The organism is Streptomyces sp. NPDC004134 (assembly GCF_042874195.1).
Classification (GTDB): Bacteria; Actinomycetota; Actinomycetes; order Streptomycetales; family Streptomycetaceae; genus Streptomyces.
In genome coordinates this window covers 167,235-209,576 of record NZ_JBIAMS010000010.1, presented here as the reverse complement: position 1 = coordinate 209,576, position 42,342 = coordinate 167,235, and the positions used below count along the sequence as shown (strand labels likewise).

At 75.0% G+C, this 42,342-nt stretch carries 37 protein-coding genes (1 of these 37 cut by a window edge); 15 read left to right on the top strand and 22 right to left on the bottom strand.

Features of this window, described 5'->3' with window-relative positions; all coding sequences use genetic code 11:
• Positions 1-552 precede the first annotated feature (552 nt).
• Positions 553-1,614 carry a tryptophan--tRNA ligase gene (gene trpS / locus ACFYVJ_RS15880; protein WP_388891356.1) on the top strand — a complete coding sequence of 354 codons (1,062 nt, stop codon included), beginning with the start codon at positions 553-555 and terminating at the stop codon, positions 1,612-1,614.
• Here trpS and ACFYVJ_RS15875 read toward each other — a convergent pair.
• Entirely contained in the window at positions 1,592-2,410 is an 819-nt protein-coding gene (locus ACFYVJ_RS15875; RefSeq protein WP_388891353.1) for a DUF4097 family beta strand repeat-containing protein, read from the bottom strand. The two genes, trpS and ACFYVJ_RS15875, sit on opposite strands and share 23 nt — an antisense overlap.
• Before the next feature lie 110 nt (positions 2,411-2,520).
• Positions 2,521-4,287, bottom strand: coding sequence for a histidine kinase (locus tag ACFYVJ_RS15870; protein ID WP_388891350.1), 1,767 nt, complete (start codon positions 4,285-4,287; stop codon positions 2,521-2,523).
• Between the two features lie 109 nt (positions 4,288-4,396).
• Between ACFYVJ_RS15870 and ACFYVJ_RS15865 the strand changes: the two genes are divergently transcribed.
• A complete protein-coding gene (locus ACFYVJ_RS15865) occupies positions 4,397-5,101 on the top strand; it encodes a DedA family protein (protein WP_388891348.1) in 705 nt (234 codons plus the stop codon).
• On the opposite strand, the gene ACFYVJ_RS15860 is transcribed toward ACFYVJ_RS15865, so the two are convergent.
• The 8 genes from ACFYVJ_RS15860 to ACFYVJ_RS15825 form a co-directional block, all read right to left on the bottom strand.
• Positions 5,044-5,823 carry a response regulator gene (locus ACFYVJ_RS15860; RefSeq protein WP_388891346.1) on the bottom strand — a complete coding sequence of 260 codons (780 nt, stop codon included), beginning with the start codon at positions 5,821-5,823 and terminating at the stop codon, positions 5,044-5,046. The genes ACFYVJ_RS15865 and ACFYVJ_RS15860 overlap by 58 nt on opposite strands.
• The gene (proC, locus tag ACFYVJ_RS15855) at positions 5,820-6,662 is read right to left on the bottom strand and encodes a pyrroline-5-carboxylate reductase (RefSeq protein ID WP_388891343.1); all 843 of its coding nucleotides are present in this window, start codon (positions 6,660-6,662) and stop codon (positions 5,820-5,822) included. The genes ACFYVJ_RS15860 and proC overlap by 4 nt, the downstream gene beginning before the upstream one ends.
• 80 nt (positions 6,663-6,742) lie before the next feature.
• A complete protein-coding gene (locus tag ACFYVJ_RS15850) occupies positions 6,743-7,480 on the bottom strand; it encodes an ABC transporter permease (RefSeq protein WP_388891340.1) in 738 nt (245 codons plus the stop codon).
• On the bottom strand, positions 7,477-8,310 hold the full coding sequence (locus ACFYVJ_RS15845; RefSeq protein WP_388891338.1) for an ABC transporter ATP-binding protein: 834 nt from the start codon (positions 8,308-8,310) through the stop codon (positions 7,477-7,479). The genes ACFYVJ_RS15850 and ACFYVJ_RS15845 overlap by 4 nt, the downstream gene beginning before the upstream one ends.
• A 90-nt stretch (positions 8,311-8,400) precedes the next feature.
• Positions 8,401-10,533, bottom strand: a complete 2,133-nt coding sequence (locus ACFYVJ_RS15840) for an MMPL family transporter (protein WP_388891335.1) — start codon at positions 10,531-10,533, stop codon at positions 8,401-8,403.
• 161 nt (positions 10,534-10,694) lie between these two features.
• On the bottom strand, positions 10,695-10,988 hold the full coding sequence (locus ACFYVJ_RS15835; protein WP_047017074.1) for a hypothetical protein: 294 nt from the start codon (positions 10,986-10,988) through the stop codon (positions 10,695-10,697).
• Positions 10,985-11,389: an ArsR/SmtB family transcription factor gene (locus ACFYVJ_RS15830; RefSeq protein WP_388891333.1), complete on the bottom strand. Its 405-nt coding sequence runs from the start codon at positions 11,387-11,389 to the stop codon at positions 10,985-10,987. The genes ACFYVJ_RS15835 and ACFYVJ_RS15830 overlap by 4 nt, the downstream gene beginning before the upstream one ends.
• 112 nt (positions 11,390-11,501) lie before the next feature.
• Positions 11,502-12,716: an MFS transporter gene (locus tag ACFYVJ_RS15825; protein ID WP_388891331.1), complete on the bottom strand. Its 1,215-nt coding sequence runs from the start codon at positions 12,714-12,716 to the stop codon at positions 11,502-11,504.
• A gap of 114 nt (positions 12,717-12,830) precedes the next feature.
• On the opposite strand from ACFYVJ_RS15825, the gene ACFYVJ_RS15820 reads away from it, so the two are divergent.
• Positions 12,831-13,430, top strand: coding sequence for a TetR/AcrR family transcriptional regulator (locus tag ACFYVJ_RS15820; RefSeq protein ID WP_388891329.1), 600 nt, complete (start codon positions 12,831-12,833; stop codon positions 13,428-13,430).
• A gap of 37 nt (positions 13,431-13,467) precedes the next feature.
• Here the strand turns inward: ACFYVJ_RS15820 and ACFYVJ_RS15815 are convergent, their stop codons facing one another.
• Entirely contained in the window at positions 13,468-13,971 is a 504-nt protein-coding gene (locus ACFYVJ_RS15815; protein WP_388891326.1) for a hypothetical protein, read from the bottom strand.
• A 159-nt stretch (positions 13,972-14,130) separates the two neighbouring features.
• A complete protein-coding gene (ilvD, locus tag ACFYVJ_RS15810) occupies positions 14,131-15,984 on the bottom strand; it encodes a dihydroxy-acid dehydratase (RefSeq protein WP_388891324.1) in 1,854 nt (617 codons plus the stop codon).
• Positions 15,985-16,144: 160 nt separating this feature from the next.
• On the opposite strand from ilvD, the gene radA reads away from it, so the two are divergent.
• Both radA and disA read left to right on the top strand, forming a co-directional pair.
• Positions 16,145-17,599, top strand: coding sequence for a DNA repair protein RadA (gene radA / locus ACFYVJ_RS15805; protein WP_388891321.1), 1,455 nt, complete (start codon positions 16,145-16,147; stop codon positions 17,597-17,599).
• A 110-nt stretch (positions 17,600-17,709) separates the two neighbouring features.
• Positions 17,710-18,834 (top strand): DNA integrity scanning diadenylate cyclase DisA, encoded by a 1,125-nt coding sequence (gene disA / locus ACFYVJ_RS15800; protein WP_347581478.1) that lies wholly within the window; start codon positions 17,710-17,712, stop codon positions 18,832-18,834.
• Positions 18,835-19,028: 194 nt separating this feature from the next.
• Here the strand turns inward: disA and ACFYVJ_RS15795 are convergent, their stop codons facing one another.
• Positions 19,029-19,913, bottom strand: coding sequence for a hypothetical protein (locus ACFYVJ_RS15795; RefSeq protein WP_388891318.1), 885 nt, complete (start codon positions 19,911-19,913; stop codon positions 19,029-19,031).
• A gap of 128 nt (positions 19,914-20,041) precedes the next feature.
• Between ACFYVJ_RS15795 and ACFYVJ_RS15790 the strand changes: the two genes are divergently transcribed.
• Positions 20,042-20,620 (top strand): phosphatase PAP2 family protein, encoded by a 579-nt coding sequence (locus tag ACFYVJ_RS15790; RefSeq protein ID WP_388891316.1) that lies wholly within the window; start codon positions 20,042-20,044, stop codon positions 20,618-20,620.
• 73 nt (positions 20,621-20,693) lie between these two features.
• On the top strand, positions 20,694-22,544 hold the full coding sequence (locus ACFYVJ_RS15785; protein WP_388891313.1) for a sigma-70 family RNA polymerase sigma factor: 1,851 nt from the start codon (positions 20,694-20,696) through the stop codon (positions 22,542-22,544).
• A gap of 202 nt (positions 22,545-22,746) precedes the next feature.
• On the opposite strand, the gene ACFYVJ_RS15780 is transcribed toward ACFYVJ_RS15785, so the two are convergent.
• Positions 22,747-23,574, bottom strand: coding sequence for a hypothetical protein (locus ACFYVJ_RS15780; RefSeq protein ID WP_388891378.1), 828 nt, complete (start codon positions 23,572-23,574; stop codon positions 22,747-22,749).
• Between the two features lie 37 nt (positions 23,575-23,611).
• Between ACFYVJ_RS15780 and ACFYVJ_RS15775 the strand changes: the two genes are divergently transcribed.
• From ACFYVJ_RS15775 to ACFYVJ_RS15765, 3 genes are all read left to right on the top strand, one after another.
• Positions 23,612-24,538 (top strand): Ppx/GppA family phosphatase, encoded by a 927-nt coding sequence (locus ACFYVJ_RS15775; protein WP_388891310.1) that lies wholly within the window; start codon positions 23,612-23,614, stop codon positions 24,536-24,538.
• Positions 24,539-24,723: 185 nt separating this feature from the next.
• The gene (locus ACFYVJ_RS15770; RefSeq protein WP_125939128.1) at positions 24,724-25,530 is read left to right on the top strand and encodes a sugar phosphate isomerase/epimerase; all 807 of its coding nucleotides are present in this window, start codon (positions 24,724-24,726) and stop codon (positions 25,528-25,530) included.
• Positions 25,531-25,606: 76 nt separating this feature from the next.
• Positions 25,607-26,275: a TetR family transcriptional regulator gene (locus ACFYVJ_RS15765; protein WP_388891307.1), complete on the top strand. Its 669-nt coding sequence runs from the start codon at positions 25,607-25,609 to the stop codon at positions 26,273-26,275.
• A 5-nt stretch (positions 26,276-26,280) separates the two neighbouring features.
• Here ACFYVJ_RS15765 and ACFYVJ_RS15760 read toward each other — a convergent pair whose 3' ends face one another.
• Positions 26,281-27,198, bottom strand: a complete 918-nt coding sequence (locus ACFYVJ_RS15760; protein WP_388891304.1) for a phosphoribosylaminoimidazolesuccinocarboxamide synthase — start codon at positions 27,196-27,198, stop codon at positions 26,281-26,283.
• A 76-nt stretch (positions 27,199-27,274) separates the two neighbouring features.
• A complete protein-coding gene (locus tag ACFYVJ_RS15755; protein WP_388891301.1) occupies positions 27,275-28,378 on the bottom strand; it encodes an alkene reductase in 1,104 nt (367 codons plus the stop codon).
• 100 nt (positions 28,379-28,478) lie between these two features.
• Here ACFYVJ_RS15755 and ACFYVJ_RS15750 point away from each other — a divergent pair, with 100 nt between their 5' ends.
• Positions 28,479-31,199, top strand: coding sequence for an ATP-binding protein (locus tag ACFYVJ_RS15750; RefSeq protein WP_388891298.1), 2,721 nt, complete (start codon positions 28,479-28,481; stop codon positions 31,197-31,199).
• On the opposite strand, the gene ACFYVJ_RS15745 is transcribed toward ACFYVJ_RS15750, so the two are convergent.
• Positions 31,200-31,817: a TetR/AcrR family transcriptional regulator gene (locus tag ACFYVJ_RS15745; RefSeq protein WP_388891295.1), complete on the bottom strand. Its 618-nt coding sequence runs from the start codon at positions 31,815-31,817 to the stop codon at positions 31,200-31,202. It lies immediately after the preceding gene.
• Between the two features lie 70 nt (positions 31,818-31,887).
• Between ACFYVJ_RS15745 and ACFYVJ_RS15740 the strand changes: the two genes are divergently transcribed.
• Complete coding sequence (locus ACFYVJ_RS15740; protein WP_388891292.1) at positions 31,888-32,721, top strand: NAD(P)H-binding protein; 834 nt, start codon at positions 31,888-31,890, stop codon at positions 32,719-32,721.
• Here the strand turns inward: ACFYVJ_RS15740 and ACFYVJ_RS15735 are convergent, their stop codons facing one another.
• A complete protein-coding gene (locus ACFYVJ_RS15735) occupies positions 32,722-33,216 on the bottom strand; it encodes a GNAT family N-acetyltransferase (protein ID WP_388891289.1) in 495 nt (164 codons plus the stop codon).
• 122 nt (positions 33,217-33,338) lie between these two features.
• Between ACFYVJ_RS15735 and ACFYVJ_RS15730 the strand changes: the two genes are divergently transcribed.
• Positions 33,339-34,541: an epoxide hydrolase family protein gene (locus ACFYVJ_RS15730; protein ID WP_388891287.1), complete on the top strand. Its 1,203-nt coding sequence runs from the start codon at positions 33,339-33,341 to the stop codon at positions 34,539-34,541.
• A 23-nt stretch (positions 34,542-34,564) separates the two neighbouring features.
• Here the strand turns inward: ACFYVJ_RS15730 and ACFYVJ_RS15725 are convergent, their stop codons facing one another.
• From ACFYVJ_RS15725 to purD, 4 genes are all read right to left on the bottom strand, one after another.
• A complete protein-coding gene (locus tag ACFYVJ_RS15725; RefSeq protein ID WP_388891284.1) occupies positions 34,565-35,143 on the bottom strand; it encodes a DUF488 family protein in 579 nt (192 codons plus the stop codon).
• A gap of 112 nt (positions 35,144-35,255) precedes the next feature.
• On the bottom strand, positions 35,256-36,707 hold the full coding sequence (locus ACFYVJ_RS15720) for a N,N-dimethylformamidase beta subunit family domain-containing protein (protein WP_388891281.1): 1,452 nt from the start codon (positions 36,705-36,707) through the stop codon (positions 35,256-35,258).
• Positions 36,708-36,843: 136 nt separating this feature from the next.
• Positions 36,844-38,838: a hypothetical protein gene (locus tag ACFYVJ_RS15715; RefSeq protein WP_388891278.1), complete on the bottom strand. Its 1,995-nt coding sequence runs from the start codon at positions 38,836-38,838 to the stop codon at positions 36,844-36,846.
• A 274-nt stretch (positions 38,839-39,112) separates the two neighbouring features.
• The gene (gene purD / locus ACFYVJ_RS15710) at positions 39,113-40,384 is read right to left on the bottom strand and encodes a phosphoribosylamine--glycine ligase (protein ID WP_388891276.1); all 1,272 of its coding nucleotides are present in this window, start codon (positions 40,382-40,384) and stop codon (positions 39,113-39,115) included.
• Between the two features lie 306 nt (positions 40,385-40,690).
• Here purD and ACFYVJ_RS15705 point away from each other — a divergent pair, with 306 nt between their 5' ends.
• The gene (locus ACFYVJ_RS15705) at positions 40,691-41,542 is read left to right on the top strand and encodes an SLATT domain-containing protein (RefSeq protein WP_388891273.1); all 852 of its coding nucleotides are present in this window, start codon (positions 40,691-40,693) and stop codon (positions 41,540-41,542) included.
• 90 nt (positions 41,543-41,632) lie between these two features.
• Positions 41,633-42,342 carry the 5' portion of a M23 family metallopeptidase gene (locus ACFYVJ_RS15700; protein WP_388891270.1) on the top strand. 292 nt of this gene lie beyond the right edge of the window, so the window shows 710 of its 1,002 coding nt (coding positions 1-710); it begins with the start codon at positions 41,633-41,635; the stop codon falls past the right edge of the window.

The following is a 42,342-nucleotide window of genomic DNA, read 5'->3' as shown; positions in this document are numbered from 1 at the left end:
GGCATCGATTACTTGGCACACTGTTGAGTTCTCAAAGAACGGACACTACCTTCAAAACCCTTCCGGGCCTCTCCGGGCGTTTCCCTTCGGTGTTCCATAACCGTAGCGGATTGTCCCGGCGGCGCAAAATCCGGCCGCCCGCCGAATAGAACCGGGCATGCCGATTCAACCCCGACGAAAGGGAGTCGATCACACAACGAGAAGATGGGACGAGCCGCCCCTCAGGGACGGCCACCGTCGCACTCCAGAACCTCAACGGCCCCGTGGCAACCCGAAGAACTTTACGGATCCATGACGTCCCTGTCAAGCAGGCCCCTCGGGCCCCGGTCACGGCCCTGTTCGCGGCCCTGGCAGGGCCCCGCCGGGGTACGGTGGGGTGCATGACAGCTCGTGCACGTACCCAGCAGTGGTGGGCCGCCTGACGGCGGTCGACCTCGGGTGCGTGCGTGGGCACGACTTCAGCGGCCGCCGGTTCGGCGGCCGTTTTGCGTGGCTCTCTCGCTCGCCGGCCGTCGATGCGGCGGTCATCGGCAGTGGACGAGAGGGACGACGATGGCGGCGTACGGATCGCAGGCTCCGCGGGCGCGGATCTTCAGCGGGGTGAAGCCCACCGGGCATCTGACGCTCGGGAACTACCTGGGTGCCGTGCGGCGCTGGGTCGAGGTGGACCAGCATCAGGCCGACGCGCTGTTCTGCGTCGTCGACCTGCACGCCATGACCGTGTCGTACGAGCCCGCGCGGCTGCGGCGGCTCAGCCGGCAGGCCGCGCAACTGCTGCTCGCCGCGGGGCTCGATCCCGCCCTGTGCACCGTCTACGTGCAGAGTCACGTCGACGAGCACGCGCGGCTGTCGTACCTGCTGGAGTGCACCGCCGCGGACGGGGAGATGCGGCGGATGATCCAGTACAAGGAGAAGGCCGCGCGGGAGCGGGCCAAGGGCGGGAGCGTGCGGCTGTCGCTGCTGACGTATCCGGTGCTCATGGCCGCCGACATCCTCGCCTTCGACACCGACGAGGTGCCCGTCGGCGACGACCAGGCGCAGCACGTGGAGCTGGCGCGGGATCTGGCGCAGCGGTTCAACCAGCGGTACGGGCGGGTGTTCACCGTGCCGCGGGTCACCCGTCCTTCCGTCGCCGCGCGGGTGATGAACCTCCAGGATCCGGCGTCGAAGATGGGCAAGTCCGACGACGCGCCCGAGGCGCGGGCCGGGATCGTGCATCTCCTCGACGAGCCCGACGCCGTGCGGCGGAAGGTGATGCGGGCGGTGACCGACAGCGGGGCCGAGGTGACGTACGACCGGGAGGCGCAGCCGGGGGTGGCGAACCTGCTGGAGATCCTGGCGGCGTGCACTGGGCGGAAGCCGGCGGAACTGGCGGGTGAGTACACGTCGTACGGGCAGCTCAAGCGGGACACCGCCGAGGCCGTTGTGGAGACGCTGCGGCCGGTGCGGGAGCGGCATGCGGAGCTGAGTGCCGATCCGGCGTATGTCGAGGGCGTACTGGCGCGCGGGGCGGAGCGGGCGCGGGGGATGGCGCGCCCGCGGGTGGACGCGGCGTACGACGCGGCCGGGCTGCTGCCCGCCTTCGGCGCCGTCAGCCCGTCGGGCGGATCGTGAGGCTGCCGTCCCCGGTGGTGGCCTTGATGCGGTGCGGGCTGGCGGGGTCGCGCGGGACGGTGACGTCGGTGCTGCCGTCGCGTACGTCGGTGCTCACCCGGTACGGGGCCTTCGGCACCTCCAGCGTCAGCCCGCCGTCGCGGGTTTCGGCGGTGACCTCGTCCGGGGTTTCGGTGAAGCCCAGGTGCAGGCTGCCGTCGCCGAGTACGGCGGTGACGCGGGTGGCGGTGAGGCCGGTGGCGCGGACGGAGCCGTCACGAGCGTCGAGGTCGACGGGGCCGGCCGCGCCGTCGATGCGTACGGAGCCGTCGCGGGCCTCGATGTTCAGGGGGCCGCCGGCGTCCGCGACCTCCACGGAGCCGTCGCCGCTCTCGATGTCGAGCCGGGTGTCGAAGCCGTTCGCCTCGATGCGGCCGTCGCTGCCGTCGATCTTGACGGCGAGGTGGCGCGGGACCTCGACGCGGTAGCGGGAGTCGCAGCTCACGACGACGCCGCTGCACTTGGTGCGGAAGTGCAGGGTGTCGCCGTCGACGGACCATTTGGTGCCGACTTCGCCGTTCCACTTCTCCGCCTTGAACCAGCGGGTGACGTCGATCTCGCCGCCCTCGCGGTCGACGGGCACCAGTTCCACGGCTGTGTCGTCGGCGTCGATCGTGAGGGTGGTGGCGTCGGCGCCGATGCGGAAGGTGCGGTGCTCGGCTTTGCCGTCGCCGACCGCCTGGGTGCAGGCGGTCGCGACGGCGGCGAGGGCCAGTGCGAGCGCGGGGGCGGCGAGGGCTGCGGGCTTCGGCTTCATGTCGTACGACGCTACGGACGGGTGCGCCCGCGCCCCATCCTGCGGGCCACCGGCCGCTGGTGGGGGTAACCCCCGGGTGGGCGGCGGGGCTTGCGGGGTGGGGGTATGGGCTACGGGTCGGCGTCGACCTTGGCCTTGTGGGAGAGGCGGCCGTCGGTGAAGCAGAGGCGGTAGGACGGGTCGAGGGTGAAGGGGGTGGTGCGGTAGAGGACGCAGTCGTCGGTGCCGGGCGGTTCCGCGGGGGCGGCGGCGGGGCGGGTGTTGGCGTCGGCCTCGTAGGCGGGGAGGCGGCGCTCGACGGCGTCCCGGGACTGGCCGATGCGCAGGCTGTCGTACGTCCCGGCGTCGAGGACGGAGCGGTAGGAGGTGTAGAGGTCGGCGCCGAAGAGGAGCACGCCGAGGACGATCGTGCCGACGACGGGGATCCAGATCGCGTCGAGGATGCCGCGGCGTACGCGGCGGCGCGCGGCGGCCAGTTCGCGCCGGGCGGCGTACTCGCGGGGCGGGGCGGGGGCGGCGCCGGGGGTGAGGGGGAGGCGGGCGGTGACGGCGAAGCCGCCGTCCACAGGCTGTGCACGGAGGGTGCCGCCGGCGAGCCGGACGCGCTCGTCGAGGCCGACGAGGCCGTAGCCGCCGGGTGTTTGTGATGCTTTCAGAGCTTTTGCGGTGCGCGGTGGCGGCGGGCCGTTGACGACGGTGACCTCGGCGTGGTCGGCGTCGCGGCGGAGGCGGACGGTGACCGGGGCGCCGGGGGCGTGCTTGGCGGCGTTGGTCAGCGCCTCCTGGACGACGCGGTGGATCGCGCGGTCGGCGACCGGCGGGAGGGGAGTGGAGGGTTCCCCGTCCGGGGACGTGCCGTGCGCGGCGGTTCGGTCTCCGCCTTCCCCGCGTACGAGCTCCACCGCCATCCCCGACGCGGCCGCCCGCCTGACCAGCTCCTCCACCCTGTCGTCCGCCGGGTGCACCGGTGCGCCCTCGTCGTCCTGGCGGAGCACGCCGATGACCTCGCGCAGCCGCTCGGTGGCCGTCGCCGCGGCCTCGCGGAGTTCGGCGGCCTCCTTGCGGGCGGGCTCGTCGAGTCCCGGGGAGACCTGGAGGGCGGCGGCGCGGACGGCGATGAGGGTCAGTTCGTGGCCGAGGGAGTCGTGCATGTCGCCGGCGATACGGGAGCGCTCGCGCAGCCGGGTGCGGTCGGCGGTCAGTTCCTGCTCGCGCTCCAGCCGCTCGGCCAGCTCCCAGCCGGTGCTGACGAGTGCGGCGTGCTGGCGCGCGTACCGGCCGAGGAGCCACGGGAGCACCATCGCGAAGAGCACGGTGAGCACGAGCGTCGCCCAGCCGAAGAACGTCGCGTCGGGGACGGCGCGGACGAGCACGAGGCCGGCCGCGGCGATCGCGCAGAAGAGCGCGAGCGCTCTGCGCGGGCGGTCCGTGCGGCGGCCGAGGAGGAAGGAGAAGGCGACCTGGGCGAGGACGAACTGGTTGGTGAACAGCTCGGGCGTCGCGGCCAGCGCGAGGCCGGCGGGGATCGCGGCGGCGAGCAGCGGGCGGGAGCGGCCGGCGGCGACCGCGAGGGCGAGGAGCGGGACGGCGGCGATACGTATCCAGCGCAGGTCGACGCCGGCGGCCTGCTCGGCGCCGGGGAGGCCGCCGGCGTAGACGGCGGGGAGGGTGAGGACGAGCCAGAGGAGCAGCCCGGCGGCGCGTTCGCTGCGCAGGAGGCGGCGGAGGGCGGCCGCCGGGGCGGGACGGCGGGGGCCCGGGCGGTGGTCGCCGTCGTGGCGGTCGCTCTGCGGGGGGTCGCTGGCGGGGCGGCTCGGGCGGAGGCGGTCGGGCAGGGTGCGACGCGGGGTGCCGGGCAGCCGGTCGGTGCCGGTCATGCGGCCACGGTACGGCGGGCGGGGGGCGCCGGGCACCTGACGAAAGTCATGGGGAGGTCCTGACTTCCGTGCGCGGCGGCGCACGGCCCGGATTTCTAGCGTGAACCGCATGAATGACGCGATCATCCACGCCGTCGAGGGCGTGGTCAGCACCCCGTGGGTGTACCTGGCGCTCTTCGGCATCGCCGCGCTGGACGGCTTCTTCCCGGTGGTGCCGAGCGAGACCCTGGTGATCACGCTGGGGGTGTTCGCCGCGGCCGAAGGGCAGCCGGACGCGGTCCTGGTGGCGGTGGTGGCGGCCCTGGGGGCGCTGACCGGGGACCACATCTCGTACGCCATCGGGCGGCGGGCCGGGCCGCGGGTCTTCGACCGGCTGCGGCCGGGGAGCCGGGCGCAGCGGGCGTACGAGCGGGTGGGCCGGATGCTGGCGGAGCGCGGCGGGCTGGTGCTCGTCGTGGCGCGCTACATCCCGGGCGGCCGGACGGCGGCCACGCTCACGACGGGGGCGACGGGCTTCCCGCGCCGGACCTTCACCCGGTACGCGATCGTCGCGGCGGTGACCTGGGCGGCGTACGGGACGACGCTCGGCTACGCCGGCGGCGCGGCGTTCGAGGACGAGCCGCTGCGCGGGGTGGTGCTGGGGCTGGGGCTCGCGTTCGGCATCACGCTGCTGCACGAAGGTGTACGGGCCCTCCGGCTGCGCCGGCGGGCGGGCGGCGGCACGGGCGGGGATGTCCGCGCCGGGGACTCCGCGGGTTACGGCGAGCCCTGCGCCGGGGGCCCGGCGTCCTCGCCGGCCAGCCCCGCCTCGTAGGCGAGGATCGCGGCCTGGACCCGGTTCTTCAGCTCCAGGCGGGCCAGCACCTGGCTCACGTACGCCTTCACCGTGCCCTCCACCAGGTGCAGGCGGCCGGCTATCTCCGCGTTCGACAGACCGGCGCCGACGAGGGCCAGCACCTCGCGCTCCCGCGGGGTGAGCGCCGCGGCGCGCTCGCGCGCCTCCTTCTCCCGGGTCAGCCGGCCGCCGCTGACCCGCTGGATGACGCGGCGGGCGACGTGCGGCGAGAGGTACGAGGCGCCGCCCGCGGCGGCGCGGACGGCGGCCATCAGCTCGTACGGATCACCGGACTTGAGCAGGAAGCCGGCGGCGCCGCTGTCCAGGGCGCCGGCGATGTACTCGTCCTCGGAGAACGTCGTGAGCATCACCACCGCCGTCCCCGGCGCGGCCCGGCGCAGCTCGGCGGCGGCGCCCAGGCCGTCGAGCACGGGCATGCGGATGTCGAGCAGGGCGACGTCGGGACGGTGCCGCCGGGTCAGCTCGACGGCCTCGCGGCCGTCGCCCGCCTCGGCGACGACCTCGATGTCGGCCGCGGCGGCGAGGATGGCCCGCACCCCGCCGCGGACCATGGCCTCGTCGTCGGCGAGCAGGACCCGGATCGGCTCCGGCCCGCGCCCGCCCGGTCCCGGCACATCCGGTCCTGACACATCCGGTCCTGACGTGCCCGGGCCGCTCGGCGGGGGTGGCTGCGCTGTCATCTCCGGCTTCCCTGCGCCCGCTTGGCGTCCGGCGCCGGGCCCGTGCCCAGCTCCCTGCTGCGGTCGCGGGCCGCTTCGATCGCCGCGATCAGCGCGGCCCGTACGCCGTGGTTCTCCAGCTCCCGGATCGCGTTGATCGTCGTGCCCGCGGGGGACGTGACCGCTTCGCGGAGCTTGACCGGGTGCTCGCCGCTGTCGCGCAGCATGACCGCCGCGCCGATCGCGGCCTGCACGATGAGGTCGTGGGCCTTCTCGCGCGGCAGGCCCAGGAGGATCCCGGCGTCGGTCATGGCCTCCACGAGGAAGTAGAAGTACGCCGGTCCCGAGCCGGACAGGGCGGTGGCGGCGTCCTGCTGCGCCTCGGGGACGCGCAGCGTCTTGCCGACGGGCTTGAAGATCTCCTCGGTCCGCGCCAGGTGTTCCTCCACGGCGTGCTTCCCCGCGGAGATGACGCACATCCCCTCGTCCACGAGCACCGGCGTGTTCGGCATGACGCGCACGACGGGGGCGCCCTCCGGCAGCCGCTCCTCGAAGAAGCCCGTGGGGATGCCGGCCGCGGCGGAGACGACGAGCCGGTCCGCCGGCACGTGCGGCGCGAGGTCGACGAGCAGCGTGCCCATGTCCTGCGGCTTGACGGTGAGGATGAGGGTGTCGGCGCGCTTGGCGGCGTCGCCGTTCGACACGGGCTCGACACCGTAGCGATGGCGCAGCTCTTCCGCGCGCTCCTGGCGGCGGGCGGTCACGAGCAGGTCGCCGGGCGACCAGCCGGCGCGGATCATGCCGGAGAGCAGCGCCTCGCCGATCTTTCCGGCGCCGAGTACGGCGACTTTCTGGGTCATGCGGTCCATCCTCGCACCGCCGCCCGACACCCCGCGAAGTTATCCACAGGCCGGACGGGCCCGCAGGTCACGGGCGCAGGTCACGCCGTACGGCGCCGGAGTGTCACCGCGCCGAGGCCGAGCACCAGCACCGCGCTGCCGCCGACGACGGCGATGTCGCGGAGGAAGTCGCCGGTCACCTCCTCGTGGTCCAGGACTTGGTTCATGCCGTTCACGGCGTACGACATCGGCAGCGCGTTGGAGATGGCCTCCAGCACCGGCTGCATCGAGTCCCGCGGCGCTAACAGCCCGCACAGCAGCAGTTGCGGGAAGATCACGGCGGGCAGGAACTGCACTGCCTGGAACTCGGTCGACGCGAACGCCGACACGAACAGCCCGAGCGCCGTGCCCAGCAGCGCGTCCAGCAGCGCGACGACGAGCAGCAGCCAGGGCGACCCGGCGAAGCCGAGGTCGAGGCCCCACACGGCGAGCGCCACGGCGAGCGACGCCTGGACCGCGGCCAGGGTGCCGAAGGCGAGGGCGTAGCCGAGGATCATGTCGCCCTTGCCGAGGGGCATGGCGAGGAGCCGTTCCAGCGTGCCGGAGGTGCGCTCGCGCAGGGTGGCGATGGACGTCACCAGGAACATGGTGATCAGCGGGAAGATGCCGAGCAGGGAGGCGCCGATGGAGTCGAAGGTGCGCTCGTCGCCGTCGAAGACCCCGTAGAGCAGCGTCATCATGACCAGCGGCACGCCCAGGATGAGGCCGACGGTGCGGCGGTCGTGGCCGAGTTGCCGCAGGACGCGGCGCGCGGTGGCGAGGGTGCGGGTGGCGTTCACGGGGCGGCGTCCCCGCGGTGCGCGTCCGGATCCCCGTCCGGATCCCCGTCCTGGGCCCCGTCCGGCTCTTGGTGCCGTCGCTCCCGCTGCCCGGCCGCCGCCACGAGCCGCAGGAACGCCTCCTCCACGGTCTCGCTGCCGACCTGCTCGCGCAGCCCGTCCGGGGTGTCGTCGGCGAGGATCCGGCCGGCGCGCATGAGCATCAGCCGCTGGCAGCGCTCCGCCTCGTCCATCACGTGCGACGAGACGAGCAGCGTCGCGCCCCGTTCCGCCGCGATCTCGTGGAACAGCCCCCACAGGTCGCGCCGCAGGACGGGGTCGAGGCCGACGGTCGGCTCGTCGAGCACCAGCAGTTCCGGCCGGCCGAGGAGCGCGACGGCGAGGGAGACGCGGGCGAGCTGGCCGCCGGACAGGCGGCCGGCGAGCCTGTCGCCCTCGCCGGTGAGGTCGACGTCGGCGAGGGCGCGGGCGACCTGGGTGCGGCGTTCCGCGCGCGAGGTGCCGGGTTCGAGGATGGCGGCGAAGTAGTCGAGGTTCTGCCGGGCGGTCAGGTCGCGGTAGACGGACGGCTCCTGGGTGACGTAGCCGATGCGGTGGCGCAGACGGGCGGCCCCGGCGGGCGCGCCGAGCACGTCCAGGGTGCCGGTGACGCGGGCCTGGGTGCCGACGATGGCGCGCATGAGGGTGGTCTTGCCGCACCCGGAGGGGCCGAGGAGGCCGGTGACCTGGCCGCGCGGCACGTCGAAGTCGAGGTCGTGGAGCACGGCGGCACCGCCGCGCACCACGCACAGCCCGCGGGCGTGGACGGCCCCCGGCCCGTTATTCACCATGCGTTGAACATCGTGGGGACCCGGAGCGCTGTCAAGGAACAGGGGCACCCGGCGAGCCGGGTGCCCCTTCCGCCGTACGGACCGGAGCCCTCAGGCCCGTACGCGATCCGCCTCCGGCAGCCCGGCCGCCGTGTCCGCGGCCGCCGGCGTGCGCCGCGCCTCGTGCCGGAACAGGGCGCCCGGCCACCACGTCCACTTGCCCAGGTCGAGAGCCAGCGCCGGCACCATGACCGTGCGGATCAGGAACGTGTCCAGCAGCACGCCCACCCCGACCAGCACGCCCATCTGCGCCATCGTCACCAGCGGCAGCCCGGCGAAGACGGAGAACGTCGCGGCCAGCACGACGCCCGCCGACGTGATCACGCCGCCGGTCGACGTCAGGCCGGTGAGGACCCCCTTCGCGTGGCCGTGCAGCGCGACCTCTTCCCTGACCCGGGTCATGAGGAAGATGTTGTAGTCGATGCCGAGCGCGGTCAGGAACACGAAGCCCATCAGCGGGATGGACCAGTCGACCGCGGCGAAGTCGAAGACGTGGTCGAAGAGGAGGTACGACGCCCCCAGCGCGGCCACGTTCGACAGCACGGCGGTGGCGAGCAGCACAAGAGGTGCCACCAGCGCGCGGAGGAGCCCGATCAGCACGAGGAAGACCACCAGCAGCACGATCGGCACCACCACCCGCAGGTCGCGGTCCGCCGCCCGCTGGGTGTCCAGCGCCTCCGCCGTCGTGCCGCCGACGAGCGCGTCCGCGCCCTCGACTTCGCCCACGGCGGTGCGCAGGTCCTCGACGGTGTCCTTGGCCGCGTCGGAGTCGGGTTCGTCGTCGAGGGTGACGCGCAGGGCGGCCAGGTCGCGGGTGGTGTCGCCGTCGGTCACTCCCGCCACGCCGTCGACCTTCCGGACCGCGGCCCGTACGGCGTCCTTCGCGTCCGCGTTCGTGACGATGTCGGCCGGGTCGGAGGCGCCGGAGGGGTAGTGCGCGGAGATGCGCTCCTGCGCGACGACCGACTCTGGCTTGTCCTGGAAGAGTTCCGACTGCTTCAGACCGAAGTCCATGCCGACGACGCCGAACACGAGCAGTGCGGTCACGCCCAGCGACATCAGCCACGACCAGCGCGGCCGGCGCGCGACCGCGGTGCCGATCCGGGACCACACCGTGCGGTGCCCGTGCACGGGCGTGCCGTGGCGCGGCACGAACGGCCAGAAGACCCACCGGCCGACGATCACCAGCAGCGCCGGCAGCACCGTGACCAGCGCGAGGAACGCGCACACCGCGCCGACCGCGCCGACCAGGCCGAGGGAGCGGGAGGAGCTGATGTCGGCGAAGTACAGGCAGGACAGCCCGACCGCGATGGTCGCGGCGGAGGCGAGGATCGCGGGGAAGCAGCGGCGCAGCGCCAGTTGCATGGCCTCGTGGCGGTCCTCGTGGCGGTGCAGTTCCTCGCGGTAGCGGGCGATGAGCAGCAGCGCGTAGTCCGTACCGACGCCGAAGACGAGGACCATCAGGATGCCGGCCGCCTGCGGGTCGACGGGCAGCGAGGCGTGCTTGGCAAGGAGGTACGTGGCGGCCTGGGTGAGGACGGCGGCGAAGCCGACGGCCAGCACGGGGAAGAGCCACAGGACCGGGCTGCGGTACGTGATCAGCAGGAGGACGGTGACGACGGCCAGCGTCGCCAGCATCAGCGTCGCGTCGAGGGAGTCGAAGACGGCGACGGAGTCGGCGAGGGAGGCCGCGGGGCCGCCCACCTCCACGTCGACGCCGGCCGGTACGCCGTCGGCGGCCACCTCGCGGACGTCCTCGATGGTGTCGGTGAGGTCGTCCTCGTCGGCGATCGGCACGATGGTCATCAGGGCGCCGCCGTCGTCGGAGGGCACGGGCGGGGTGACGCGCTCGCCCGCGGCGACGTACGGCGCGAAGGCCCGTACGTCCGCCTCCGCCTTCTGCCGGCCGGCGTCCGTCATCGCGCCGTCCGGCACGCTGTAGACGGCGACGGCGGGCATGACCTCGTCGTCCGGGTCGCCGCGGAACTTCTCCAGTTGCGTGTTCAGCTCGGCGGACTCGGCGCTGCGCGGCAGAAAGGCGTTGGGGCCGGTGTCCTCGACGTCGCCGAGCTTGCCGGCCAGCGGGCCGAGGGCGACGAGGAGGAGTATCCAGGCGGCCAGTACCAGCCATTTCGTGCGCCGTCCTCCGGGGGCAGCCACGAGCTGCTTGATCCGAGCGGACATGGGATGGTCTCCTTCTGAAAGAGGTGAGTCGGGCGCACGACTGACCCGCACCGCGGCCGCTGTGGTTTGCCGACCTGGCCGTGGCGCGGAAGTGTGCCGGGGATTGCTTCGACCTGGTACGGGCCGGAAGTTGCCGCTTCCGGCCCGTACGCGCGCTGGTGCTATTCGATCTCGCGCATCATCTTCTCCATCGAGGTGATGGAGCGCCGCGCCTCGGTGAGCTCGTCGATGCTGCGGCGGTGCAGTTCGAGATTGTCCTCCAGCAACTGCTGGTATTTGATGGCCAACTGCCGGTACTGCTCCTCGCGGGCCGCGAGCATCTTGGCCCGCCAGGTGGCGGCGATCTGCCAGACCACCACGATCAGCAGCGCGAAGAACCCGGCGGCACCGACCGCGCCGACCACGGCACCGACCGTGTCGCCGCTGTCGGCGAGGTGCACCGTCTGCTCGTTCATGAGGCTTCCTCTTTCACCGTCTCGGGCTTCCCGGTGCCGGCCTTGTCCTTCCCGGGGGGCTCGCCTTCCGGCTCGCCGTCACCGTCGCCGATGGTGCGGGCGACCTCCTCGATCAGCTCGGGAGTCAGCTCGTACCGGAACGGGACCACCTCGTAGAACTTCATCGCCTTGCCGTCATCTGACAGCTCCAGCGAGCCGGTGATCAGGCCCGCGGCCTCCAGCCGCTGCAGGTGCATGTGCAGCAGCGGGCGGCTCATGCCGATCTCGCGGGCCAGCCGGCTGACGTAGTTCCGGCCCTCGTGGAGCGCGCCGACGATCCGCAGGCGGTGCGGATTGCCGAGCGCGGCGAGGACCTTGAGCAGTTCGTCTCCGGATGGGGCCGGAGCGGGCGTCCGTGCCATCTGCGGCCCCTTCGTGCGTCGGTGTGTAAGTCCAAGCTGACAGGTGTCACGACCACCTGTCAAAGAGTACTGACACATGTCCGGGTCGTCTGGGGGTGACCCCCGGCGGGCCTCAGGGTTTCCCCTGAGTGGCCCGGCGGGAGGCGAGGCCGAAGAGGGCGAGCGCGACGAGCTGCGCCGCCGCCGCGCCCGCCGGGAGGGGGCCGCTGCCGTACGCGTCGAGGAGCACGCCGCCGACCGCGCCGCCGGCGGCGACGCCGAGGTAGACGGCGCTGCTGTTGAGCGCGAGAGCCTGGGCGCCGGCCGGTCCCGCGAGGCGCAGCAGCCGGGCGCTGGCGGCCGGCGGGATCCACCAGGCCGCCGCCGACCACAGCAGCAGCAGCGGCACCACCAGCACCAGCGGTGCGGGGCGCAGCGGCCAGCAGGCGACGAGCCCGAGCATCACCAGCGCGAACGCCCCGCAGCCCATCAGCAGCGCGCGCTCCGCGCCCCACCGGTCGGCGGCGGGGCCGCCGAGCTGGCTGCCGGCGATCCCGGCGGCACCGGCGAGCACGAAGACCGCGCCGAGACCCGTGGGGCCGACGCCGGCGAGGTCGCGGAGGTAGACGGCCAGGTAGGTGACCACCATCAGGTTGCCGAGTACGGCGACGGCGGTGGCGGCGAGGCCGACGAGCAGCGCGGGGCGGGCCAGCGGGATCAGCCGGTCGGCCAGCCGCAGGGCGTCGCCGCGGGGCGGCTCGGGCAGGGTCGCGTACAGGGCGGCGAGGGATGCGACGCCGAGGAGGCCGCCGAGGACGAACGCGCCCTGCCAGCCGGCGACCGCGCCGACCCAGGTGCCGAGCGGGACGCCGAGCAGCAGCGAGGTGGTCAGCCCCGCGAAGACGGTGCCCATGTAGCGCCCCTGCCGCTCCGGCGGGGCGAGGGCCGCGGCGGCGCCGAGGGCGCCGGGCACCACGACGGCGGCGGCGAGCGCGGCGGCCACGCGCAGCGCCATGAGGACGGGGAAGGAGGCGACGAGCGGCATGGCGAAGTTCGCGGCGGCGAACACCGCGAGGGCGGCGGTGAACAGCGGTCGGCGGGGCCAGGTCGCGGTGAGCACGGAGGCGACGGGGGCGGCGAGGGCGAGCACCAGGGAGAAGACGGTGACGAGCTGCCCGACCGCGGCCTCGGAGACGTCCAGGTCGGCGGCGATGCCGGGGAGCACGCCCGCGACCAGGTAGTCGTCGGTGGAGAATGTGAAGGTCGTCAGCGTGAGCGCGATCAGCCAGCCCGGCAGGGAGCGGCGGAGGGGGGATGCGGCTTTCTGCAGGGTGGGATTCTCGTCCATGCCGTTAAGGTAACAGTCGTTACCCTAACGGCGTCCACCGGTTTCCGGGCCTGCGCGTACGTGCGTCCTCGGGGTACGTACGCGGGTGTCCCGGCGACCCGTACCAGGAGTGCCATGCCCAGACCCGCCGACCCGGCCCGCAAGACCGCCCTGCTCGACTCGGTCGTCGACTACCTCGTGGACCACGGCCTCGCCACCCTGTCGATGCGGCCGCTGGCCAAGGAGCTGGGGCAGAGCACGCGGGTGCTCACGCACCACTTCGCCGACAAGGCCGACCTGCTGGCCGCCACGCTGACGCGGCTGGACGAGCGCCAGCGGGAGTGGCTGGCCGGGCTGCCGGGCGCGGACGGCGAGATGGGCATGGGCGAGGTCGTACGGGCCACGTGGGAGTACCACCTGACGCCCGAGCATCTGCCGCTCACCCGGCTCATCCACGAGATCGAGGGGCTCGCCGCCGGCGACCGGCTGGGCGGGGCGACGTCGCGGCTGCTGGCGGACCGGGTGGAGTTCGTCGCGGGCTGGTTCCGGGACCGGGGGGTGCCGACGGAGGCGGCGACGGGCTACGCGACGCTGCTCAACGCGGCCTTCGCGGGGCTGCAGATCGACATGCTCAACACCGGCGACCGGGAGCGCACCACGGCGGCGGCGCACCGGCTGGCAGACCTGGCGGACGGGTGGGTGGCGGCGTACGCGGGGGCGCGGGAGGGGGCGTAGGCGGCGCGAGGGCTCGGGGCGCGGGACCCCGGGGGCGTCAGCGGCGCTTCTTGCGCTTGCGCTTCGCGGGGTTGCCCGTACGGGACGAGCGGCGGCGCGCGTGCTGCTCCAGCCGGTGCTCGTAGTCCTGGCGCAGCATCCCCTCGCCCGGGGCCTCGACGAAGCTGCGCACCGTGTACGCCAGCAGCACGCCGACGAAGCCTATGACCCGGATCGGCCGCCACGAGCTGTCCGCGGGCCCGGCCTCGTGCGGGCGGCTGAAGCCGCCGAGGGTGCGGGTGAAGGCCAGCGAGCTGCAGACCGCGAAGGCGGCGACCATCAGCAGTTGGACGATGCCGCCGCTGTCGGCGAGCTGCAGCCCGTTGTACGACAGCGCCAGCACGAAGGCGCCGCCGGCGGCCAGCACCAGGCCCAGGACGGCGACGGCGACGCGGCGGGCCCAGTAGCCGCGCGAGCGGTCGACCCAGGTGGTGCCGAAGAACCGCAGGGGCTCGGGCAGCGGCGCGCCGTCTTGGCTCTCGGACTGCTCGTTGTCGCTCACGCACCCGATTATCGCGGAGCCCTCCGCGGCGCGTCCCGCCCCCTGGGGACAGGACCGAAGGCCGCCCCTGGCGGAGCCGGGGTACGGGCGTGGCCGCGCGGCCACGGACAGGCCCCGCCGCTACGGGCGGGGCCCCGCCGCTGCGGGACCGCGCCGTGCTCAGCCCTCCAGCTTGGTGACGTCCCGCACCGCGCCCTTGTCGGCGCTGGTCGCCATCGCCGCGTACGCCCGCAGGGCGGTGGACACCTTGCGCTCGCGGTCCTTCGGCGCGTACCGCCCGCCGAGGGCCGCGCGGCGCTCGGCGAGGGTCTGCTCGTCGACGAGCAGCTCGATGCTGCGGTCCGGGATGTCGATACGGATCCGGTCGCCGTCCTCGACCAGCGCGATCGCGCCGCCCGCCGCCGCCTCCGGGGAGGCGTGGCCGATGGACAGCCCCGAGGTGCCGCCGGAGAAGCGGCCGTCGGTGACCAGCGCGCACGCCTTGCCCAGGCCGCGGCCCTTCAGGAACGACGTCGGGTAGAGCATCTCCTGCATGCCGGGGCCGCCCTTGGGGCCCTCGTAGCGGATGACGACGACGTCACCCTCCTTGACCTGCTTGCCGAGGATCTTGTCGCACGCCTCCTCCTGCGACTCGCAGACGACGGCGGGGCCCTCGAAGGTGAGGATCGAGGCGTCGACGCCCGCGGTCTTCACCACGGCGCCGTCCGCCGCGATGTTGCCCTTGAGCACCGCGAGACCGCCGTCCTGCGAGTACGCGTGCTCCAGCGAGCGGATGCAGCCGCCCTCCGCGTCGGTGTCCAGGGTCTCCCAGCGCTCGGACTGCGAGAACGCCGTCGCCGACCGCACGCAGCCGGGCGCCGCGTGCCACAGCTCGACGGCCTCGGGCGACGGGGAGCCGCCGCGGACGTCCCACCGCTTGAGCCAGTCCGCGAGGGAGTCGGCGTGCACCGCGTGCACGTCCTCGTTCAGCAGTCCCGCGCGATACAGCTCCCCGAGGATGGCGGGGATGCCGCCCGCGCGGTGCACGTCCTCCATGTAGTACGTCCCGCCGGGGGCGACGTTCGGCGCGACCTTGGCCAGGCACGGCACCCGGCGGGAGACGGCGTCGATGTCCGCCAGGCCGTACTCGAGGCCGGCCTCCTGGGCGGCGGCCAGCAGGTGCAGGATCGTGTTCGTCGACCCGCCCATGGCGATGTCCAGTGCCATCGCGTTCTCGAAGGCGCTGCGGCTCGCCACGTTCCGCGGGAGAACCGTCTCGTCGTCCTGCTCGTAGTAGCGCGTGGTCAGCTCGACGACCGTGCGGCCCGCGGCCTCGTAGAGCGCCTTGCGGGCGGTGTGGGTGGCGAGCACCGACCCGTTGCCCGGCAGGGAGAGGCCCATGGCCTCGGTCAGGCAGTTCATCGAGTTGGCGGTGAACATGCCGGAACAGGAGCCGCAGGTGGGACAGGCGTTCTCCTCGATGCGCAGCACGTCGGCGTCGGAGACGCCGTCGTTCGCCGCGTCCACCATGGCGTCGATCAGGTCGAGCTTGCGGACCGTGCCGTCCACGAGGGTGGCGCGGCCGGCCTCCATGGGGCCGCCGGAGACGAAGACCGTGGGGATGTTCAGCCGCAGGGCGGCCATGAGCATCCCGGGGGTGATCTTGTCGCAGTTGGAGATGCAGACCAGGGCGTCGGCGCAGTGCGCCTCCACCATGTACTCCACGGAGTCGGCGATCAGGTCGCGCGAGGGCAGGCTGTAGAGCATCCCGCCGTGGCCCATGGCGATGCCGTCGTCCACCGCGATCGTGTCGAACTCGCGCGGCACCGCGCCGGCGGCCTTGACCGCCTCGGAGACGATGCGGCCGACGGGCGCCAGGTGCGTGTGGCCCGGGACGAACTCGGTGAAGCTGTTGGCGACCGCGACGACGGGCTTGCCGATGTCCTCGTTCGCTACGCCCGAGGCGCGCATGAGGGCGCGGGCGCCCGCCATATTGCGGCCGTGGGTGACGGTACGGGACCTCAGCGCGGGCATGTTTCCCTCCCGGGGAAGCGGTACATCCGAGTCTTCGAGCCTACGCCCCCTGCCCACGGTCCGGACCGTTTGTCCACAGTCCGGACGGGCCGGTCGTACCGCAGCACCCCGCCTGTGGACAACTCCGGGCGGTGTCAGCGCGTCCCGCTACGTTAGGCGCATGGCTTCCCGAAAGAGCGGCGGCAGGGACCGCCCCGCGTACCGCTGCGCCGAGTGCGGCTGGTCCACCGTGAAGTGGCTCGGCCGCTGCCCCGAGTGCCAGGCGTGGGGGACGATCGAGGAGGTCGGCGCGCCCGCGGTCAAGACCACGGCCGCCGGCCGGGTCACGACGGCGGCGCTGCCCATCGCGCAGGTCGACGCCCGCCGCGTCGAGGCCCGCTCGACGGGCGTGCCCGAGCTGGACCGGGTGCTCGGCGGCGGGCTCGTGCCCGGCGCGGTGGTGCTGATGGCCGGCGAGCCCGGGGTGGGGAAGTCGACGCTGCTGCTCGACGTCGCCGCGAAGGCCGCGGTCGGCGGCGAGCGCACGCTGTACGTGACCGGAGAGGAGTCCGCCGGCCAGGTCCGGCTGCGGGCCGACCGGATCGGCGCGCTCAGCGACGGGCTCTATCTGGCCGCCGAGACCGACCTGGCCGCCGTCCTCGCCCACCTCGACGAGGTCAAGCCCGCCCTGCTGGTGCTGGACTCCGTGCAGACCATCGCCTCCGGCGAGATCGACGGCGCCCCCGGCGGCATGGCCCAGGTGCGCGAGGTCGCCGGTGCGCTGATCCGGGCCTCCAAGGAGCGCGGGATGGCCACGATCCTCGTCGGGCACGTGACGAAGGACGGCGCCATCGCCGGCCCCCGCCTGCTGGAGCACCTGGTGGACGTCGTGCTGCACATCGAGGGCGACCGGCACGCCCGGCTGCGGCTGGTCCGCGGCATGAAGAACAGATACGGCGCGACCGACGAGGTCGGCTGCTTCGAGCTGCACGACGAGGGCATCATCGGCCTCGCCGACCCCAGCGGCCTGTTCCTGACCCGGCGGGACGAGCCCGTCCCCGGCACCTGCCTGACGGTGACCCTGGAGGGCCGCAGGCCGCTGGTCGCGGAGGTGCAGGCGCTCACCGTCGACTCGCAGATCCCCTCCCCCCGGCGCACCACGTCCGGCCTGGAGACCTCCCGGGTCTCGATGATGCTGGCCGTGCTGGAGCAGCGCGGCGACATCCGCGCGCTGTCCAAGCGGGACATCTACAGCGCCACCGTCGGCGGGGTGAAGCTCTCCGAGCCGGCGGCGGACCTGGCCGTCGCGCTCGCGCTGGCCAGCGCCGCCAGCGACACCCCGCTGCCGAAGAACCTGGTCGCGATCGGCGAGGTGGGCCTCGCCGGCGAGGTGCGGCGGGTGACCGGGGTGGCCAGGCGGCTGGCGGAGGCGGCCCGGCTCGGGTTCACGCAGGCGCTCGTACCGGCGGATCCGGGCAAGGTCCCCGCGGGCATGAAAGTGCGGGAAGTGGCGGACATAGGGGACGCGTTGCGGGCGCTGCCCGCCGGCCGCCGGCGCGCCGGCGGGGGGTCCCGGGAGCCGGCCGGAGAGAGGGAGCCGAGGGAGTCCCGGCAGCCCGAGGAGGCGCGCCGGTAGACTTTGCCCCGGTCTCTTCCGTGTGGGGGGGCGCAGGGGGCTTGTGCGTGCGCCGCCCGGCGCACGCGTAGAGCACCGAAACGACGACCGGAGGATTCCGGAGGGTTCCAGTGGCAGCAGGCGACCGGGTGGGCGCCCCGGGCAGAGCCGGCGGCAGTTCCGGCTCCGATGCCGCGGTGAGGGCCGCGCTGAGCGCGGTCGCGCCCGGCACGGGGCTGCGTGACGGCCTGGAGCGGGTCCTCCGCGGCAACACGGGCGGGCTCATCGTGCTGGGCACGGACAAGATCATCGAGTCCATCTGCACCGGCGGCTTCGTGCTGGACGTGGAGTTCACCGCGACCAGGCTGCGGGAGCTGTGCAAGCTCGATGGCGCCGTGGTCCTCGACCGGGACATCACGCGGATCGAGCGCGCGGGCGTGCAGTTGCTGCCCGACGCCTCGATCCCCACCGAGGAGACCGGCACCCGCCACCGCACCGCGCAGCGGGTGTCGATCCAGAGCGGCTTCCCCGTCGTCTCCGTCAGCCAGTCGATGCGGCTCATCGCGCTGTACGTCGACGGCCAGCGGCGCGTGCTGGAGGACTCCGCCGCGATCCTCTCCCGGGCGAACCAGGCGCTGGCCACCCTGGAGCGGTACAAGCTGCGGCTGGACGAGGTCGCCGGCACGCTCTCCGCGCTGGAGATCGAGGACCTGGTGACGGTGCGGGACGTCTCGGCCGTCGCACAGCGGCTGGAGATGGTGCGCCGGATCGCCACCGAGATCGCGGAGTACGTGGTCGAGCTGGGCACCGACGGCCGGCTGCTGTCCCTCCAGCTCGACGAGCTGATCGCGGGCGTCGAGCCGGAACGCCAGCTCGTCGTCAGGGACTACGTGCCGGAGCGCACCGGCCGCCGCCCGCACACCGTGGACCGCGCGCTCACCGAGCTGGACCGGCTCTCCCACGGCGAGCTGCTCGAACTGCCCATCGTGGCCCGCTCGCTGGGCTACTCCGGGGTGCCCGAGACCCTCGACGCCGCGGTCTCGCCGCGGGGTTACCGGCTGCTGGCCAAGGTCCCGCGCATCCCCAGCGCCGTCATCGACCGGCTGGTGGAGCACTTCGGCGGGCTGCAGAAGCTGCTCGCCGCCAGCGTGGACGACCTGCAGACGGTCGACGGCGTGGGCGAGGCGCGGGCCCGCTCGGTGCGCGAGGGGCTGTCGCGGCTGGCGGAGTCGTCGATCCTGGAGCGCTACGTCTGACGCGGGCGGCGCGGGACCGCGGGAACCGGGGCGTCAACGTCCCGCCGCGGGGCACCTCAGGAGGCGTACGGCGGTCAACGCGCCGCGTCCGGGGACCTCAGCGAGAAGTACGCGGTCAACGCGCCGTGCCCGAAGGGTACCGGGGAACGCACGACCGGTCGGCGCGCCCGCCGCGGCGGGCGCCGTGCCGCACGCTACGCCTTCTCCAGCACGAACGGCGCCGCCGCCGCGGCGAAGCCGTCCGCGCTGACCTCCGCCTCGTAGCTCCCCGCGCCCGCCGTGCCCGCCTTCGGCGTCGCGCAGCGCGGCTCGCTCGCCCGCATGTCCCACTCGTACGTCCGCGAGACCTCGCTGCCCGCCGGCACCGCCAGCAGGATCGGGTCGGTCGTCCACGGGCAGTCGTCCGACGCCCACCACTGGCTCGCGCCGCCGCCGGCCGTCGAGATCGTGAGCACCGTCGAGGTCGGCGAGAAGTCCAGCTTGCAGTCGCGGTCGCCGGAGTTCACCGCGGTCAGCTCGAAGACCGGCCGGTTCCCCGGCGCGTACGAGCGCTCCTGGCTGCGCAGCGTCAGCTCCACGTCGTCCGCGGCGCACGCGGCCATGGACGAGCCGGCCGGCACGCCGTCGGAGCCGACGCCGAAGCCGCCGCCCGCGGAGCCGGCGCCGCCCGCCCCTGAGCCGCCGCCGGCGGAGCCGCCGTCCTCGCCGTCACCGTCGCCGGAGCCGCCGTCGCCACCGTCACCGGAGCCGTCGGAGTCGCCCGAGCCCTCCGAGCCGCCCCCGTCCTCCCCGCCCGAGCCGCCCGAGCCGCCGGAGCCCTCGGAGTCGCCCGAGCCGCCGCCGTCCTCCTCGCGGCCCCCGGGCGGGTTGTCGATCACGGACGAGTCGTCCGTCGGGCCCGGAGTGATCGACTCCGCGGGGTTCTTGCCCTCGTTGGCGGCGTTCTCGCTGCCGCCCCCGAGGTTGATGACCAGAATCGCGAAGATCGCGAGCACGGCGAGCAGGCCGAGCAGGACCGCGCGGCGCCGCCAGTAGATGGCGGACGGCAGCGGACCGACAGGACGGCGGAAAGATCCCACGCGGAAACCTTACGAGACTTGGGGCGCAAGGCGGTCCCGTACCCCGCCGCGCGGTCTGACTTTCGTCAGGGGAGCGTACTGACTTTCGCCGGAAGTGGTGAACCGAACACGCTTCGTACCGTCCGGACATGAACGACGAGTTGTACCGCGACGTCACGTCCCTCGCCCGCCGCACCCCCGACTGGCTGCACGCGCTTGCCGAATACGGCACCGACGCCGGACTGCTGTTGCTGGCCGCGCTGTTCGCCGCCGCGTGGTGGGCGGCACCCCGGCGCGCGCCGGTCGTCGCGGGAGCCGCCGGCACGGTCGGGGTGTACGGGCTCAGCGAGTTGCTGAAGGTGTGGGTGGAACGGGAGCGGCCGTGCCGGGCCGTGCACGGGGCCGCGGCGCCGCTGGCGGACTGCCCGCCGCCGGGCGACTGGTCGTTCCCCAGCAACCACGCGACGATCGCCGGCGCCGCGGCCGTCGCGCTGGCGGTGGCGTGGCCGCGGATCGCGGCGTGGGTGCTGCCGTTCGGCGTGCTGCTGGCGGCGTCGCGGGTCTTCGTCGGCGTGCACTACCCGCTCGACGTGGTGGCGGGCCTGGCGCTGGGCGCGGCGGTCGCGGCGCCTTGCGCGGCCCTCGCGCGGGTACGGATCGGGGGTACCGGGGGCCGCCGCCGAAGGCTCGCGGGCACTCCGACGGGTGTCACGTCCCCCATTGAGTGACAACGTCACCCGTGGGGGTGAGAAGCGCCGAACTACCCCGATCCGTACGCGACTATGCGCCTACGTTCGCGGGGTGACGAGCAGCCCCGACCCCGAACCCGCCCGGCAGCCGCCGCCACAGCGCCCGCCCGAGCAGTACGAGCCCTATTTGGACGGCCTGTTCACCTACTGCATGTCGGTGCTGTGCGACCACGACGACGCCGTCGCCGCCCTGGGCGACGTCCTCGCGATCGCCGAACGCCAGCCGCGGCGGCGGCCCGCGACGCCCGCCGAGTGGCGGCCCTGGCTGTACTCGCTGGCGCGTTGGGCCTGTGTGCGCCGCCTGGACCAGAAGCCGGCGCAGCGAGCGGCGCAGCGGGCGCTGCCGCGGCCCGGCCAGCGGCCGGCGCAGCGGCGGCCGGCCGCGGCGGCGGAGGAGAAGCGATCCGCCGACGGGGCGGGCGCGGGGGCGGCCCCGGGGGCGGAGGGAGTCGGGCAGCCGGGGTCCGCTGCCAGGTCGGCAGCCGCGTCGGCCGCCGCGCCGGAGGCCGCCTCGGAATCCGCCGCCAAGGCCGCCGCCCGTCTGCGCCGCCGCGAACTGGCCGCGCTCGCCTGGCCCGAGGCCGCCGGCACGACGCCCGAGCAGCGCGAGGCGCTGGAGCTGGCCGTACGCCACCGGCTGCCCGCCGAGGAAGTCGCCACCGTGCTCGGCCAGCACCCCGACGCCGCCCGCGTGCTGCTCTCCACCGCCGCCGCCGAGGTCGAAAGGACCCGGGCCGCGCTCGCCGTCGTCGACCAGCACGGCTGCCCCGCCATCGCCCGGCTCGCCGGCGACAGCCGGCTGTTCCTCAGCGCCGCCCTGAGCCGCGAGCTGGTCCGGCACGTCGACGACTGCGCCGAGTGCCGCCGCGCCGCGGAGCGCGCGGGGGCGGGCTGGGCCTGGCCGGGCACGCTGCGCGCCGCGCGGCCCGATGGACCGCTGCCGGTGCTGGAGGCGCCCCGCGCGGCCGCGTACGCGGCGATGCTGCTCGCCCAGCGCACCCGCTTCGTGCACGCCCCGCGCTTCGACCGCCACGGCTACCCCCGCGACCCCCGGCACCGCGCCGCCCGCCGCGGCCGGCTGCGCTCCCGGGCGGTGACGTCGACGGTCGTGGCGACCGTCATCGCGGCCCCGGTGCTGGCGCTGTGGGCGGCGAACCGCGGCGCGCCCGCGACCGGCGAGGCGCCGTCCGGCTGGCCGCCGCCGAGCGCGGACGCGGAGGAGCCGGAGTCGCTGGACGGCCGCCCGGTGGAGAAGGCAGGCAGCGCGCACGACGGCTCCGGGCGGGGGTCGCAGCACGGCAATCACCCCGACGTGTCGGTCGAGGTCGTCGACCGCGGCGGCCCGGCCCCGGGCCGGCCGGGGATGGGCCCGGGCCGGCTGACGGTGGAGGCGTGGCCGGCCGGGGAGACGACGTACCTGCGGCTGCGGGCGTCCGGCGGGGCGCCGGTCGACTGGCGGGTGGGTACGGACGCGGGGTGGCTGCGGTTCAGCGCGACGTACGGGACGCTGCGGCCGGGCGAGGCGACGACGGTCGCGGTGGGGGTGGCGGAGGCGAGCGAGCCGCGGACGGGCTGGCAGGCGCGGGTGTACGTGTCCCCGGGCGGGGCGGCGATCCTGATCACGGGCGCGGGCAGCGGCCGCACGGGCCCGGGCGCCCCCGCCCCGGCCCACCCGAAGCCGCCGCACCACTCCCCACCGGGCACCACGCGCCCCTCCGACCCGGGCCCGTCCCCGTCGGACCCGGACCCCAGCCCGTCGGACCCCGGCCCGTCCCCTTCGGACCCGGACCCCAGCCCGTCGGACCCCGGCCCGTCCCCCACGGACCCGGACCCCACCCCGCCCCCCTCCGACCCGCCCCCGACCCCCACACCCCCCTCGGAAACCCCGCCCCCGACCGGCTGACCGCCCCGGCGGCCGCCGGCCACAGCGGACGTGCGCCGCGGTGCGGGTGAGGGCTGGGCGGTACGTCCCGGCCGTCCCGCCGTCCGCAGGCCGCGGCCCGCGTCCTCGCAGCCGCCCGGTCCGGCCCGCAGCCGCCCGCGTCCCTGCCTCAGGCGCACGCATCCCGGCCCGGCGCCCCGGCCGCCCCGCCCGTACGGGTCCCTCAGTCCGCCGGGTGGGGGGCTGGGAGGGGGGTGTGGTGGGCTGCGGCCAGGCGTTCCTCGCAGAGTTCCGCCAGGCGGGCGTAGCCCTGCTCGCCCATCAGCTCCACCAGCTCCGGGCGGTACGACTCGTACACCGCCCGCCCGCCGCCGTGGGCCGACGGGGCCGAGGTGCACCACCAGTGGAGGTCGTGGCCGCCCGGGCCCCAGCCGCGGCGGTCGTATTCGCCGATCGAGACCATCAGGACCTTGGTGTCGTCCGGGCGCGTGATCCACTCGTAGGAGCGGCGGACCGGCAACTGCCAGCAGACGTCCGGCTTGGTCTCCAGCGGCTCGCGGCCCTCGCGGAGGGCAAGCAGGTGCAGGGCGCAGCCCGTGCCGCCGGGGAAGCCGGCGCGGTTGTGGAAGACGCAGGCGCCGTCCACGCGGCGGGTCTTGCGCTCGCCGTCCTCGTCGGTCTCGGTCCAGCCGTCCGGGCCCCGGCCCTCGGCGTGGTGCTGCCACAGCTCCGGTGTGAGCCGGCGCACATGGCCCGCGACGCGTTTCTCGTCGTCCTTGTCGGAGAAGTGCGCGCCCAGCGTGCAGCAGCCGTCGTCGGGGCCCGCGGCGTCGATGCCGTGGCAGCCGCGGCCGAAGATGCACGACCAGCGTGACGTCAGCCACGTCAGGTCGCAGCGGAAGACCTGTTCGTCGTCCGCGGGGTCGGGAAACTCCACCCAGGCGCGGGCGAAGTCGAGGCCCACCTCCTCCGACCGCGCGGCATTCTCGCGTACGACGCCCGAACCGGCTTGCGTTTTGCCCTGTTTCTTCCTCTTGCTCACGAGACCCAGCGTACGGCCGCGCGGCAAGGCGCTAGCGTTTCCCGTTATGCGACTCGGCGTTCTGGATGTGGGCTCGAACACGGTGCACCTGCTGGTGGTGGATGCGCACCCCGGTGCCCGGCCGCTGCCCGCCTACTCGCACAAGGCGGAACTGCGGCTGGCGGAACTCCTCGACGAGGAGGGTGCCATCGCCGACGACGGGGTCGAGCGGCTGATCGCCACGATTCACGAGGCCCTCCAGGTTTCGGAGGACAAGGGCGCAGAAGACGTGCTCCCGTTCGCCACCTCCGCGGTCCGCGAGGCGGCCAACGCCGAATCGGTGCTCGCGCGCGTCGCCGACGAGACCGGGGTGAAGCTCACCGTGCTCACCGGCGAGGAGGAGGCGCGGCTGACGTTCCTGGCCGCGCGCCGCTGGTTCGGCTGGTCGGCGGGGAAGCTGCTGGTCCTGGACATCGGCGGTGGGTCGCTGGAGATCGCGTACGGGATCGACGAGGACCCCGACAAGGCGGTGTCGCTGCCGCTCGGGGCCGGCCGGCTGACCACGGGCTGGCTGCCGGGGGACCCGCCCGACCCCGACGACGTACGGGCGCTGCGGCGGTACGTGCGCGCGCAGATCGCCCGGGTCGTGAGCGAGTTCAGCCGGCTCGGCGAGCCGGATCACGTGGTGGCGACGTCCAAGACGTACAAGCAGCTCGCGCGGATCGCGGGCGCGGCCCGGTCCGCGGAGGGGCTGTACACGCACCGGGCGCTGTCGGCGAAGGCGCTGGAGGAGTGGGTGCCGCGGCTGGCGGCGATGCCCGCCGAGGAGCGGGCGGAGCTGCCGGGGGTGTCGGAGGGCAGGGCGCGGCAGTTGCTCGCGGGGGCGCTGGTGGCGGAGGGGGCGATGGACCTGTTCGGCGTGGACACGGTGGAGATCTGCCCGTGGGCACTGCGCGAAGGGGTCATCCTCAAGCGGCTGGACCAGTTGCCGTGACGGGGCGGGCCGCGGATGAGGCCGCGTACCCTGTCCCCGTGGCAGGAGCATCCCGTTACCGGACCGACGAGCATGGCGAAGCCGGCGAGACCGGCGCGGCGGACGGGCGCGGCACAGCCGACGCCGGCGTCGGGACCGGGGACGGCGGCGAGGCCGAGCCGCGGAGCGCGGAGCGCGGGGTCGCGGTGCCCGACGCGCGGGTCACCCTGTCCACCGCCTCCGTCTACCCCGAGTCCACCGCCACCGCCTTCGAGACCGCCGCCCGCCTCGGGTACGACGGCGTGGAGGTCATGGTCTGGACGGATCCCGTCAGCCAGGACATCGAGGCGCTGCGCCGCCTCTCCGACCACCACGGCGTGCCGGTCCTCGCGATCCACGCGCCGTGCCTGCTGATCACGCAGCGCGTCTGGTCGCGGGACCCGTGGGAGAAGCTGCGGCGCGCGCAGTCGGCGGCCGAGCGGCTGGGCGCGGAGACGGTCGTGGTGCACCCGCCGTTCCGCTGGCAGCGTGGGTACGCGCGCGAGTTCGTCCGCGGCATCTGGCGCATGGCCGACGAGACGGCGGTGCAGTTCGCGGTGGAGAACATGTACCCGTGGCGCTACCGCGAGAAGGAGATGCTCGCGTACGCGCCCGACTGGGACGTCACGAACGAGGACTACCGGCACCACACCCTGGACCTGTCGCACACCGCCACCGCCCGCAACGACGCGCTGGAGATGGCCGACCGCATGGGCGACCGGCTGTGCCACGTGCACCTGGCCGACGGCTCGGGGTCGGGCAAGGACGAGCACCTGGTGCCCGGGCGGGGCGGCCAGCCGTGTGCCGAGATGCTGGAGCGGCTGGCCGCGCGGGGGTTCGGCGGGCAGGTCGTGGTGGAGATCAACACCCGGCGGGCGATGTCGGCGGCGGAGCGCGAGTCGGACCTCGCGGAGTCGCTGGCGTTCACCCGGTTCAACCTCGCGGCGCCGGTCCCGCGCGGCGCGTCGTCGTGAGGGGCGTCGTCGTGAGGGGCGTCGTCGCGGTGCACGGGAAAGGCATCGCCCCGGCGCCCGGGAAAGGTGCCGCCCCGTGACGCCCGAGAACGCCGCCGACCCTCCGAAACGCGGCCGCGGCCGCCCCCGCCGCGGCGCCGCCGAGGACGGGCCCGGCACCCGGGACCGGATCCTGGCGCAGGCCCGTTCCGAGTTCGCCGCGCGCGGTTTCGAGAAGACGTCCATCCGCGGCATCGCCAAGGCCGCGGGCGTCGACCCGGCGCTGGTCCACCACTACTTCGGCACCAAGGAGCGGGTCTTCGAAGCGGCGCTGGAGATCACCTTCGCGCCCGCGATGGCGATACCGGACCTCGTCGTCGACGGCCCGGTGGAGGGCGCGGGCGAGCGCATGACCCGCTTCTTCTTCCGGGTCTGGGAGAACCGGCTCTCGCGCGAGCCTTTACTCGCCGTCATCCGCTCCGCCGTGAGCAACGAGACCGCGGCCGCCATCTTCCGCAGCATCGTCACGCGCAACCTGCTGAGCCGCATCACGCCGTCGCTGCCGCAGCCCGACGCCGAGATGCGCGCGGAGCTGGCGGTGGCGCAGCTCGTCGGGACGGCGATGCTGCGCTACATCATCCGGCTCGAACCGATGGCCTCGGCGGAACCCGAGGAGCTGATCCGCCGGCTGTCGCCGATCGTGCAGTACCACCTCATGGACGAGCCCCCGTCGCCGCCCGCGCCCCCGTCGCCGCCGGGAGGCTGACGGGTTCAGCCGTCCCAGCGCTCCCCCGTCAGCCGCTCGTACGCCTCCACGTACTTCTCCCGCGTACGCTCCACGACCTCCGCCGGCAGCTCCGGCGGCGGCGCCTCGCCGTGCCGGTCCCAGCCGGACGCGTCCGACGTCAGCCAGTCGCGTACGTACTGCTTGTCGAAGGACGGCTGCGGCCGGCCCGGACGCCAGCCGTCGATGGCCCAGTACCGCGAGGAGTCGGGCGTCAGCACCTCGTCGCCGAGGACCAGCTCGCCCTCGCCGATCGCGTCGCCGGTGTAGCCGAACTCGAACTTCGTGTCCGCCAGGATCAGCCCCCGCCCGCGCGCGAGGTCCCGACCGCGCCCGTACACCTCCAGCGTCACCCGGCGCAGCTCCGCCGCGACCAGCGGGCCGACGCGGCGGACCACCTCGTCGTACGTGACGTTCTCGTCGTGCTCCCCCACCTCCGCCTTCGTCGCCGGCGTGAAGACCGGCGCGGGCAGCGCCGAGGCGTCGGTCAGCCCCGGCGGCAGGTCGACGCCGCAGACCGCGCCGGAGACCGCGTACTCCGCGAGCCCCGAGCCCGTCAGATAGCCGCGGGCCACGCACTCCACCGGCACCATCCGCAGCCGCCGGCACACCAGGGCGCGCCCCGCCCAGTCGGCGGGGGCGCCCTCGGGCAGCTCGGCGGAGAGCACGTGGTGCGGCACGATCTCGGCGATCCGCTCGAACCACCACGTCGACAGCCGGGTCAGGATCCGGCCCTTGTCGGGGATCTCGGTGGGGAGCACCCAGTCGTACGCGGAGATCCGGTCGCTGGCGACCATCACCAGGCGGCCCTCGGCGTCCTCGTACAGGTCGCGGACCTTGCCGGTGTGCAGATGGACGAGGCCGGGGACTTCGACGGGCTGGGGCTTCTCCACGAAACCGGTCACGGATTCCTCCGGGGTTTGCCGATGCGACAACCGAATTGTCTCGCATCGGCGCGGCGGCCCCCCGGCCAGGCGGCGCTCAGCCCGCGGTGGGCGCCAGCGGCGCGAGCGCCGGGTAGTCGGTGTAGCCGCGGTGGTCGCCGCCGTAGTACGTCGCCTCGTCGGCCTCGTTGTACGGTCCGCCGGCCCGTGCCCGCGCGAGCAGGTCGGGGTTGGCCAGCCAGCGCGCGCCGAGGGACACGATGTCCGCCGTGCCCGCGGCGAGCAGGTGCTCCGCGTCCTCGACCGGGTCGCCGCCGCCGTGGTGCATCGCGTTCAGCATCAGCGGGCCCGCCCAGTCGCGGCGTACCCGCTCGGTCACCCCGCGCAGCTCCGGAGCGGCCTCCAGGATGTGCAGATAGGCCAGCGGATACGGGGCCAGGGCCGCGACCAGCGCCGCGTACACCTCGGCCGCGTCGCTCTCGGTGACGCCGTTGGCGTTGTTGCCGGGCGAGATGCGCAGTGCGGTGCGGTCCGCGCCGATCGCCTCGCTGACCGCACGCACCGACTCGACCGCGAAGCGGATGCGGTTCTCCGCCGGGCCGCCGTAGGCGTCGGTGCGGCGGTTGGCCCCGTCGGCGAGGAACTGGTGGATGAGGTAGCCGTTGGCGCCGTGCAGCTCCACGCCGTCGAAGCCCGCCTCGATCGCGTTGCGCGCGCCGGCCGCGAAGTCCCGGACGATCTCGCCGATGTCGTCCGCGGTCAGCTCGCGCGGCACGGGGTGCGGCAGCAGCCCCTGGTCGTTGGTGAACAGCGACTCGCCGGACGCCACGGCCGAGGGCGCTTCCGGAAGTTCGCCGTCCGGGTAGAGGTAGGGGTGGCCGATCCGGCCGGCGTGCAGGAGCTGCAGGAAGATCCGGCCCCCGGCGGCGTGCACCCGGTCGGTCACCTTCCGCCAGGCGGCGACCTGGTCGGCGGTGTGGATGCCGGGCGTCTGGATGTAGCCCTGGCCGCGCACGCGGGGCTGGGTGCCCTCGGTGACGATCAGCGCGGCGCCGGCCCGCTGCTCGTAGTACTCGGCCGTCAGCTCGGACACCACGCCGCCGTCCGCGGAGGCCCGAGAGCGGGTCATCGGGGCCATCGCCAGCCGGTGCGGGAGGTCGAGGCGGCCGATCCGTACGGATGTGAAGATCTTGTTCGTCATGTCCTCGACGCTAGGTACGGGGGAATGCCCGCCGGATCCGTAGCGCTTCGGTACTCGGATACGTGACCCTGCCGCCGACCCGCCACGTAGGTGTGACTGGATGACTTTGTACGGGCGTCAGAAGGAGCTGGCCGCGCTCGACGCGCTGCTCGGCGCCGCTGCGGACGGCCGCGGGCAGAGCCTCGTGCTGCGCGGCGAGGCCGGGATCGGCAAGTCGTCGCTGCTCGCGTACGCCGAGGGCGAGGCGCGGCGGCGCGGCTTCACCGTGCTGCGCGCGGTGGGCTGGGAGGCCGAGCGGGGGCTGGCGTTCGCGGCGCTGCACCAGTTGCTGCGGCCCGTGCTCGACCGCGCCGGCACGCTGCCGCAGCCGCAGGCGGACGCCCTGGCCGCCGCGGTCGGCACCGGCGCCGCCGAGGGGCCCGACCGGTTCCTCGTCGGGCTCGCGGTGCTGTCGCTGCTCGCCGAGGTGGCCGACGGCAAGCCGGTGCTGTGCCTGGTGGACGACGCGCAGTGGATCGACGAACCGTCCGCGGACGCGCTGCTGTTCGCCGCCCGCCGACTGGGCGTGGAGTGCGTCGCGCTGCTCTTCGCGGCCCGCGACGACGCCGGCTTCCCCGCCGCCGGGCTGCCGCAGTCGGCGCTCTCCCGGCTCGGCCGCGACGACGCGCTGGCCCTCCTCGCGGGGCTCGACGTGCCCGCGGCGGTACGGGACCGGGTGCTGCGCGAGTCGCTCGGAAACCCGCTCGCACTGCGCGAGTTCGGCGCCTCGGGCCCTGCGGCCGCCGGTCGTCCGCAGGGCGCCGGGCAGCCGCTGCCGGCCGCGGAACGGGTGCTGGCGGCGTACCGCGGCCGGGTGCTGGAACTGCCGGAGCGGACCCGGCTGATGCTCCTCATCGCCGCCGCCGACTCCCGCGGCACCCTGCGGTACCTGGTCGCCGCCGCCGAGCGGCTGGACGTGGAGCTCGCGGACCTGGCGGCGGCGGAGCAGCGGGGACTCGTCGCCGTGGTCGGGGAGTTCGTCGAGTTCCGGCACCCCCTGATCCGTACCGCCGCCTACACCTCCGCCCCGCTCGCCCGCCGCGTCGCCGTGCACGAGGCGCTGGCCTCCACCTCAGGCGATCCGGACTGCCGCGCCCGGCACCTGGCGTCGGCCGCGACGGGGCCCGACGAGGAGGTCGCCGCCGAGTTGGCCGAGTGCGCGAAGCGGGCGCTGGCCCGCGGCGGCCCGGCCGCGGCGGCGGACACGTACGCGGAGGCCGCCCGCCTCACCCCGGACGCGGCTCCGCGGGTACGGCGGCTGACGGCGGCGGCGTGGGCGGCGCAGCAGGCGGGGCACGCGGAGCAGGCGGCGGAGCTGGCGGAGGAGGCGTACAAGCAGACGGCGGACGCGGACCGGCGCGCGGAGCTGGCGTACGTGCGCTCCTTCTGGCTCTTCGAGAAGGACGCCGCGCCGGAGGCCGGCGCGCTGCTGATCTCGCACGCCGCGGACTCGCGCGCGTACGGGCGGGAGATGCTGCGCGCGGCGGCGACGTACGCGTGGTTCGGCGGGGACGTCGCGGCGCTGCACCGGGCGGCGGACCTGCTGGAGGGGTACGGGGAGGCGCGCGGCGCCGACGCGCGGCGCGCGGACCGCGCCGTGCGCGGGCTCGCGCACATGGCCGCGGACGACTTCGCGCGCGGGCTGCCGCCGGTCGCCGACCTGCTCGACGAGGCCGCCGTCGGCAGCGCGACCCGCCTCCAGGCGATCTCCTCCGCCTCGCTGCTCCCCGACGACGTCCAACTGCCCGTGATCACCGAGGAGATCGACTTCGCCCGCGGCGACGGCATCATCGGCCGGCTGCCGTACCTGCTGCACGTGCTGGCCCGCCAGCAGCTCTACGCGGGCGACCACCGCGAGGCGGCGCGCACGGTGACCGAGGCCGCCGCGATCGCCCGCGACACCGGGCTGGCGATGCGCATCGGCCGGCTGCACAACCTGCTGGCGCGCATCCCGGCGATCGAGGGCGACGAGGAGCGCGTACGGACCCTGGTGACCCCCGGCATGAACGCGGGCGGCAACTACGGCGTCACCGCCCTGGCCCTTCTCGACCTGGGCCGCGGCCGCTACGAGGACGTGCTGAAGCGGCTGGCGGAGGCCCGCGCGGGGGCGGCGCGGTACAGCGCGGCGCTGCTGTTCGCGACGGCGGACGAGGTGGAGGCGGCGGTCCGCCTGGGCGCCCGGGAGCGGGCCCTGCCGCCGGCCCGCCGCTTCGCGGCGTGGGCGGCGGCGAGCGGGCAGCCGTGGGCGCGGGCGGTGGCGCTGCGCAACGAGGCGCTGCTGGCGTCCGCGGCGGGCGATACGGACGCCGCGGGGACGGCGGAGGCGGAGGCCGCGTACGCGGAGGCCGTACGCCTCCACGCGCAAGCCGTCGGCCGCCCCTTCGAACGGGCCCGCACGGAGCTGCGGTTCGGCGAGCACCTGCGCCGCGAGCGCCGCCGCGCCGAGGCCCGTACCCACCTCCGCACCGCGCTCCGGCTCTTCGAAGGACTCGCCGCCGCCCCCTGGTCCGACCGCGCCCGCGCCGAACTCCGCGCGGCGGGCGAGGCCCAGGCCACGGCCCGCGCCACCGCCCCCGACCCGGCGGACCGGCTGACCCCGCAGGAGCTCCAGGTGGTCCGGCTGGCGGCGGAGGGCACCAGCAGCCGCGAGATCGCCGCCCGGCTCTTCCTCTCCCCCCGCACGGTGGAGTACCACCTCTACAAGGCGTACCCGAAGCTCGGCGTCAGCTCCCGCCGCGAACTCCCCGCCGCCCTGGCCCCGCCCGCCGCCCCGGAGCCGTAGTCACGGCCGCAGGCCCGCGAAGACGACGGTCAGCAGGCGCTCGGCCTGGGCGTCGTCGCGGGTGCGGGTGCGGAGCCAGGACGCGGCGCTGACGAGGGCGAAGACGTCGTCCGGGGTGGTGCCGGGGCGGATGGCCCCGGCGGCGTGGGCACGGGCGGTGAGGGCGCTGCCGGCGGCGGAGAGGCGCGCGCAGGCGGCGTGGAGTTCGGAGCCCTTGTCCTCGTGGCTGCCGAGGAGTTCCTCCGCGAGCCCGCTGTAGACGGCGCCGTGTTCGGCCACGGCGCGCATCCAGCGGGTGAGCTGGTCGAAGGCCGGCGGGGGCGGGGTGGCGGCCAGGAGGTCGTCGCCGAGGGCGAAGAGGGCGTCGTGGCGGTCGCGCAGCAGGGCGCTGAGCAGGGCGCGGCGGTTGGGGAAGTGGGCGTAGAGGGTGCCGATGGCGACGCCTGCGCTACGGGCGATCTTCTCCAGCGAGGCTTCCGTGCCCTGCTCCTGGAACGCCTTGTCCGCTTCGGCGAGCAGCCGCAGCCGGTTGCGCTGGGCGTCGGCGCGCCGGCGGCGGGGACGGGGGCTGGGGCGAGGGCTGGGGCGGGGCGGGTGTGCGCCGGCGGTGTCCGACATAACTTGAGGGGTCCTCGAATAAGCGTGGTAGGTTTTTCTTGAGACCACCTCAGGTTACTTGGAGGAGCGGATGATCCTCGTCATGGGCGCCACCGGCACCATCGGCCGGCACCTGGTCCGGATGCTCGGCGAGACGGGCACGCCCTTCCGGGCGCTGGTGCGGGACGAGGCCAAGGGCCGCGCCCTGGGGTGCGACTTCGCCGTCGGCGACCTCGACCGCCCCGCCTCCCTGGCGCCCGCTCTCGACGGCGCCGACCGCGTCCTGCTGAACAGCGGCGGCGCGCTCCCGGTCGCCGGACCGCAGCCGATGGTGCGGCAGCAGACCGCGGCCATCGACGCGGCGCGGGCCGCGGGAGTGTCGCGGATCGTGAAGGTGTCGGCCTGGCGGCCGGCGCCGGAGGCGAAGCTGTCGGTGCGGGCGCACTGGGAGATCGAGCAGCACCTGAAGTCCTCCGGCGTCCCGTGGTCGCTGCTGCGGCCGACGGGCTACATGCAGAACTTCTTCACCGGCGAGGGCGGCTTCGCCGCGGAGCGGGCGGTCTCGGGCCCGTACGGGCAGGGGCGGGTCGCGTACATCGACGCGTACGACATCGCCGCCTGCGCGGCCGTCCTGCTGACGGGCCCGGACGGCGAGGGCCTGGCCTACGACCTCACGGGACCCGAGGCGCTGACGCACGAGGAGATCGCCGCGAAGCTGGGCGTCCCCTTCCACGACCGGTCACCCGCGGAGGCGGGCGCGGAGCTGCGCGCCCGGGGGCTGCCCGGCCGGTTCGTGGACGATCTCCTGTGGCTCTACGCGGACATGGCGTCGGGCGGCGTCTCCGAGGTGACGACGGCGGTACGGGACCTGACCGGCCGCGCACCCCGCAGCTTCGACGACTTCCTCGCCGCGCGACCCCTGTGACTAGGTGAAGGAGTACTCCAGCTCGGGCAGCTCGAAGCCCTGCTCGAACACGCAGATCCGTTCGTCGGTGCGGACGGCGCCGTGGCGCTCGTAGAAGGAGACCGCGCGCGTGTTGCCGCGCAGCACCTCCAGGTAGACCGTCCGCCCGGGATGTGCGGCGGCGGCCCACGCGCGGGCGTGCTCCAGCAGCCGGCTCCCGATGCCGCCGCCGGTGCGGCCGGGCCTGGCGTGCAGGTTGTCCAGGAGGAGACGGCCGTCGGCGCGCGGGAGGAGATACGCGAACCCGAGCAGCTCGGCGCCGTCCACGGCCACGAACAGCCCCGCGCCGGGCGGCGGCTCGTCGAGCCGGCCGCGCCAGACGGCCAGCCGGTCGGCGTCCAGGGGACCGCTCAGGAAGTCGCCCGGCATGATCCCGGCGTACGCGGTGCGCCAGCTCTCCGCGTGCAGCACCGCGATCCGCTCGGCATCGCCCCGCACGCCCGTTCTGATCTCCATGGGGCCCAGTCTCGCGTACGCGTTCCACGCGGCGCACGGCCCGTGGCGGCGGCGTGCTGCGTGGACGGCCCATACGGCACCTCACGGGCCCCGCGGCCGTGCCGGCCGCCTAGGCTCCAGCCATGGCGACGTCACCGGCCGAGGACATCCGGCCGTTCCGGATCTCCGTTCCGGAGAGCGACCTCGACGATCTGCGGTACCGGCTCGACCGGGCGCGGTGGCCCGACGAGTTGCCCGGCGTCGGGTGGGAGTACGGCGTACCGCGGGAGTACCTGCGGGAGCTGGTGCGCTACTGGCGGGACGAGTACGACTGGCGGGCCGCCGAGGCGCGGCTGAACCTGTGGCCGCAGTTCACGACCACCATCGACGGCGCGCACGTCCATTTCGCGCACATCCGCTCGCCGGAACCAGGCGCCACGCCGCTCGTCATCACGCACGGCTGGCCGGGCTCCATCGCCGAGTTCGAGCGGATCGCAGGACCGCTCACCGATCCCCGGGCACACGGTGCCGATCCCGCGGACGCCTTCCACCTGGTGCTGCCGAGCATCCCCGGGTTCGGGTTCTCCGGGCCGACGCGGGAGAAGGGCTGGGAGCACCGGCGGGTGGCGGCGGCGTTCGGGGAGCTGATGCGGCGGCTGGGGTACGGGCGGTACGGGGCGCAGGGCGGCGACTGGGGGGCGGCGATCTCGCGCGAGCTGGGGCGGCTCCGCGGCGATCAGGTCATCGGGGTCCACCTGAACCTCATCCCCGGCGCCGGCGCGACCGCCGAGCCGGCCGCGGCCGAACTCGCCGCCCTCGGCCCCGCGGAGCGCGCACGCACCCTCGCCTCCTGGGCGCGGTTCCAGGCATGGAGCCGCGAGCAGCAGGGCTACGCCGACCTCCAGTCCACCCGTCCGCAGACCCTCGCCTACGCGCTCACCGACTCGCCCGTCGGCCAGCTCGCCTGGATCGCGGAGAAGTTCAAGGAGTGGACCGACTCGGCCGACCGGCCCGAGGACGCCGTCGACCGCGACCACCTCCTGACCAACGTGATGCTCTACTGGCTGACCGGCACCGCCGGCTCCTCCGCCCGCATCTACTACGAGCGTGCCCACGCCGCCTACCGGGGGCAGCCGCAGGAGCGCTCGGCCGCCCCCACCGCGTTCGCCGGCTTCCCGCGTGAGAACTTCGTCGTCCTGCGGCACCGCGCGGAACGTACCGACAACATCGTCCGCTGGACGGAGTTCGACCGCGGCGGCCACTTCGCCGCGATGGAGCAGCCGGATCTCCTCGCCGGCGACATCCGCGCCTTCTTCCGCGGCCTGCGCGACGCAAGCGCCCCCTGACGCGCCCCGGCCGGGCCCGCCCGTCAGGCGGCCCCGTCGTACACCAGCAGGCCGTCCTCCCGCAGCCGCGCCCCCGGCGTGACCGGGTGGGGCGTCAGCCGGCCGTCGTGGGACAGGTGCAGGACGGGGGTGCCGTGGGCGAGGACCGTGGCGTCGGCGACGAGGCGGCGGTGGCAGCGCCACCAGAGGGATTCGGAGCACATCACCGCCGTCCGCGCCGTCGCCGCCTCGTGCAGGAGGCCGGTCAGCGCGGCGGTGAAGCGCGGGTCGCGGGTGTAGCCGGCGTAGCCGCGGAAGGAGGCGTTCTCCCAGTACGTGTCCGGGGAGCCGGGCGCCGCCCCGCGGAAGCCGCCGAGGCGCGGCTCCCAGCGGTACGCGATGCCCGTATCCGGCAGCCACCGCGCCAGGGCGTCGCGGGCCACGTCCGGGTTGCGCCGGCTGCCGGGGGCGGTGCGTACGTCGACCACCGACCGGACGTCCGCGCCGTGCAGCAGGGCGGCGAGCCGGTCGCGGTCCGCGGTGCCGTGGCCGACCGTCAGCAGCGGGGCGGGCCGGCCGTCGCCGCCGGGCCCGCCGTCGCCGTAGCCGTTGCCGTCCGTCACGTACCGGCGGGGGCCGTGCGCGGCACCGCCGCGTCCTCGGCCGCTTCGGGGAAGAGCTTGCGCATGCCTCAGTCTCCGGCAGCCGCCGGCCCGCCGCGCGGTGAGCCGCCGGTCACTCCCGCTTGCAGATCCGGTCCAGCAGGTTCGCCGTCGCGCGCTGGACCACGCTGTTCACGTGGTCGGGACGGTCCAGCGCCGGCGACCACGCGAACGTGCCCGCCGCGAAGACCAGCCCGCCCGCCGGCGTCTCGTACAGCGACGTCTCCTGATACCGGCGCATGCCGCGCGAGTCCGGGTACGGCGAGTGGGCCAGCAGCTTGCGCCCGGTGTGCTTCGGCAGCGGGGCGCGCGGGAAGTAGCGGTCCGCCTCGCCCGCGACCAGGCCGGGCAGTTCGTCCCCCTCCAGGGCGCCGGTCGCCTCCCACAGCCAGTGGTCCGCGTTCCGTACGACCAGGGGGCGGGGCTCCGGCACCGTGCCCACGTACTGCACGCCGAGCAACTCCTGCTCCGGCGCGCCCTGTTCGCGCCAGAGCGCCGGGCGGCCCGGGCCCTGGCGCTTCGTGCAGTGCAGCAGCCGGTCGGGCTCGCCGGCCGCGGAGGGGGCGAGGCCGACCTGCCAGTACATGGTGTTGGCGGAGAGGAACACCAGCGACGTGCCCGCGTCCCTGGCCTTCTCCGCGGCCCGGCGCATCGGCACCGACCAGTACTCGTCGTGGCCGGGGAAGACGATGCCGCGGTAGCGCGTCGGGTCGACCCGGCCGGCGTGCAGGTCGCGGGCGTCCGCGTACGCGAGGTCGTAGCCGTAGCGCTCGGCCCAGCGGATGAAGTCGTAGGCGTGGCCGGCGTGCAGCGGCAGCCCGGCGCCGGCGTAGGGGCGGTCGAAGGAGACCGTGGTGGCCGCCTCCGGCTCGCCGAGGAGGCAGCCCTCGTCGTCCCAGGCGTGGTAGAGGCTTGCGCCCGTACGCCCGTCCTCGGGATAGAGGTTGTACGCCTGCCACGTGACGTCCGGCAGCAGCAGGAGCAGGTCGGCGGGCTCGGTGGAGCGGACGGTGAACGGCGCGTGCGAGCGGTGGCCGTCGGCGGTGGTCAGCACGGCGACGTACGCGCCCGGGGAGAAGTACGACGGGATCTGCAGCCGCCAGGACAGCCACCAGTGGTGGCAGGAGACCGTGCGCCCGGCGGCCAGCGGCACCGGCTGCACGATGCCCGCCAGCCGCGGGCTGCTCGTCACCTTCGCGGCGCCGTCGCCCGCGTAGTGGCCGATGCGGTAGATGTCGACGGCGAACTCCTGCGGCGGGTCGACGGAGATACGGAAGTCGACCGACTCGCCGGGCTCGGCGCAGGAGGGTGCGGCGAATCCCTTGATCTGCTGGAGTACGTCGTTCGCGAGGTGGACCCCGCCGTCGCCGGTGGTGGCGGCGTCGACGTACCAGGGGACGAGGCGGCCGTCCTCGAAGGACTCCTCCCCGGCGTGCAGCCACGGCAGCGGCCCCGCCGCGAACGGGTCCGAGACCGCATGCGCGAGCGCCCCGGACTCCCATCGCCGGATGCTGTCGTGAACCACGGGCCGATTCCCTCCCTCGCCCCCGCGTGGGTCGGCGAGTCCAGGACATCACATAACGCGAACAGGTCTTCACGGAACGCCGACATTCGTTCGACATGACGCCCGTACGAGGGTGGCGGTTCCGGAAACCGTCAGGTCAGACCAGGAGAACCGGCTTCTCGGCCCGTACACCCGCGGCTGTAAGCCACGAGCGCAACTGGCTGTCGTCGCGGGTCTCGACCAGCGTGCGGACCGCCGCCGCCGGGCTGCCGCCGCGGCGGGTGCGCAGCACGGGGCCGTCGAGCCAGTCGAGTCCCGGTGCGGCGCCCGCGGTGTCGACGGCGGCGCAGCAGACCATCGCGAGGACGTGGTCCACGAGGAGTTCGCGGCCGGTACGGGGCGGCGTCAGCGGCGGCGCGGCATCGGCCGGCACGTTCTCCCGCTGCACCCGGGCGAGGGCGGCGCCGATCCGGTCGGCCTCCTCGGGACCCGCGGTGAGCCGGTCCACGACGCGGGCGAGCGTGCCGCGGTCGGGGCGGCCCGCGGGCTCAGGGCAGTCTTCGAGCCGGTCGAGCACGGCGTGCAGCCGGGCGGCCTCCAGCCGCCACTTGCGGTCCACGACCTCGTCGGGGTACTGGTCCCAGCTCACCCCCGCGAACCCGGCCGCCGGCTCGCCGCCGACCACGGAGCCGGCCGCCGCGCCGCCGGGGCCGCTGAAGAGCTCCGCGGCCAGCAGCGACGCCGCCTCGTCCACCATGCCGGGCTCCTCCAGCAGGTCGCAGGCGGGGCGCTCGCCCAGCCGGGTGGCGAAGCCCTCGGCGAGGCGGTCGCGGCGGGACAGCTCGGTGAGCGCGGAGACGACGCCCGCGTTGAGCCGGGAGGGCCAGCGGCCCATGCGCCAGGCGGGCAGCGCGACCCGGGTCAGCAGCCGGTCCCAGCCCGCGTACGCGAGCCCGACCTGCTCCTGCGCGACGATCCGCAGCCCGTAGTCCACGGCCTGGGCGCGCTCGGCCGCGGCGGCGGCGACGGCGCGCTCCATCTCGACGGGGTGCTCGCCGCAGGCACGCAGCAGCAGCCGCGCGATGCCGCCGGTGAACCGCCGCCAGAGCCGGTCCGCGCGGGCGCGGAGGCCCCGGCGGGCGGGGCCGGGGGCCTGGTGGGGGCCGGCGGCGTACGGATCGGGCCCGCCGAGCGGTGCGCCGGGGGCCGTCTCGTACGGTCCCGGGGCGGCGTCGTAAGGACCGGGGTACTCGCCGCTCCCCGGCGGCCGCGCCGGCAGCGCCGCCGCCGCGTCCAGGGCCCGGACGAAGCGGCGCGCCGCGGCGATGTCGGGCTGGGCCGAGGCCGCCGTCCCGGCGACGACCGGGGCGAGGACCGCGCGCAGTTCGCCGACGCGCATCCACCACAGGAACGGCGAGCCGATGACGAGCACCGGGCCCTCCGGGTCCGCGGTGGCGCGCTCGACGACCTCGCGCCAGTTCGGCGCGTACGACGCCTCCGCCGACGCCTGCCGCCGGGCCGCGGCCGCGGCGGCGTGGCTCTCGGCGGCGGGGCCGCGCGGCGCGCCCTGCCCGTCGCCTGAGCCGAACACCGCGGCGTCGCCCGCGCCGTACGCACCCGGCCCGCCCGGGGCCGTACGCGAACCGGGGACGGAGACCGAACCGGAGCCGCCGGGCCCACGGGGGCGCAGCGCCCGGGCCACCCGGCCGCCGAGGCGGCGCAGCCAGCTCCGCACGCCCGTCGGGGCGGGGCCCGGGTCCTCCAGCCAACTGTCGCAGTCCGGGGTGAGCGCCACCGCCGCCGGCACCGGCACGCCGAGGCGCTCGGCGAGGTCGGCGACCAGGCGGTAGAGATCGGGGGCGGCCCGGCGCGGCACCGGGACGGTCAGCGTGGCCGCGGGCTCCGTGCGCGAGATGGACCGCGCGACGGCGGCCGCCAGCACGGGCGCCAGCACGGCGAGCGCGATGACGGGCCAGCGCAGCGCCGCGAACACCCCGTCGACACGCCCCATGGCCGAGCCGGCCAGCAGCACGACTGCCGCCGCCCCCGGCACCAGGACGACCCCGAGGGCCGCCCCCCGTACGCGCAGGACGGCGAGAGCGCGGGAGCGGGCGGCTTGCGCACCCGCCTCCGAACCGGTCGCTGTGGACACGTCCGTACCTCACCCCCTCAACCGCCGACGGGTAGGGCAACGGCCGTAACGAGGCGAAACGGCCGTACTCCACCACTGTCGCACCGGCCACGGCCAGTGCAATGCCGGTAGGCCAGTTGGCCTGATCAGGCCCCCACTGCCCGGACGAAGCCGACCGGACGGCCGGTACGTCGGGCAGGTGCACCATAGTTGGGGGGCGCGGCCACGTCAGCAGGACCGCCGCCCGGTCACCCGATGGTATGGCCTTGGGCAAAGGTCAGGACGCCGTGGAATTTCAGTCGGCGGCGGCCTCCGCGGCGCGCGCGGCGATGTCGCCGCGGTAGTGCGCACCGTCGAGCCCGATCCGCCGAATCGCCTCGTAGGCGCGGTCGCGGGCGGCGGCGAGGTCCGCGCCCACGGCGGTGACGCACAGCACCCGGCCGCCCGCGCTGACGATGTGGCCGGAGTCATCGAGCTTGGTACCGGCGTGCAGGACGTACGCATCCGGGGCGTCCTCGGCCTCGACCGCGTCCAGTCCTGTGATGACATCGCCCGTGCGCGGCTTCGCCGGGTAGTCCCGGGCGGCGAGGACGACGGTGACAGCCGCGTCGTCGCTCCACACCAGCGGCGGGAAGGCGGCGAGCCGGCCCTGCGCGGCGGCCTGGAGCAGCCCGGCGAGCGGGGTGCGCAGCCGGGCGAGGACGGCCTGGGTCTCGGGGTCGCCGAAGCGGGCGTTGAACTCCACGACCCGTACGCCGCGCGAGGTGAGCGCCAGACCCGCGTACAGCAGCCCGGCGAAGGGGGTGCCACGGCGGCGCATCTCGTCGACGGTCGGCTGGAGCACGGTCTCGACGACCTCGTCGACGAGCTTCGGGTCGGCCCACGGCAGCGGCGTGTACGCGCCCATGCCGCCGGTGTTCGGGCCGGCGTCGCCGTCGTACGCGCGCTTGAAGTCCTGTGCGGGGGACAGCGGTACGACGCTCTCGCCGTCCGTGACCGCGAAGAGCGACACCTCGGGGCCGTCGAGGAACTCCTCGACCACGACCTGCCCGGCGGCAGTGCAGGCGCGCGCGTGCGCGCGTGCCGCCTCCAGGTCCTCGGTGACCACGACGCCCTTGCCGGCCGCGAGCCCGTCGTCCTTGACGACGTACGGCGGGCCGAAGGCGTCGAGCGCGGTGTCGGCCTCCCCGGGGGTGGTGCAGACGTAGGCGCGGGCGGTGGGCACACCGGCCTCGGCCATCACGTCCTTGGCGAACGCCTTCGACCCCTCGAGCCGGGCCGCCTCCGCGCCCGGTCCGAAGCAGTCGATGCCGCGCGCCCGTACGGCGTCGGCGACACCGGCGACGAGGGGCGCCTCCGGGCCGACGACGACGAGGTCGGCGCCGAGGCCGGCGGCGAGCTCGGCGACGGCGGGGCCGTCGAGCACGTCGACGGCGTGCAGCCGGGCGACGGCGGCGATGCCGGCGTTGCCGGGGGCGCAGTGCAGTTCGCGGACGCCGGGGTCGAGGGACAGGGCGCGGCACAGGGCGTGTTCGCGGGCGCCGCCGCCGATGACGAGGACCTTCACGGGGTCAGCCTAACGGTCGGCTCCCGGGCCACCGATCCGGGTGACGGCCCTTTCGCCCCCATACCCGATCAACCACTCCTTACGAGGGTAAATAACGCCATTTTCGGCTCGTGTCCCCTCGTTCGGCGGTAGGAAGGCCGCCGCGGGCGCACCATCCGATTGCCCAGTCATCACACGTCACGCCCGTCACACAGAGCCCAGAGAACCCAGAAGTCAAGTCGGAAACCGGCAGAAGCAGGCGAGTTCCAGCGACGAGCACGTCGAGCGCGTCGAGCACATCAAGCACGTCGAGCAAGGAGTCCCGTAATGAACCACTCGGAGGAGACCCGGACGACCGGCACCGCGACCGGCGCCCCCCGCGAAGGCCGCGGCGGGCGCGGCCTCTTCGGCCGCAGGAGCAGGGCGGGGCGCGGCGGCCGCGGGGACCGCGGCGCGGGCGGCGCGGGCGGCGGCGCGGGCGGCCCCGGCTCCGTGGCGCGGCCCGGTGAGCTGCTGGCCCGGCCGTTCCCGCTGGGCGACTGGGGCGACCCGGCCAAGCGGCTGGACGAGCTGTACCTGTGGGCGGAGGAGGGCGCGCTGCACACCGCGGAGTCGTACCTCGCCGCCCGCCGCGTCAAGCGCCGCGCGGCGCGGGCGCTGCGGGCCTCGGCGGCGGTGTGCGCGGCGGCGGGCGCGGCGCTGCCGGTGCTGGACCTGACGGAGACGGTGCCGGACCGGTTCGCGGGCTGGGCGTTCGTGGCGCTGTTCGCCGCGCTGGCGTGCCTGGCGGCGGACCGGTTCTTCGGGGTGACGGCGGGCTGGATGCGCGACGTGGCCACGGCGCAGGCGGTGCAGCGGCGGCTGGAGGCGCTGCAGTTCGACTGGGCGTCGGAGTCGGTACGGGAGGTGCTGGGCCCGACGGAGGGCACGGCGAGCGAGGCGGCGGAGCGGTGCCTGGTGGTGCTGCGGCGCTTCACGGAGGACGTGACGGAGCTGGTACGGGCCGAGACGGCGGACTGGATGGTGGCGTTCGGCGGCGGCCGGGCGGCGCTGGCGACGCAGTCGCTGGCGTGGGCCCGCTGCCCCGAGACCCAGCCCCAGGCCCGCGCCCCCCTCCCCCCGGCCGGCCTGCGCCCCACCATGCCCCGCCAACGCCCCCCGGAACCCCCGGGGCGTTAGCCGGCGAGCCGACACCCTCCCCCGCCCCGCACACCACCCGTCGGGCACAGTGGTAAGGGGCACGTGTCCAAGGACGAGTGGGGGTTACGCGTGAGGTGGGCAACGGTCGTCGGAGTGGTGCGGGGTGCGCAGGTGGTGGCCACCCTCGCGCTGGTGGGCACCGCGCTGTCGGGCGTCGAGACCGGCGGTGCCGGGCGCGTGGCGCTGTGGGTCTGCGTCGCCGTCTGGGGTACCGGCATGGCGGAGATCGCCGTACGGCTCGCCCTCGGCGCCGTACGGGCCCTGCGGCGGCGCGGCGCGAAGGACGCACCCGGCGCCGACGGGGCGCTCCCCGGTGCCGTCGCCCTGCACTCCCCCGTCGCCGGCCGCTGGCGCGCGTTCAACAGCCCCGCCGACAAGGTGCCCAGCCACGGCACCCACTTCCTCGCCCAGACCTACGCCATCGACATCATCCGCACCCCGGAGGACACCCCCGAAGACACCTCGGAGGACAGCCCGGACGGCCCCCGGAAGGGCGCCTCCGCCCCCGCGCTCCGCTGGTGGCCGCCGTTCCCCGCCAACCGGGACTTCCCCGCCTTCGGCGCCCCCGTCCTCGCCCCCGCCGCCGGCCGCGTCGTCACGGTCGCAGGCTCCGCGCACCGCGACCACCGCGCCCGCAACACCGTCCTCGGCCTGGCGTACCTCATGGTCGTCGAGCAGATGGTCCGCTCGGTCGCCGCCGGTGCCCGCATCGGCGCGATCGTCGGCAACCACGTCGTGCTGGAGCTGGAGGACGGTTCGTACGCCCTCTTCGCCCATCT

Coding starts and splice junctions, on each gene's coding strand:
- trpS (WP_388891356.1), top strand. CDS start 553: ATGGCGGCGTACGGATCGCAGGCTCCGCGGGCGCGGATCTTCAGCGGG.
- ACFYVJ_RS15875 (WP_388891353.1), bottom strand. CDS start 2,410: ATGAAGCCGAAGCCCGCAGCCCTCGCCGCCCCCGCGCTCGCACTGGCC.
- ACFYVJ_RS15870 (WP_388891350.1), bottom strand. CDS start 4,287: ATGACCGGCACCGACCGGCTGCCCGGCACCCCGCGTCGCACCCTGCCC.
- ACFYVJ_RS15865 (WP_388891348.1), top strand. CDS start 4,397: ATGAATGACGCGATCATCCACGCCGTCGAGGGCGTGGTCAGCACCCCG.
- ACFYVJ_RS15860 (WP_388891346.1), bottom strand. CDS start 5,823: ATGACAGCGCAGCCACCCCCGCCGAGCGGCCCGGGCACGTCAGGACCG.
- proC (WP_388891343.1), bottom strand. CDS start 6,662: ATGACCCAGAAAGTCGCCGTACTCGGCGCCGGAAAGATCGGCGAGGCG.
- ACFYVJ_RS15845 (WP_388891338.1), bottom strand. CDS start 8,310: ATGGTGAATAACGGGCCGGGGGCCGTCCACGCCCGCGGGCTGTGCGTG.
- ACFYVJ_RS15840 (WP_388891335.1), bottom strand. CDS start 10,533: ATGTCCGCTCGGATCAAGCAGCTCGTGGCTGCCCCCGGAGGACGGCGC.
- ACFYVJ_RS15835 (WP_047017074.1), bottom strand. CDS start 10,988: ATGAACGAGCAGACGGTGCACCTCGCCGACAGCGGCGACACGGTCGGT.
- ACFYVJ_RS15830 (WP_388891333.1), bottom strand. CDS start 11,389: ATGGCACGGACGCCCGCTCCGGCCCCATCCGGAGACGAACTGCTCAAG.
- ACFYVJ_RS15825 (WP_388891331.1), bottom strand. CDS start 12,716: ATGGACGAGAATCCCACCCTGCAGAAAGCCGCATCCCCCCTCCGCCGC.
- ACFYVJ_RS15820 (WP_388891329.1), top strand. CDS start 12,831: ATGCCCAGACCCGCCGACCCGGCCCGCAAGACCGCCCTGCTCGACTCG.
- ilvD (WP_388891324.1), bottom strand. CDS start 15,984: ATGCCCGCGCTGAGGTCCCGTACCGTCACCCACGGCCGCAATATGGCG.
- radA (WP_388891321.1), top strand. CDS start 16,145: ATGGCTTCCCGAAAGAGCGGCGGCAGGGACCGCCCCGCGTACCGCTGC.
- ACFYVJ_RS15790 (WP_388891316.1), top strand. CDS start 20,042: ATGAACGACGAGTTGTACCGCGACGTCACGTCCCTCGCCCGCCGCACC.
- ACFYVJ_RS15775 (WP_388891310.1), top strand. CDS start 23,612: ATGCGACTCGGCGTTCTGGATGTGGGCTCGAACACGGTGCACCTGCTG.
- ACFYVJ_RS15755 (WP_388891301.1), bottom strand. CDS start 28,378: ATGACGAACAAGATCTTCACATCCGTACGGATCGGCCGCCTCGACCTC.
- ACFYVJ_RS15750 (WP_388891298.1), top strand. CDS start 28,479: ATGACTTTGTACGGGCGTCAGAAGGAGCTGGCCGCGCTCGACGCGCTG.
- ACFYVJ_RS15745 (WP_388891295.1), bottom strand. CDS start 31,817: ATGTCGGACACCGCCGGCGCACACCCGCCCCGCCCCAGCCCTCGCCCC.
- ACFYVJ_RS15740 (WP_388891292.1), top strand. CDS start 31,888: ATGATCCTCGTCATGGGCGCCACCGGCACCATCGGCCGGCACCTGGTC.
- ACFYVJ_RS15735 (WP_388891289.1), bottom strand. CDS start 33,216: ATGGAGATCAGAACGGGCGTGCGGGGCGATGCCGAGCGGATCGCGGTG.
- ACFYVJ_RS15730 (WP_388891287.1), top strand. CDS start 33,339: ATGGCGACGTCACCGGCCGAGGACATCCGGCCGTTCCGGATCTCCGTT.
- ACFYVJ_RS15705 (WP_388891273.1), top strand. CDS start 40,691: ATGAACCACTCGGAGGAGACCCGGACGACCGGCACCGCGACCGGCGCC.